The organism is Mesorhizobium sp. WSM4810 (genome assembly GCF_055811235.1).
Window position 1 is genome coordinate 1 of the sequence record NZ_JBVVQV010000030.1, and the last position, 54,870, is coordinate 54,870.

Consider the following 54,870-nt stretch of genomic DNA (forward strand, 5'->3'; position numbering starts at 1 on the left):
GGCGGCGGGGGCGGGGCTGGTTGAGGGCCTGTCTTCCTGGCCCCCATCTCCGTGTTCAGGCATGAAGCTCAGCCGCCGAACATGCCGAGCAGCTTCTTCTTCAGCCTTGTCGTCCTGCTTTCACCGGCATTCGCCGCCTGCGTTGCGGCCGGGGCGGCATCGGGGGACGACGCGATTGTCGCGGTAGCGACAGGCGCTTCGGCAGCGGCCCTGGCCTCCTCCTCTTCGGCCAGCGAATTGATCCTGGCCGTTTGCTTTTCGGCCAGAGCCTGAGCCCTAGCCGCCTCTTTCGCGGCCTTGGCCGCTTCTATCGCGGCAAGCCTTTGCTCGTCGGCCTTCTGCTTGGCGGCCTTCTCCGCGTCGAGCGCGGCCATCTTGCGGCCCGCCGGAGAATCGATGCGGCCCATGCGCGCAGTCTCGGTCACCGAGCCGTCGGCGTTGAACGACGGCGGATCGATCGGCACGCGTTCGCCACGGGCGCGTTTCTTCGACCACTCGGAAACGATGCTGGCTTCCTTGATCCCGCCGATGGTCGGCTTGGGCGCCGGCACGCTGGCCTTGACCGCGCCGTTGAAAGCCGCCTCGTAGGTGCTCTGGTAGGCATTGAAGGCGCTCTTCAGCGAATCCGGCTGCGTCGTCGCGGGGCAGGCGCCGGTCGGATCGAAGGTCTCGCCGTCAGGCGCGACCTGGTTGAAGACATAGCGCTTCTCGCAGACATCGACCTTCGGCGGCACTTTCGTGATCTCGAAATTGTCGTAGCCGACCTTCAGCATCTTCCAGAATTCGTAGTTCGGATCTTTGCGATAGCGCGCCATGTTGGCGGCGGTCATGCGGAACGGAAAGGCCTGGATCTGGAACTCGGTCTGCCCGCCCTGGAAAGCGTCGCGGCCGAAGGCGTAGATCTGCTCGATCTGCGCGTCGGTCATCGAATAACAGCCCGACGACGAGCAGGCGCCATGGACCATCAGATGGGAACCGGTGCGGCCATTGGCGCGGTCGTAGACGTTGGGATAGCCGATGTTGAAGGCAAGGTGGTAGCTCGACCGCGGATTCATCTGCGCCGGACGGACCGTATAGAAGCCCTCCGGCGCCTGGCGGTCGCCTTCGGTGTATTTGGGGCCCAGCTTGCCCGACCATTTGCAGATGTCGTAGCTGGCGACTAAGTCATAGCGACCGTTGGTCTTGGCCTTCCAGATTTCGAGCTTGCCCTCTTCCTTGAAGATGCGGGCCATCACCGGCGAGGTGCGGGTCATGCCCTTGGCCTTCATGCTGGCCAGGATTTTTTCGGGCAACGGCTTGTTGGCGTGGGGGGCAAAATCCTTCATCGAAGAATCATTGCAGCCAGCGACGCCTATCGCGGCAATCACAAGTGCGGTGCGGGCAAGCTTGGCAAACATGGCTATGTCTTTTCTTTCGGACCGCAGGCATCAGGGCCGACAGGCCCAAGCGTAAGCCCGTTAACCTTGAAAATTCCTTACCGCAGCGCCGGGCCTTACGGCAATCCGATTGAAACGAGCGCAGCGGCATTTTTGTGGCGAAGGTGCTTAATCTCGCCACATTGCGGCGTCGAAACCGTCCGGCGGTCCGTCCGACTGAAATCGGCCGGCCTGAATCCTCTTGTTCGACCACGCCTTTTGCGAAAACCGGTACCCACTTTTTGCTGCGCTGAGCCTCGGTTCGGGATCATAGTCTAGAGGTTTCGCCCCATAGCCAGATATTTCTCGCGGCGCTGCTCACGAAAATCGGTGTTGGCGCCGGAGAATTCCTTCATCGTTTTGGCGATGAGATCGCCGGTGGCGGCAATCACCGTATCCGGGCCACGATGGGCGCCGCCGAGCGGTTCGGGAACGATGGCGTCGATGATCTTGAGCTCCAGCAGATCCTGAGCGGTGATCTTCATGTTGGTCGCCGCATCCTTCGAGCGGGTGGTGTCGCGCCACAGGATCGAGGCGGCGCCCTCCGGCGAGATCACCGAATAGATGGCGTGCTCGAGCATGTAGACGCGGTTGGCGGTGGCGATCGCGATGGCACCGCCCGAGCCGCCTTCGCCGATGACCACCGAGATCGACGGCACCTTCAGGTGAAGACAGGCCGAGGTCGAGCGGGCGATGGCTTCGGCCTGGCCGCGCTCCTCGGCATTGACGCCCGGATAGGCGCCGGCCGTGTCGACCAGCGTCAGCAACGGGATATTGAAGCGGTCGGCGAGTTCCATCAGCCGCACCGCCTTGCGATAGCCCTCCGGCCGCACCGAGCCGAAATTATGCCTCAGCCGGCTGGCCGTGTCCGAGCCCTTTTCCTGGCCGATGATCGCCACCGGCTCGCCGCGGAAGCGGGCGAAGCCGCCGACGATCGCCTGGTCCTCGCCGAAATTGCGGTCGCCGGCAAGCGGCGTGAAATCGTTGAACAGCCCCTTGATGTAGTCGACGCAATGCGGCCTGTCCGGATGGCGCGCCACCTGCACCTTCTGCCACGGGGTCAGTGCCTTATAAGTGTCGCGCAATGCGTCGCGCACGCGTTTCTCGAGCCGGCTTATCTCATCGCCGACATCGACCGCCTCGCCATTCTCGGCGAGCTTCTTCAACTCGAGGATCTTGCCTTCAAGATCGGCGACCGGCTTTTCGAAATCGAGGTAATTGTACATTCTTGAGCGGACCGATAAGCCGGGAGGCAATGACTGACGGAACCTGGGAAATAGGGGCTCCGGGCGGTGGAACGTCGTCCTCACATAGCGATATGACGCCTAGTCGGCAAGCGGATGATGATCGTTGACCAGCCGCATCAGCCGCTCCTCCAGAACATGTGTGTAAATCTGCGTCGTTGAAATATCGGCATGGCCAAGCAACTGCTGCACCGCCCTGAGATCGGCGCCGTTCTGCAGGAGATGGCTGGCAAAAGCATGGCGCATCACATGCGGCGATATTTTCGCCGAGGCGATGCCGGCCCGCGCGGCAAGGCCCTTCAGGTCGCGGGCGAAGACCTGCCTGGAGAGATAGCCGCTGTCGCTTGCCGCCGGAAACAGGAACGGGCTATCCGCCAAAGCCGGCACCGTTGCCCGGGCAGCGAGCCAGGCCCGCATGGCCACGCGCGCCTTTGCCGATAGCGGCACCATGCGTTCCTTGTCACCCTTGCCGCGCACCATGAAGAAACGATCGTCGCGCAACGCCACCGTCACCGGCAGGCCGACCAGTTCGGAAACCCGCAGGCCGGTGGCGTAGAGCACCTCGACCAGCGCATGCAGGCGCAGCGCCGCCAGGCCGTCGCCATCGTTCAGCGAGGCGTCAGCTGCCTCCTGCGCCGCACGGTCGATCAGCCGGCCGGTGTCGGCCTCGCTCATCGTCTTCGGCAGCGGCCGGCCCTTCTTCGGACTGTCCAGGGTGCCGGTCGGGTCGTCGCCGCGCACACCCTCGGCGTAGAGGAACTTGAAGAACTGGCGCATCGCCGACAGCTTGCGTGCCTGCGAGGTGGCGGCAAAACCGCGTGCGGCTATCTCGTCGAGATAGTTGCGGATATCGGCAGCGGCGGCACCAGCGAGCCCGCCGTCGATCTCGGCTGACGCGTCTTCGAGGTCGCGGCGATAGCTGGAAAGCGTATTTTCGGCAGCGCCGCGCTCGGCGCTCATCATTTCCAGAAAGGCTTCGATGCGGGCCGCGCTGTTCATGTCTCTCAGTTCTTCTTGGGAATGAGCTTTTCGGGAGGGATGCGCACGCTCATTTCGGCCTTTCTCGGCTCGACGAACATCGCCAGAGCGAACATCGCGCCATAGACAATGCCGGCCAGAATCGTGAGCGTCACGACAAAGCGGAACAGTGTCGGCATCAATTTTCGCCCGTCTTGTTGTTCTGCGTTTCCAAACCCAGTGCCCTTATGAGACGCCAATCCGGCCAATTCAAGGGCGAAGCGCGGACGACGTGCGGCGGCGCCACGCTTGACGCAATCAGGCTTTTGATGTCGATACGCCGGCAAAGAGGGGTCTAAGCAGGCATTCGTGGGCTAGCCCGAAAATGCCTGCCTGGATTCTTTGGCTTGTCGCAGGTTCTGTCGCAAAACCTGGGATAGCTTTGCGGAACCTGCTTAGAAACATAATGGTGTCATGAACGCGTTGCCAGCCAATCCTCCCGATGAGAGCCATGCCGCGCTGCTCGGCCGGCTGGGCAGCCGTTCCATTGTCTTTGTCGGCCTGATGGGCGCCGGCAAGACGGCGATCGGCCGCAAGGTGGCGGGGATGCTGGGACTGCCTTTCATGGACAGTGATCAGGAAATCGAAAGCGTGTCGCGAATGAGCGTCCCGGAACTGTTCGAACGCTATGGCGAGCCCGAGTTCCGGGCGCTGGAGCAGCGCGTCATCCTGCGCATATTGGAACACGGCCCGCAGGTGCTGTCGACGGGCGGCGGCGCCTTCATGAGCGCGCCGACGCGGGAGGCCATTGCCGGCCATGGCGTGTCGGTATGGCTGAAGGCCGAGATCGACCTGTTGATGGACCGCGTTTCCAAGAAGCAGAACCGGCCGCTCCTGAAAAGCGCCGATCCCCGTGCCGTGATCGCGCGGTTGATGGCCGAGCGCTATCCGGTCTACGCAACCGCCGATGTTACCGTGCCGACCCGCGACGATCGCAAGGAGGTCATCGCCGCCGAGGTGGTGAACGCGCTTTGCGGGTATTTCGGCGTGGCAGCCGCGACAGGCGAGGTGCGCTCGTGAAAAGCAACGCGACAGTCACCGTCGAAGTCGGGCTCGGCGATCGCGCCTATGACATATTGATCGGCTCCGGCCTGCTGTTGCGCGCCGGCACCGAGATTTCGCGCCGCCTGCCCGGCACGCGCGCCGCGGTGGTCACCGACGTCAATGTCGCCGCCGCCCACCTCGAGACGTTGAAGGCCGGCCTCGAAAAGGGCGGCATCCAGCCTGCGGTCATTACTTTGCCGGCGGGAGAAAAGACCAAGAGTTTCGCGCATCTCGAAGAGGTGGTGGACGGCGTGCTCGCCGCGAGACTGGAACGCGGCGACGTCGTCGTCGCTCTCGGTGGCGGTGTCATCGGCGATCTGGCCGGCTTCGCCGCCGGCATCGTGCGCCGCGGCATGAATTTTGTGCAGATCCCGACTTCGCTGCTGGCGCAGGTCGACTCTTCCGTCGGCGGCAAGACCGGCATCAACAGTGCGCGCGGCAAGAACCTCGTCGGCGTTTTCCATCAGCCGAAACTGGTGCTGGCCGACACCGAAGTGCTCGACACGCTGTCGATCCGGGAATTCCGGGCGGGTTATGCCGAACTCGCCAAGTACGGGCTCATCGATCGCCCCGACTTCTTCGCGTGGCTGGAGGAAAACTGGGGCAAGGTGTTCGCCGGCGGCCCGCAGCGGACCGAGGCCATCGCCGAGGCCTGCCGCGCCAAGGCCGATGTCGTCGGCCGCGACGAGTTCGAGACCGGCGACCGCGCGCTGCTCAATCTCGGCCACACGTTCGGCCACGCGCTCGAGGCCGCCACCCGATATGACAGCGCCCGTCTCGTCCACGGCGAGGGCGTCGCCATCGGCATGGCGCTGGCCTATCGCTTTTCGTCACGCCTCAACCTGGCAAGTCCCGACGATGCGGCGCGCGTCGAGGCGCATCTTCGCGCCGTTGGCCTGCCCTGGCGCATGGCCGATATTCCGGGTGAATTGCCTGACGCCGAGGCGCTGCTTGCCTTTATCGCCCAGGACAAGAAGGTGTCGCGCGGCGCGCTGACCTTCATCCTGACGCGCGGCATCGGCCAGGCCTTCATCGCCAAGGATGTGCCGGCGTCGGAAGTGCTGTCGTTTCTGAGGGAGAACCATCCGGGTCAGCAGAACAGCCGCCCGGGTCGGCCGGGAGGCCGACCGGGTCAGCCGAGAGGCCGACCGGGATGAGCGAGGCCGGCTGGATTGTCGCTGCTGTCCTTGCCGGGCTCGGCCTGCTCGCCTTTGCCTTTCGCGCGCGCCTGCTCGCCGCCTTCGGCTATGAATTGCAGCGCATCGAGCCGCAGCATTCGAACCATGATGAATCGCGGGGCGCCGTCGACGATTTTCGTCGCGACGGACAGGTGGTGCGCGAGGATCGCGCCCGCATCGGTCGCCTGTCCGATCTCGATGAGCTCGAAGTGTCCGATGTCATGGTCCATCGCACCAACATGCGCTCGGTCAATGCCGACAATCCGCCGGAAGCGGTGGTGCGCGAGATCCTGCAGAGCCCGCATACCCGCATGCCCTTGTGGAAGGGCTCGCTCGACAACATCGTCGGCGTGCTGCACGCCAAGGACCTGCTGCGCGCGTTGAACGATGTCGGCAACGACTTTTCCAAGATCGATGTGATGAAGATCGCTTCAAAACCGTGGTTCGTGCCCGATACCACGACGCTGCAGGAACAGCTCAACGCCTTCCTGCGGCGCAAGGCGCATTTCGCTATCGTCGTCGACGAGTATGGCGAGGTCGAGGGGCTGGTGACGCTGGAGGACATCATCGAGGAGATCGTCGGCGAGATCGCCGACGAGCACGATATCGACATGCAGGGCGTCAAGCAGGAAGCCGACGGCTCCGTCGTCGTCGACGGCACTGTGTCGATCCGCGACCTGAACCGCGCGCTCGACTGGGACCTGCCGGACGAAGAAGCCACCACCATTGCCGGTCTCGTCATCCACGAGACGCAATTGATCCCGGACGAGAAGCAGGCTTTCACCTTTCACGGCAAGCGCTTCGTCGTCATGAAGCGCGACAAGAACCGGATTGCAAGGCTGAGGATCAGGCCGGCCGGCGAGATTTAGTTCTAATAGGTTCTTTCGCGGCTAATCAATCCTGGACGTTCGCCGCGCCGGCGTGCACTTTCGACCGGGCTGTCTGGAGGTGACGGTGATCGATCGGCGAACCCTGCTTTTGATGACGATGGCTTTGTCGACGGCCAGCGCTTCGGCGGCATCGCGCCGGCTTTCGCCATCTCCGCAAACTGTCGACTACGGTCCGGCCAGGCTCGACATCTACGCGCGCGCCGGCGCCAGCTCCCTGCCTGTGATCGTTTTCATCCATGGCGGTGCCTGGCGAGCCGGCAATCGCACCAACGTCGACGTCAAGCCGGACTTCCTGCTCGACAATGGCTTCTGCTTCGTCTCGATCGACTACCGGATGCTGCCTGAGGCTGATGTCTCCACCCAGGCCAACGATGTCGAGCAGGCCTATCGCTACGTGCGCGCCAACATCGCCAGATACGGCGGCGATCCGAACCGGATTGCGGTGATGGGCCATTCGGCCGGCAGCCATCTCGCCGCACTGACCGGGCTGCGCGGCGGTCTGCCCGGCGTCGCGGCGCTGGTTCTGAACGATACCAGGGCTTATGACCTGGAGGCGCTTGCGAGGAGCGGCAGCATGACACGGGCCTATGCGAAGGCCTTTCCCGACCCGGCGCAGTGGCGAACGCTGTCGCCTGCCACCCATGTCGGGAGCCGCAAACATCCGGCGACCTTCATCGGCTATTCGCGCGCAGCGGGTCGTGCGGCAGCCTCACGGGCCTTCGCCGAGCGCCTGCGGGCGACTGGAACGGAGGTGACACTGTTCGATGGCAGCGCCTATTCGCACGTGTCGATCAATCGGAATTTCGGCGACGAAGGCGACGCGTTGACCGGTGCGGTGATGATTTTCCTGAAGGCAGCGCTCGGCTGAGGTCTACCACCTGGTCTTTTCGTCCGGCGCGGCCGGCTCGATCGCCAGCGCATGGACACCAGCCTTCAATTCGTCGGCCAGCAATGCGTTGACCGCGCGGTGGCGCTCGATGCGACTCATGCCGGCAAAGGCTGAGGAGACGATGCGGACGCGAAAATGCGTCTCACCGGTGCCGTCATAGGTGCCGTGATGGTCGGAGTCCTGATGGTGATGGCCGGCATGGAGATGGCTTTCGTTGATGATGACCAGCCGCTCCGGCGAGAACGCCTTCTTCAACTTGCCTTCCATCGTCGACTGTATGGACATTCTTACTTCCCTTCACCACATATGGCGGGTGCAACCCCCGAAAATCGGCGGCCTTTGCGCGTCTGGAAGGACGCGCGGCGCCGCCGTCGCGACAAAATTCGCCGATCGCCCGCTTTATGCCGCGATTCAGCGGTTAGGGCGATCATCGCGAAAATGTCAATTCTTGTTTCGCACCGGCGAACAGCCCATAAATGGGTGAGATGAAACCGTACCCCAAATATTTCGAGAAAATTCGCATCCGCCCTGAGAAGGATGCGGAGCTGAAGTCTCGTTCGCCGATCTGCCAGTGGGACGGTTGCAAGGAGGCCGGCACCCATCGCGCGCCGGTCGGGCGCATGAAGGAGGGCGAGTATTTTCAGTTCTGCTTCGATCATGTGCGCGAGTACAACAAGGGCTTCAATTATTTCTCCGGTGTCCCCGATACCGAGATCGCCCGCTTCCAGAAGGAAGCGATGACCGGCCACCGGCCGACATGGAAGATGGGCGTCAACGGCGCCTCGACGCGCTCCTCGCCCGATTTCGCCCAGCAGCGTTCCGGCCGCGCCGGCTACTACAACCGCATGCGCGATCCGTTCGACCTGTTCAAAGGCCCGAAGGACCCGCGCGAGGCGCGTGAGCGCAAGGCCAAGCCGCTTGAGGCCAAGGCGCTGGAAACGCTTGGCCTTGATACAAAGGCGACTGGCAAGGATATCAAGGCGCGTTATAAGGAACTGGTGAAACGCCACCATCCGGATGCGAATGGCGGCGACAGAGGTTCGGAAGACCGGTTCCGCGATGTGCTCCAGGCCTATCGCGTGCTCAAGCAGGCAGGATTGTGCTGAGCGACCTTACGGTCCGTGTCGTTTTCCAACTTTCATAAGGTTGGAAAAGGCTCTAAGACCGCCCCCGGACAAAATCGATTGCCGGCGAAATCAGGCGCTTCGCCCGTGGAGACGTTGATAAAGATGAACAAGGTCGATCGCGACATCGCCAACCTGCCCGACACCACCGTGCCGGTGAAGGAGAAATTCGGCTTCGAGTCCAAAATGGTGGTGCCGGCCTATTCCGTGACGAGCGAGCATGTGCCCGACATCGATCCCGACTATCTGTTCGACAAGAACACGACGATGGCGATCCTCGCCGGCTTTGCCTACAACCGCCGCGTCATGGTGTCGGGCTATCACGGCACCGGCAAGTCGACACATATCGAGCAGGTCGCCGCCCGCCTCAACTGGCCCATGGTGCGCGTCAATCTCGACAGTCATGTCAGCCGCATCGACCTCGTCGGCAAGGACGCGATCGTCGTCAAGGAAGGGCTGCAGATCACGGAATTCCGCGACGGCATCCTGCCCTGGGCCTACCAGCACAATGTCGCGCTGTGCTTCGACGAGTACGATGCCGGCCGCCCGGACGTGATGTTCGTCATCCAGCGCGTGCTGGAATCGTCCGGCCGGCTGACGCTGCTCGACCAGAGCCGGGTCATCCGCCCGCATCCGGCGTTCCGGCTGTTCTCGACCGCCAACACCGTCGGTCTCGGCGATACCACCGGCCTCTATCACGGCACCCAGCAGATCAATCAGGCGCAGATGGACCGCTGGTCGATCGTCACCACGCTGAACTATCTGCCGCACGACAATGAGGTGAACATCGTGCTGGCCAAGGCCAAGCACTATCGCGATGCCAAGGGCAAGGAGATCGTCAGCAAGATGGTGCGTGTCGCCGACATGACGCGTTCGGCCTTCATCAATGGCGACCTGTCGACCGTCATGAGCCCGCGCACGGTCATCACCTGGGCTGAGAATGCCGAGATCTTCGGCGATATCGGCATGGCGTTCAGGCTGACCTTCCTCAACAAGTGCGACGAGCTGGAACGCTCGCTCGTGGCCGAGTTCTACCAGCGCGCCTTCGGCCAGGATTTGCCGGAGAGCGCCGCCAACGTAGTTCTGGGCTAAGCATGGCTCTGAAAAGTCGCAACGCTTTTCGGACAAGGTCGTGCGCTACAGCGCCGCGCGCCAAATTGGACGCGCGACGGACGCTGTAGAACTTTGATTTCGCGCATGATCCTTTCCGAAAATCGTTTCCGATTTTCGGGGTCATGCGTCGGGGAATGATCGATGGCGGGTCCGGGCGACAACACGCGTAACAAGTCGAAGACGGGGTCTGAAGCCGACAGCTTCAAGCGCGCCGTCACCGTCTGCATGCGCGCGATTGCCGGCGACAAGGACCTCGAGGTCGGTTTCGCCAAGGATCGGCCGGCGCTCGCCGGCAGCCGCGCCCGGTTGCCTGAACTGCCGAAGAAAGCCTCGAAGGCCGACATCGCCATCACCCGAGGGCTCGGCGATTCCATGGCGCTGAAGCGCGCCTGCCACGACACGCGCATCCACACCAGGCTGGCGCCGGAGGGCAAACAGGCCCGCGCCATCTACGATGCGGTCGAGCAGGCCCGCGTCGAAGCGATCGGCTCGCGCGCCATGCAGGGTGTGGCCAACAATATCGGCTCGATGCTCGAGGACAAATACGCCAGGGCCAACCTCATCGATGTCAAGGACAAGGCCGATGCGCCGATCGAGGAAGCGCTGGCCCTGATGGTGCGCGAAAAGCTGACCGGCCGCGCCGTGCCGAAGAGCGGCGAGCGGCTGGTCGACCTCTGGCGCCCTTGGGTCGAGGAGAAGGCAAGTGCCGATCTCGACGGACTGTCGGCAAAGCTCGACGACCAGCAGGCCTTCGCCCGTGTCGTGCGCGAGATGCTGGCTTCCATGGAAATGGCCGAGGAACTCGGTGACGACCAGGAGACCGAAGACTCCGAAGACAACGATGAAAACCAGCCGCAAGGCGAGGACCAGAGCGAGGAGGGCGGCGAAGACGATTCCGGCTCCCAGCAGTCGCAGTCGGACGATACCGAGGCGTCGTCCGACGACGAGCAATCGGCCGAGATGGAGGCATCCGATGCTACCGCCGACGACCTGTCCGACGATGACGACGCCGATGCCGAGACGCCCGGCGAGGCGCGCCGCAACGACAATCCCTTCACCAATCTGTCGAAGGACATCGATTATAAGGTCTTCACCACCGCCTTCGACGAGACGGTGGGTGCGGAGGATCTGTGCGAAGAGGAAGAGCTGGATCGGCTGCGCGCCTTCCTCGACAAGCAGCTTGCCAACCTGTCCGGCGTCGTCGGCCGGCTGGCCAACCGGCTGCAGCGCCGCCTGATGGCGCAGCAGAACCGGTCCTGGGATTTCGATCTCGAAGAGGGTTATCTCGATCCGGCGCGGCTGGTGCGCGTCGTCATCGACCCGATGCAGCCGCTGTCCTTCAAGCAGGAGCGCGACACCAAATTCCGCGACACGGTGGTGACGCTGGTGCTCGACAATTCGGGCTCGATGCGCGGCCGGCCGATCACCGTCGCCGCCACCTGCGCCGACATTCTGGCGCGCACGCTGGAACGCTGCGGCGTCTCGGTCGAGATCCTCGGCTTCACCACCCGCGCCTGGAAGGGCGGGCAGGCACGCGAGAAATGGCTGAAGGAAGGCAAGCCGCCAAATCCTGGGCGGCTCAACGATCTGCGCCACATCATCTACAAATCCGCCGACCATCCATGGCGGCGGGCGCGGCGCAATCTCGGCCTGATGATGCGCGAGGGCCTGCTCAAGGAAAACATCGACGGTGAGGCGCTGCTGTGGGCGCACAACCGCCTGATCGCCCGGCCGGAGCAGCGCAAGATCCTGATGATGATCTCGGACGGCGCGCCGGTCGACGATTCGACGCTGTCGGTCAATCCGGGCAACTATCTCGAACGGCATCTTCGGGCCGTCATCGAACTGATCGAGACGCGCTCGCCGGTCGAGCTCCTGGCCATCGGCATTGGCCACGACGTTACCCGCTACTATCGCCGCGCCGTCACCATCGTCGATGCCGAGGAACTGGCGGGCGCCATGACCGAGCAACTGGCCTCGCTGTTTGGCGAGGAAAGCATGCGCGACACGCGACGCGGCGGCATGCGGCGCGCCGGATGATTGTTTCGCGGGGCGGCTTTCGGCAGACGCTTTTCGCCGCCACAGCCCTGTTCGTTGCCGGCATCGCCTTGCCGCCTCCCATCGCTGCCGGCACCGCTTCGGTCGAGCCGATCGAAATCTCGGCACGGCTGATAGACCGGTTTCATATCGGCGGTGACGAAAAGCGGTTCGGCCCGCTCGAATTCGTCGGCGGGCTGGAAATGACCTCGCCGTCACGCGATTTCGGCGCGCTGTCGGCGTTTCGTTTCCGCAAGCCCGGCAGTGATTTCATCGGCGTCGCCGACACCGGTTTCTGGTTCTTCGGCACCATCACCCATGATGCCGACAAGCGCCCATCCGGCATCCGGAATTTCCGTATGCAGCAGATGGCCGACGAGGCGGGCCAGCTGATCGCCGAGAAATGGGAGGTCGACACCGAAGGCCTTGCGCTCAAGAACGGCATTGCCACAGTCGGCTTCGAGCACGATCACCGCATTGCACAGTTCAAGATCGAACCGGGCGACATGAAGCCGCCGTTCAGGCAGCTCGACTTCCTGATTCCAGCCTGGGAGCTTCGCCGCAATCGCGGCTTTGAGACCGTCACCCACGCCAATCCTGACGGCCAGCACCAAGGCGGGCTGGTCGTGGTCTCGGAAAAGAGCCTCGACAAGGCAGGCAACATCTATGCGGCCGTTATCGAAGGGCCGCACAAGGGCGTCTTCACTGTCAAGCGCAACGGCAATTTCGACATTGCCGACGGCGCCTTCCTGCCGGACGGCGACCTCTTGCTTTTGGAGCGCAGCTTTTCGATGGCCGGCGGCGTCAAGATGCGGCTGCGGCGCATCTATGGCGAAAGCGTTGAGAAGGGCGCGGTTGCCGACGGGCCGATGCTGATGGAAGCCGACATGGGCTACCAGATCGACAATATGGAAGGGCTCGACGTCTGGACCCGCGACGACGGCGCGCTGATGGTGTCGCTGGTCTCGGACGACAACCACTCGATGCTACAGCGTAATCTGTATCTGGAATTTGTGCTGCACGAGGATTGAGAGGCGGTCGGCAAAGGACGGCCGATAACAAGCTACAGCTTGGCGCCGGTTGCAGCAGGCCGGGGTCCGTTGGTCGCGATCCAGATGATTTGGCGTGCGCCGCGCTTGCCATTGGCTCGCACCTTGGCCTCCTCGACCGCGAAGCCCGCCTGCTTGAGCCGGCGGGTAAAACCGCTGTCGGGTCCCTGCGACCAGACCGCCAGCACGCCGCCGGGCTTGAGCGCTGCTCTCGCGCTGATCAGCCCGGCTATACTGTAAAGAGCATCGTTGGCCCTGTGGACGATCCCTTCCGGCCCATTGTCGACGTCGAGCAGGATGGCATCCCAAGCCGAGGCTTCCGATCGTATGATCTGCCCGACATCCGCCTCGCGAATGGTCACGCGCGGATCGTCGAGACAGCCGCCGAACAGCGAGGCCATCGGGCCGCGCGCCCACGCCACCACGGCGGGCACCAATTCGGCGACAACGATACCGGCAGCGGCGCCAAGCTCGGCGAGCGCGGCGCGCAGCGTGAAACCCATGCCCAGCCCGCCGATCAGGATTTTCGGCTGCCTGCGGCCGGCAATCCTTTGGCAGGACAGCCTCGCAAGCGCTTCCTCAGAACCGCTGAGGCGACTGTTCATCAGCTCGTTCGAGCCGAGCATGATCGAGAATTCGGCGCCGCGTTGTTTCAGGCGGAGCTCATGGTCGCCGTCAGGCGCTTTCGCGGTATCGAGTTGGACCCATGGGATCATGCTTGAGAACCTGTGAGCATGATCTTTTCCGAAAACCGGTTCCCACTTTCAGGGATCATGCTCTATGCCGCCAGTGCCGGCTGGCTCCAGCGGGCGGCAAGCAGCCGGTAGGGGATCAGCGCCACCACGGCGATGATCAGCTTCACGCCGAGGTCGCCGAGCGCCCATGACACCCAGCGCATGGCCTCGACCGGCAGCACGCCGATCAGCGGCGCGGTTTCGAGCGCAAAGCCATCGTTCGGGCCAGCGAAGGCGAAAGCCGCCGAAAAGGCGACCGTGAAGAACACGGCGGTGTCGAACACCGAGCCGACCAGCGTGCCGACGATCGGCGCCCGCCACCAGCTCTGCCGGCGCAACCGGTTGAACACGGTCACGTCGAGCAGCTGCGCGATCAGGAACGCGGTGCCGGAAGCCGCCGCAATGCGCACCAGCCGGTCGGCGGCCGTTTCGAATTCGATCAGGCCGTAGCGGAACAGCAAGGGCGGGATGACGACCGAGCAGATCACTGCCGCCGTGAAGCCGACAAACACGATCCGGCGCGCCACAGCCGGGCCGTAGCGGCGATTGGCAAGGTCGGTGACCAGGAAGGAGAACGGGTAGGTGAAGGCGCCCCAGGTCAGAATGTCGGCCAGCGACAGGCCGCCGACTGCACCCTGCAGCGGGAACTGCACGAGGACGTTCGACGCCACCACGACAAGCGCCATGGCCGCAACAAAGGGCAGATATCGGGAGAAAAAGCTCATTTTTTTATCCTGGGTAATGGAACCAGCGGGGTGTCATGCCGAGTTCGGACGACACTCCATTGCTGTTTGGCCATCGGATTTCTCCGAAAACCGCTTCGCACTTTTCGGTCCGATGCCGAAGGCGGCTGCCTGAAAAATTAAGCGGCCGGCTGTTCGGCGAGCTTCTTGGCGATCTGCTTCTTCAGCAGCCGCGCGCGCTGCGACAGCTCCTTGGCGTCGGCCTTGGCCAGGAACGCATCAAGGCCGCCGCGATGCTCGACCGAACGCAGCGCGTTGGCCGAAATGCGCAGGCGCACATTCTGGTTCAGCGCTTCCGAGATCAGCGTCACATTGACGAGATTGGGCAGGAAGCGACGCTTGCTCTTGTTATTGGCGTGGCTCACATTGTTGCCGGACATGACTGCCTTGGCAGTGAGTTCGCAGGTGCGGGACATGGTTCTAAACCTTCAGTTCTCGGTCTGGCCAAACATTCAACCCGCGCCGGGTGGCGCGCGGTTTCGGTCAGGCGGCCTTATGGAAAAAGTTGGCGTTCCATAGTTGCATTTCGGCGATGCGTCAAGCTCCGGCTTGCGCCCGGGTGTGACGACGTCTTTCACATAAAGGCCGAAATTCAGTCTATAAGCGGTCGCACAAGGAGATGCCAGGCTGGAGTTGCGCGCTTCTGCTGAAATCGAGGATCGATCCCGCCATGCTTCGTTCGTCTCATGCTCTCCTTGCATCGCTCGCCGTGGCGCTGCCGACGGCAATTTCTGCCGCCACGCAACAATCCTTCAAGGGCGAGTATACGGTTTCGGTCCACGGCTTCTCGGTCGCCAAGGCAAGCTTTTCCAGCAGTTACGAAGGCGATACCTATTCGATCGAAGGCAGCGTCTCCAGCGCCGGCCTCGCCACAATATTCGACGACACGCGTGGCACGGTCTCGTCGAAGGGCAAGATTTTGGGCAAGCAATTGCAGCCGCAGGCGTTCCGCGCCGACTACAAATCGGGCGACAAGGCATCGATGATCGATATCCAGTTCGCCAACGGCACTGTTACCGCGACCAAGGTCGTGCCTGCGCCGAAGAAGCGCAATTCCAAGAAATGGATACCGCTGGCCGCCAGCCATCTCGCCTCGGTGCTCGATCCGATGGCCGCCACCGTCATCCATGCCGATAGTCTCGACAAGGTCTGCGGGCGCACGGTGAAGCTCTATGACGGCGAGATGCGCGCCGATCTCAGGCTGACCTACGAGTCGAAAGGCTCGACGTCGGTGCGCGGCTACGAGGGCGATACCGTCACTTGCCGGCTGGATTTTGAGCCGGTGGCGGGTTATCGCAAGAACCGCAAATCCCTGGATTACCTGAGGAAGCGCAGCCGCATCATGGTGACGTTTGCACCGGTCGGCCAAACCGGCGTATATGCGCCGATCCACGCCACGGTCGGCACGAAAATCGGCACCCTCACCGTCAGCGCGGAGCGGTTCGAAGCGACAGAATAGGCGCGATCGCGCGCCGCCGGAGACGGACATGGGGCGCGCAACACTGATCGGCTTCTCGGCGGTCGCCATGTGGGCGCTGCTGGCGCTGCTCACGGACGCTTCCGGCGCGGTGCCGCCATTCCTGCTCTCGGCGATCACCTTCACGATCGGCACTGGCGTCGGGCTCGTCGCGCGGCTGTTCATGCCGGCCACCGCCGGGAGCGAGAAGATACCGCCGCAAGTTTGGCTGATCGGCATTGCCGGCCTGTTCGGCTATCACTTCTTCTATTTCACTGCGCTGCGCAACGCGCCGGCGGTGGAGGCGAGCCTCATCGCCTATCTGTGGCCGCTGCTGATCGTGCTCGGATCGGCGCTGATGCCGGGCGAGCGGCTGGCCTGGAACCATGTCGCCGGCGCACTGCTTGGCCTTGCCGGCACTTTTCTGATCGTCACCAAGGGCGGCGGGCTTGCCTTCGACGCGCGCTATGCATTCGGCTATGCGATGGCCGGCGTCTGCGCCGTGCTGTGGTCCTCCTATTCGCTGTTGTCGCGCCGCTTTCCGTCGGTGCCGACCAGCATCGTCACCTGGTTCTGTGCGGCCACGGCAGCGCTTTCGCTTGTCTGCCATCTGATGCTGGAAGAAACGGTGCTGCCTGTCGGCGCCGGCCAATGGCTGGCCGTGCTCGGCCTCGGGCTAATGCCGGTGGGCGCTGCCTTCTATGCCTGGGATATCGGCGTCAAGCGCGGCAACATCCAGGTGCTGGGCGCGGCAAGCTATGCCGCGCCGCTGATGTCGACGCTGGTGCTGATATCAGCCGGTTTCGCCGAACCGTCCCTGCGCATCCTCGCCGCCTGCGTGCTGATCACCGGCGGCGCAGCGCTTGCGGCGAAATCGCTGTTCTTGCGCAAGAGGGCTGCGAGCGAGGCAGGGGCGTGATGCCGTTTCCCGGCGGCATCGACGCCGACGCCAATGCGACGCTGCTGTTTTCGCTGGCCGCCGCGGTGATCTACGCCTTCACCATCGACATGCCGCCGAAGCTTGCGCGTTCCGCGGTCAAGACGCTGGCGGTGGCAATGCTCGCCGTGCTGGCGTCGCTGCAGGGCGGTCCGTGGCTGCTCATCGCTGCGCTGGCGCTCAGTGCTATCGGCGATGCGTTGCTGTCGCGCGACGGTGAAAAGGTTTTTGTCGGCGGGCTGGCCAGTTTTCTCGTGGCGCATGGGCTTTACATCGCGCTGTTCCTGCGCTCCGGCGAGGGGGTCCGGCTGCTCTCGGCCGAGCCGTGGCGCGCGGCGATTGCCGGGGCAATGGCCGTGTTCGCGCTCACCATGCATTTTGCGCTCTGGCGTCGTGTCGGCCCCGCCCTGCGCCTTCCGATCAGCGTCTATATCGCGACAATTTTTTTCATGGGCATTTCGGCTCTCACTCTGAGCAATCTCTGGGTCGTCGGCGGCGCCGTGCTGTTCATGGCGTCCGACGGGCTGCTCGCCGCGGAAAAGTTCCTGCTGACCGCTATCTCGCCGCACCGTATCTGGATGCGCCACGCGGTCTGGATGCTGTATTATGCCGCCCAGCTGGCGATCACGATGGGCTTCCTGCTGGATTAGGACTCCAGCCCGGTTCGGCCAGCTCGAAGGCGGCGAAATCGAAGCCCGGCGCCACGGTGCAGCCGGCCAGCGTCCACTCGCCCAAGCTGCGCGCCGACTGCCACCAGCCTGCCGGCACAACGATCTGCGGCCGCTCGCCCGCCGCCAGTGCCGTGCCGAGCACCTGCTCGATCACCGGCCCGTTTTCCCGATGCATCGACAGTGCCAACGGGGCGCCGGCATAGAAATGCCAGACCTCGGCGGCGTCCTTGACGCGGTGCCAGGCCGACACTTGCTCCTGCTCCAAAAGGAAATAGATCGCGGTCGAATGGCCGCGAGCGCCTTCCGCGCCATCGCGAAAGGTCTCGGCATACCAGCCGCCTTCCGGATGCGGTTTCAGGCCGAGCGCCGCGATGATTTCGGCGGAACTGGTCATTATTTCCAGCACATCATGGATGCCAGACCATCAACGGTGCTCAGAAATTATCCTTGCGCTTGCGAATTTCGGCGAACACTTCGGCGTCGGAGGCGTTCTCCATGCCGAGATGCTTTCGGATTGCCGGATCGTGCCAGCGTAGGAACGGATTGGTCGACAGCTCCTCGCCGATGGTGGTCGGCAGCGTCGGCTTGCCGTCGGCGCGCAGCGCCTCGATTTTCGCAGCGCGCTCCTTCAACGCCGAATTGGTCGGGTCGACGGTCAGCGCGAAGCGGGCGTTGGAAAGCGTGTATTCATGGCCGCAATAGACGACCGTCTCGGCCGGAAGCGCCGCGAGCTTCTTCAACGAATCGTACATCACCGGCGGCTTGCACTCGAACAGCCGGCCGCAGCCGAGCGCGAACAGCGTGTCGGCGGTAAACGCCACTTTCGACGCCGGCAGATGATAGGAGACATGGCCCGCCGTGTGGCCGGGCGTGGCGATCACGTCGATCCTCTCCTCGCCGAGGTGGATAACCGAACCCTGCTCGACGGTTTCGTCGATGCCGGGAATCTTGGCCCGTTCCGCCTCCGGTCCGACGATGCGCAGCTTGAACCGTTCCTTTAACGCCAGATTGGCCTCGACATGGTCGACATGGTGATGCGTGGTCAGGATCATCGTCGGCGTCCAGCCGGTGCGCTCGATCGCGGCCAGGATCGGCGCCTCCTCGGGCGCGTCGATGATCGCGGTCTGGCCGCTTTTCGGGTCATGCACCAGCACACCGAAATTGTCGCTGCGGCACATGAATTGTTCGATTTCAACCGGCATCGCATCTCTCCACTGGAGCGGTTCATCGTTTCACGGAAGCGCCGAACCGCTCTATCTCTTTGTTTTGCGCAATTCCGGACGGAAAACCGTTTCACACTTTTCCTGGAATTGCTCTAGAGCGCCGCGCGTCCAGTTGGACGCACAAAGGACGCTTCTGACACTTTTCACCTGCTGCATCGTGTCTTCCGAAATCGAAACCGATTTCTTGCCGATGCAGCAGTCGCCGCAGACATAGGGCGCTTGCCCGCGAATGTCATCCGTCTTTGTAGAACTGGGCGCCTTTGTTGAACTTGGACAGCATCGAAGATAGCGTGCCGCGCATGCATTCCGATATCGTCGACCTTCGCTCCTTTTATTCGACCACGCTCGGGCGATTGGCCGAACGCTCGATCACCATGGCGTTGTCCTCGATATGGGCTGTCGTGCCCAATGAGCGGCTGGTCGGCCTCGGCTACACCTTGCCGTGGCTGGAGCGGTTCGGCACCGATGCCGAACGTGTCTTTGCCTTCATGCCGGCAACGCAAGGCGCGGTGGTCTGGCCGGCCACCGGGCCGACCGCGACCGCGCTGGTCTTCGATGAGGAATTGCCGTTGGTCGATGCCTCCATCGACCGCATGCTGCTCGTCCATTCACTCGAACATGCCGAGAACCCGCGCGAGACGCTGAACGAAATCTGGCGGGTGCTGTCGCCCGCCGGCCGCGTCGTCATCGTCGTGCCCAACCGGCGCGGTGTCTGGGCCCGTTTCGAGCATACGCCGTTCGGCAGCGGCCGGCCTTTCTCGCGCGGCCAACTCACCGAATTGCTGCGCGAAGCGAATTTCACGCCCGCGGCCTGGTCCGACGCACTGTTCTTCCCGCCATCGCGGCGACGCTTCATGATGCGGTTCCACAATGTGCTGGAGCGCGCCGGCCGCAGGTTCTGGCCGATCTTTTCCGGCGTCATCGTCGTCGAGGCGCAGAAGCGGCTCTATCAGGGTGTGCCGGTCGTCCAGCGCGCCTCTCGCCGCGTCTTCGTGCCGGTTTTCTCGCCGCATGGGGCCACAAGGCTCGGCCGGATATCGCCGACCGGGAACGCGCCGTCGCCGGGCCGTCGATGACGTTTTCGTGATCGGAATCGCGCTTTTTCCCACCTATCTGTCGTGGGCGGGTTTGCTACCCGATTGAGTCGACTTGTTCACCGGTTTCAGCACCGCTTGCGAAGGGTCTTCATCAATGGCCGATCATCCGGATTTCGAGGCCAGCGCCAAGCCGATTGCCGCGTCGGTCGAAGCCAGCAGCCTGCGCGACCAACTGGCGACAATCAGGCTGGCGCTGGCGAAGTCGCCGATCCGCAAACAACTGCTCTGGGCTTGCCTCGGCATCGTCGCCGTCATTGTGGCAACCTCGATCGGGCAGGTTCTGCTCAATCGTTGGAACGAGCCCTTTTATGACGCGCTGGCTCGGCGCGATATGCAGGGTTTCCTGCACCAGCTTCTGGTGTTTGCCGCCATCGCCGGCGGGCTTGTGGTGCTCAATGTCGGCCAGACCTGGCTCGACCAGACGATCCGGCTGAAGCTGCGTGAGGCGTTGACCCTCGATCTGATCGGTGAATGGATGCGGCCGGCGCGGGCTTTCCGGCTCGCCAACGCCGGCGCCATCGGCGTCAACCCCGACCAGCGCCTGCAGCAGGATGCCGGGCATCTCTCCGATCTTTCTACAGGTCTCGGCATAGGGCTATTGCAGTCGTTCATTCTGCTTGTTTCGTTCGTCGGCGTCCTATGGTCGCTGTCTTCCGGCTTCGTCTTCCATGTCGGCGGCTATTCGCTGGCGATTCCGGGCTACATGGTGTGGGCCGCAATCCTCTATGCCGGCACCGCCTCCTGGCTGAGCTGGCTGGTCGGACGGCCGCTCATCCGCTTCAACAGCGACCGCTATACGCGCGAGGCGGAGCTGCGCTCCTCGGTGGTCCGCGTCAACGAGAATGTCGATGCCATCGCGCTTGCGCACGGCGAGGCCGACGCGCGACGGCGGCTTGAGCTCGACCTCGGCACGGTGCTGGGCGCGATACGGCGCATCTACAGCGCCCAGATCAATCTTTCCTGGGTGACCGACACCTATGGCTGGATCACTGTCGTCGCGCCGATCCTCGTCGCCGCGCCGGTCTATTTCGCCGGTGACATCAGCTTCGGCGGGCTGATGATGGCTGTCGGCGCCTTCAACCAGGTGCATTCCTCGTTGCGCTGGTTCATCAACAATATCGGCGGCATCGCCGATTGGCGCGCCACGCTGATGCGCGTCGCCGATTTCCGCATCGCGCTTGCCGAAACGGATGTGCTCCACCATAGCGAGAGGCGCATCGAGTTCGGCGAAAATCCGGACGGCAGGCTGACATTCGACAAGCTCGAAATTGCGTCGCGGGATGGATGCACCAAGCTCGCCGAGCCCCATGTCGAGATCCGCGCCGGCGAGCGCGTCATGATCACCGGAGATCCGCGCGCCGGCAAGACGCTGTTCTTCCGCGCCATTGCCGGTCTGTGGCCGTGGGGAAGCGGGCGGATCGGCATGCCGGCCGGAGAGGTGCCGGCCTTCGTTCCCCGAAAACCCTATTTCCCGCTCGGCACGCTGCGCGAGGTGCTCGACCACGCCGATGCCGCGGTCAGCGACGCCGAGATCTCGGCGGTGCTTGCCGAGGTCGGTCTCGGGCGGCTGTCATCCTCGCTCGACCGGCCGGCGCGCTGGGAGCGCGAATTGAGCGATGACGAGCAGCGCCTGCTTGCCTTTGCCCGGCTGGTCTTGCGGCAGCCGAAATGGGTGATCATCGATGAGGCTTTGGACACGTTCGACGGCGCGACGCTGCGGCGGGTGCTGTCGATGCTGGAGGCGCGTCTTGCCGACGCCGCGATCCTCAATATCGGCCGTGGCCAGCAGAATATTGAATTCTTCCCGCGCTCATTGGCGATCGTGAAAGATTTCGAGCGACCGGCTCTCAAGCCAGTCCGCGTCAGGGCCGGCGCGATCGAACCACCCCCGGCCGTCGCCAAAGCCCACCAACAGGCATAGCCGGCCGTAAGCTTTATTTTGCCGTGATCGCGGCGAAAGATTGCCGGCATCGTTCGGAAGCCTGCGGCGTTGGATTCATGCGACACGCTTTGAGTCTTTGCTTCGATGCTTGTCGTTACCCCAAAACCGCTGCGCGCTTTTGGGCGACCTGCGTCTGCCTGCTTGCCTGCCTTGCCCGTGCCCAGGCAGCACCTTTGGCCGCGCCTGCCGACACCATTGCCGTGGACGTCGAACTGGTGCTGGCGGTCGACATCTCGCACTCGATGGACGAAAAGGAATTCGCCCTGCAGCGCGCCGGCTATGTCAAGGCGCTGCGCCACCCCGACTTCATCAATGCGGTGCGTTCGGGCGTGAACGGCCGCATTGCGCTGGCCTATTTCGAATGGGCAGGCACCGTCCGCGACGACGCCGTCATTGCCTGGCAGGTCATCGACGATGCCGAGAGCGCCGAGGTATTCGCCGGCAAGATCGAGGCGCGCCCGTTCAGGAGCTTTCGCGGCACCTCGATTTCCAGTGCGCTCGCCTTCGGCGCCAAGCTTTTGGATGGAGCCGCCTTCGACGCGACGCGCAGCGTCATCGACATCTCAGGCGATGGCCCCAACAATATCGGGATGCCCGTCGCCACGACACGCGACGCCGCGATAGCAAAGGGCATCGTCATCAATGGCCTGCCGATCCTGATGAGCCCGTCGCCCAGCTTCAGCCATCTCGACCAATACTATGCCGAGTGCGTCACTGGCGGGCCAGGCTCCTTCGTGCTGCCGGTCTATGCCGCTTCGGAATTCGTGACCGCCATACGCCGCAAGCTGGTCCTCGAGGTCAGCGGTGTTACCGATCCTAATGCCGGTCCCGGGGCCGATCCCGGGTCCGTCCCGGTCGACGCGGCAGCACCGGTCGACTGTTTGCAAGGCGAGCGCGGTCGGCGGTTTTTCTCCGATCCGTATTTTCCGGAACTTGATCGTTAGACCTCGACGAACGGCGATCAGTCCCAGATGTCTCCGGACTCGGGCCGGCTGGCCGAAGCGACGGGTCGCCGTTATCGCTTCAGCAGGAACACCGCCTGCTGGCCAAAGAAATTCCAGAACCACCATGGCATCGACAGGCCGATTTTCTGGCCATTGGCGTCGAGCGCGGTTGCCTTTTCCACCGTTGCGCCGAGCTCTTCGCAGAGATTGACGAAGTCGCGGATGGTGCAGAAATGGATGTTGGGCGTGTCGTACCAGGAATAGGGCAGGTCCTTGGTCACCGGCATCCGCCCTTCGACGAACAGCGAAAGGCGAACCCGCCAGTGGCCGAAATTGGGGAAGGAGACGATGGCGTGGTTGCCGATCCTGAGCAACTCGTCGAGCACCAGCTTCGGGTTGCGGGTCGCCTGCAAGGTCTGCGACAGGACGACGAAATCAAAACCCTTGTCGGGATAGAATTTGAGGTCCTTGTCGGCGTCGCCCTGGATGACGGACAGGCCGCGTGCCACGCATTCGTTGACGCCGCGCTGCGACAGTTCCATCCCACGGCCGTCGACCTGCTTCGTTGCCTGCAGCAATTCGAGCAGCAGGCCATCACCGGAGCCGACGTCCAGCACCCGCGACTGCGGCGGGATGAGATCGGCGACGACTTCGAGGTCGACGCGCTGGGCGTGGTTGACACTCATGATCGTGCCTCTTGACTGGCGCATGACCTTGATCCGAAAAGTCTGCAACTTTTCGGGGCCATGCGCTGATGCCTGGCGCAAGATGCCGGTTCGAACAGGCTGTAATCTTTGGGGGTCATGCGCTGAGCCCCCTGGCGCGGGCCGCCGACGCGATGAAGCCGTTGATGGCGGCGAACAGCTCCGGCTCGTCGAGCAGGAAGGCGTCGTGGCCGCGATCGGTCTCGATCTCGACGAAGGACACCGAGGCGCCGGCCGCGTTCAGCGCGTGAACGACCGAGCGGCTCTCCTCGGTCGGGAACAGCCAGTCGCTGGTGAAGGAGACCAGGCAGAAACGGGTCCTGGTGCCGGCAAAGGCGTCGGCCAGCCGGCCGCCATGATCGGCGGCGAGGTCGAAATAGTCCATCGCCCGGGTCATGTAGAGATAGGAGTTGGCGTCGAAGCGGTCTACGAAGGTCATGCCCTGATGGCGCAGATAGCTCTCAATCTGGAAGTCGGCGTCGAAACCGAAGGTGAGCGCTTCACGGTCCTGCAGGTTGCGGCCAAACTTCCGGTGCAGGGCCGCCTCCGACAGATAGGTGATGTGAGCGGCCATCCGCGCCACAGCCAGTCCCTTTTCCGGGCGCTTGCCCTGCTCGAAATACTTGCCGCCATGCCAGTCGGGATCGGCCATCACCGCTTGCCGGCCGACCTCATGGAAGGCGATGTTCTGCGAGGAATGGCGCGCGCCGGTGGCGATCGGCAGCGCTGAGAAAACGCGCTCCGGATAGCTCGACGCCCATTGCAGCACCTGCATGCCGCCCATCGAGCCGCCGAGCACCGAGAACAGTTTTTCGATGCCGAAATGGTCGACCAGCATCAACTGCGCCCGCACCATGTCGCGGATGGTGATGATCGGCAGGTCGAGCCCGTACGGCTTGCCGGTGGCGGGATTGGTCGAGGCGGGGCCGGTCGAGCCGAGGCAGCCGCCGATGACGTTCGAGCAAATGACGAAGAAGCGGCTGGTGTCGATGATCTTGCCGGGGCCGATCAGCACTTCCCACCAGCCCGGCTTGCCGGTCACTGGATTGGTGCTGGCGACATGCTGGTCGCCGGTCAGTGCATGGCAGACGAGGATGGCGTTGGAGCGGGCGTCGTTGAGCGTGCCGTAGGTCTTGTAGGCGATCTGGAACGGCGACAGCAGCGTGCCGGCATCGAGCTTGAGCGGCTTGTCGGCGCCGAACCGCAACACCGGGCTCGACGGCTCGTCGGCCTCGTTGTTGGTTCTTTTCGTGCGCAGCGCGACCATCGCATCCTCTTACATTAACCCATCGTGTTTTCCGAAAGTCGATTAAGATTTTCGGGTCGATGCGACTGTCCGGCCGGCTGCGGACAACAAAAAAACCGGCATTGCCTTCGCAAAGCCGGTTACAAGATGCAAACGGCCCTTTAGCGAGTTGTTTAACGTGGCTGCAAGCCGACCGGCCAAATCACCACGGGATTTCGCCTTCTTCTAGGACCGGCGCGCCTCGCCGTCAACGGCCAGCCACGCACCGATCATTGCCGCCTCTCGACATTCCAGGCCACGGCTTGTATTTCCGCGGCGGCTTCCAGTGTGGCGGATCCGAAATTCGCATCGCGTTGGAGCAGCGGAAGCGTTCTCGACGGATTTTTGCAATATGAACCAAGTATCGGATCAGGCACGTCCAACGCCCCGCGCGGGGATCATGGACATCGAAGCCTATGTGCCGGGCAAAAGCACGGCGCCGGCCGGCGTTGCCAAGGTCCACAAATTGTCGTCGAACGAGAACCCGCTCGGCCCCTCGCCGAAAGCAATAGAAGCCGCGCGCGACGTCGCGGCCAAGCTCGACATATATCCCGACGGCACCGCCAGGCGCCTGCGGGAGGCGATCGCCGAGGTGCATGGCCTCAACCCGGCGAACATAGTTTGTTCCAATGGTTCCGACGAGATTCTGGGCCTGCTTGCGCAGACCTATCTCGCGCCGGGCGACGAGGCTGTGATCACCGAACACGGATTCATGGTCTACAAGATCTACATCCAGTCGGCAGGTGCTGTCCCGGTCTCGGTCAAGGAAACCAAGGAGCGCGCCGACGTCGATGCGATCCTCGCTGCGGTGACGCCGCGTACGCGGATCATTTTCCTCGCCAATCCCAACAACCCAACCGGCACCTATTTGCCGTTCCAGGAGGTGCGCCGCCTGCATGCTGGCCTGCCTCGAAACGTGCTTCTGGTGCTGGATGCAGCCTATGCCGAATATGTCCACCGCAACGATTATGAAGCCGGCGTCGAACTGGTGGCTGGTGCGGAAAACGTGGTTATGACCCGCACCTTCTCCAAGCTCGGCCTTGGCGGTGCGCGGATCGGCTGGATGTACGCGCCGATGCATGTCATCGATGCGATCAACCGGGTGCGGGGTCCCTTCAACGTCAACGCGACGGCAATCGAGGCCGGCATTGCCGCGATCCGCGACCGCGCCCATGTCGAGCGAAGCGTGGCGCATAACGAGACCTGGCTGACCTGGGTCAGCGAGGAATTGACCAGGCTCGGACTGCGGGTGACGCCGAGCGTCGGCAATTTCGTCCTCATCCACTTTCCCGAGGACAAAAAACATTCTGCGGCAGCCGCGGACGATTACCTCTGTGCGCGCGGCTACATATTGCGGCGCGTTTCCGGTTACGGCTTCCCAAATGCGCTGCGCATGAGCATCGGCACCGAAGAGGCCAATCGCGGCGTTGTCGCCGCCCTCGCGACATTTCTGAAAAGCTAGAACACCATGACATCACCGATGTTCGAAAAGATCGCGCTGGTCGGCATCGGCCTGATCGGCTCGTCGCTGGCCCGCGTCATCCATCGGGAAGGCCTTGCCGGTCACGTCGCCATCTCGACGCGCAGCGAAACGACGCTGGCGCGGGCGAAGCAACTCGGCCTCGGCTCCTCCTACACGACTGATGCGAAAGAGGCGGTCGGCGATGCCGACCTGGTCATCGTTTCGGTGCCGGTCGGTGCTTCAGGCGAGGTCGCCGAGGAAATCGCGCCGGCGCTGAAGCCGGGCGCCATCCTCACCGATGTCGGCTCGACCAAGGCGTCCGTCATCGCGCAGATGCAGCCGCATGTGCCTGCCGGCGTGCATTTCATTCCCGGCCATCCGCTGGCCGGCACTGAAAAATCGGGTCCGGACGCCGGCTTTGCCGAACTGTTCGAAAACCGCTGGTGCATCTTCACGCCGTTGCCCGGCACCGATCCGGCCGCCTTGGAAAAGCTCTCGGAATTCTGGCGCCGTTGCGGCTCCAACATCGATACGATGGATCCCCAGCATCACGACATGACATTGGCCATCGTCTCGCACCTGCCGCACATCATCGCCTATAATATCGTCGGCACCGCCGACGACCTGGAGTCGGTGACCAAGTCCGAGGTCATCAAATATTCGGCCTCCGGCTTTCGCGACTTCACGCGCCTTGCCGCTTCCGACCCGACGATGTGGCGGGACGTCTGCCTGCACAACAAGGATGCCATCCTCGAAATGCTGGCGCGGTTCTCGGAGGATCTGGCCTCGCTGCAGCGGGCGATCCGCTGGGGCGACGGCGAAAAGCTGTTCGACCTGTTCACCCGCACCCGCGCCGTGCGCCGCTCGATCATCGAGGCCGGCCAGGACATCGACGTGCCGGACTTTGGCCGGCAGGCAGTCGAGCATCCGGCCAAGGGATAGAGCATCGGACCCGAACCGGTTTTAGGTGAAATCCGATGCTCAAGCAAAAGATAGAGCGGCGGTACCATCCGATTTGAAGGCCGCCTCGCGCTCAATCCGGCCAGTGAGCCGCCATCATCGCCAGTGTCTCGGCCCTGTCCGGCGCGCCCAGCCTGCCGCCGAAGCGCAGGCATTTGAGCGCGGCGGCGGCGCTGGCAAAGCGCAATGTCCGTTCGATCGGCATGGCCTCGGCCAGCCCGACGGCAAAGGCGCCATGAAACACGTCGCCGGCGGCAAGCGTATCCACTGCCTTGATCCTTGGCGCGGCGACGTGGCGCACCGACGCCACCGAACGGTCGAACCACCAGCTTCCCGCTGCGCCGCCGGTCACCGCTACGAATGCATCGGTGCGTCTGGCCAGCGCTTCACAGGCCTCCTGCGGGCCTCGCTCCTCGCCGCAGAGGATGAACGCCGCCGGCTCCGACGCGACGATGTGCGAGGCGAGCGGAAACAGCCGTTCCAGCACGGCCCGTGGCGCGGTGTCGGCATCGAGTATGGCTGGACGGCCGTTTGCGCGCGCCGCCGTCAGGGCCAGAGCTGCCGCGCCCGGCCAGCGCACGTCGACCAGGACGGCGTCGAATGCGGTGAGATCCTGAATGGGGAGCGCTTCGGGGTCGGCCTGCGCGAGCTTGTCATAGAATGGAACAATAATGCGCTCGCCATTGGTGTCGACCAGGATGGCCGACAGTGCCGACCGCGCGCCGGCGACGCGCCGGACAAAGCTGCAATCGACGCCTTCGGCCTCAATGCCTGCGACCAGCTGATCGCCGACGAGGTCGTCTCCCGCGCTCGCCCACAGCGATACCTCCGCGCCGAGGCGGCGTGCGGCGCAGGCCGCGCTCGAAGCCATGCCCGAGGCGATCTGGACGCCGTCGGACGCGATGAACTTGCCCTGACGCGCCGGAAGCGTGTCGACGCGAAGGATCGTATCGAGCGTCAGCGCGCCAACACTCAGGAGCTTCACCGGGCGGTTCATCTATCTTCCTGTTTGGCCATGGTCTTTCCGAACTGGAGGTTCGCAATCATCGCCTAATCAACCGGCTTGATGCTGCCCAGAGGGATAAAACCGAGCGAGGCCTTGCCCTTGACGATCTTGAGCGGCATCGACGGTTCGTTGCCAAGCAGCGCCAGCCCGGCAAAGCCGGTTTTGATCTGGCTCTTCTGCTCGGGAATGGCTTTGCCGAGGATTTCCGCCACCGCCTTCGGATCGCTGAACCTGATCATCAAATCGGCGTCGATCAGCCCGTCGGCATCGACCGAGACCGGCCCGGAAACGGTGACGCGCGCGCTTCCCGACGACAGATCGAGCTTGCCGATATCCACCGCCTGGCCGCGCAGGCTCTCTGTTTGTGTCTTGATCAGCGCCACGCCGTTCTTCAGCGTCACGTCGCCGCTGCCGTCGAGCGGCGGCAGCACGCGGCCATCGATCGCGCCCGGATCGATTTCGAGATCGGTAAAACCCCCGGCATAGTCGATGTCCTGGCCGTTCGGACGCAATTCTCCGACCGCTGTCCCAGCGCTGAACAGCTCGACCGGGTCTGTGCCATCGGCGGGATCGGTCTGGGCTGACAGAGCCTCTGCCTCCAGTGAAACGCGCTGGGGCAGGGGCCAGGACAGTTTGACGTTCGCTCGCAGATTATCCCAGTCGATCCACAGCGGCGCCATCCCCGGCACGGAGGTCCTGAGCGGCCCCTGCAGGTCGGCGCCAGGGGACAGGATCTGGGTGATGTGCGTGACTGCTTTAAGGCTGCCGAGCGAGGCGGCGACGTTCCTGCTGTCGTCCTGATAAGCCAGGCTGTCGCAGGTAACGGCGAAGCTTAAGGGGTAGCCGCTGACCGTGAGATTGACGCAGTCCGCCTCGATGCCATTGCCGTTGAACTCGGCCACCGCTTTGCCGGCTTCGCTCTTGACCTTGTCTGCCAGGTAGAACCAGCCGGCGCTGTAGAGGCCAAACAGCACGACGATGAAAACGCCGAGCCAGAACAGCCGGCGGAGAAAATTCGGCGGGCGTTCGTCATTTGACGTCATGCTGCGGCTCTCGTTGGCGCGTGTTGCAGAGGTGTCGTTTCCGGCAAGATCGGGTAGACGGAGACGGATTGAAAAAAACACCGATTCCAGTGCGGTGCTGCAACCAGGCTTGGCGATATGGGCGATTTTTGGGTTTTTGGCTACGGCTCGCTGATCTGGCGGCCGGGATTTGCGCATGTCGAGACGCGGCGGGCCCGCCTCCATGGCTATCGCCGCTCGCTGTGCGTCTACTCCTTCGTGCATCGCGGCACGCGCGAACGGCCCGGCCTGGTGCTCGGCCTCGACCGTGGCGGCTCCTGCATCGGGCTGGCTTTCCGCGTCCCCGGCGATCTGCGCAACGAGGTCATCACCTATCTGCGCGAACGCGAGCTGGTCACCAATGTCTATCTCGAGCGCATGCTTAGCATTCGCCTCGACAAGGGGGACACGCGTGAGGCCGACAAGGGTGGGGGCGACACAGACGGAGGCGAGACGGTCGAGGCTGTCGCCTATGTCGTCGACCGTACCCACGAGCAATATGCCGGTGCGCTCGATGCGGCCGATGCGGCGAGCGTCGTTCGCGGCGCCGTCGGCCAGTCGGGAAAGAATGAGGACTACGTGTCCAGCACGCTGGAGCACCTCGAGGCGCTGGGGATCCGCGACCATTGGCTGGAAGAGGTGGCGAAACGGATCGCGCCTTTGTGAAGCGCTGGTCGGTGGAAAAGTCCGCCGGCCCTTTGACGTTGGTGCGACCCGCCATAGGTTAAGCCGGTCACGGGGCTTTTCGCCCGCTTCTTTCCATTCCCCACGGAGATCAGTCTTGCAGAAACGTCGTCTCGGTCAAACCGACCTGTCCATCGCGCCGCTGGTTCTGGGTGGCAACGTCTTCGGCTGGACCGCCGACGAGAAAACCTCTTTCGACCTGCTCGACCGGTTCGTCGGCGCCGGCCTCAACGCCATCGACACCGCCGATGCCTATTCGCGCTGGGTTCCCGGCAACAAGGGCGGCGAATCCGAAACGATCATCGGCAAATGGATGAAAAGCCGCGGCAATCGCGACAAGGTTGTGGTGATCACCAAGGTCGGGTCGGACATGGGGCAGGGCAGGAAAAACCTCTCCGCGGCCTATATCGAAAAGGCCATCGATGCGTCGCTGCAGCGGCTGCAGACCGAAGTCGTAGATCTCTATCTGTCGCACTGGCCGGACCCGGCCACCCCCTACGAGGAAACGCTCGGCGCCTATCAAAAGCTGCTCGACAAGGGCAAGATCCGCCACGTTGGCGCCTCCAATCTCGATGCTGGCCAGTTGCGCGCCGCGCTGGACGTGGCAAGCTTGCGGGGCCTGCCGCGCTATTCGGTGCTGCAGCCGGAATACAATCTCTACGATCGCGCCTCTTTCGATGGACCGCTGCGCGATTTGTGCATGGCCGAGGACATCGGCGTCATCACCTATTTCAGCCTCGCCAAGGGGTTTTTGAGCGGCAAGTACCGCAGCGAAGCCGATCTCGGCAAAAGCGCGCGTGGCGACGACGTGAAGAACTATCTCAACGCGCGCGGCATGCGCGTCCTGGCGGCACTCGACGCCGTGTCGGCACGTCACGCGGCCAAGCCGGCGGAAGTGGCGCTCGCCTGGGTGATTGCGCGGCCCGGCGTCACCGCGCCGATCGCCAGTGCCACGACATTGGATCAGGTAGACAGCCTCGTCCGCGCCGCATCATTGGAGTTCGGTCCGGACGATATCGTCGAGCTCGACAGCGCGAGTGCTTAGACGCCAGCGCGAAGCGGTGGCTTGATCAAACAGCAACCAAGAACCGGGCGCGGCCTGCGCCGGAAAGGCTCCCTGCACGATCGTTCAAGACACCCTGTTGTGCCCTGCCATACCATTGCCGGCATCGCCTGGATACTGGTGTACAGATGGCCGAACAGGTCTTTTCCCATCCGGAACTATGGCAGCAATTGCTCGCGCTTGTGCTGGCATCGGCGGTCGTGATGGGCAGTCCGGGGCCGACGACGATAAGCGTCACCGCCGTCGGCGCCGCCTTCGGCCTGCGCGATTCGCTCCGCTATGCCTCGGGTATCATTCTTGGTACGGTCGCCGTGCTTTTGGTCGTGGCGACGGGCATTACGACCATGCTCGCCTCTGTGCCGACGCTCACACCGCTCCTGGCGGTGGCATCCGCAGCCTACATCCTCTACCTCGCCTTCAAGATAGCAACGGCCCCGCCTCTGGCAGCGCGTAGCGGCGGGGCGGCACGTCCCACATTTCTCGGCGGGTTTCTGCTGGCCGTCGCCAACCCGAAAGCCTATGTGGCGATTGCCGCCGTATTTGCCGGCACGTCGTCCGCCGGTGAGCTCGATGCAGGGCTCAGGCTGGCGGTCCTCGCTTCGATGATCGTCGCCATCCATGTCCTGTGGCTTCTCGCCGGGGCGGCCTTTGCGCGCTTCCTGCGCAAGCCGCTGGCCTCGCGGATCATCAATCTGACGTTCGCGGCAACACTGGTTTTGACCACGGCGCTGGCTGTGATTCCTTAGGGGATAGTAGCCGACCAAGCAGATGGTTCAGGCCGGGGTACCGGAGCCAAGTTCCCTCAGCCGCTTTACCGCCGTCGGCGGCATTGGCGGCGGGTTGGGCGCCTGGGACGCCTCGATGAGCAGCTGGTCGCAGGCGGCTTCCGTCTCGCCGATCAGCCGTTCCATGAATTCTTCCTTGCCCAAACCCGCCGGGATCGGCGGCAGGAAGCGGGCCTTGATCGTGCCGGGATAGCGCAGGAATTTCCGCCGCGGCCAGTAGAGGCCGGCGACATGGGCGACCGGCACCACCGGAATGCCAAGCTGGATATAGAGCTCGACGATGCCGTATTTATAGGCCGGCTCGTCGCCCGGCGCCCGGCGCGTGCCCTCGGGATAGATGATCAGTTGGCGGGGATTGCGCGCCAGTTCCTGCCTGGTCGCGGCGACCACCGCTTTCAGCGCCTTCGAGCGGCTGCCGCGGTCGACCGGGATCATCCGCATTTTCAGGATGTACCAGCCGAAGAACGGGATCCAGGTCAGTTCCCGCTTCAGGATGTAGATCGGATCCTGCAGGAACGGGAAAAAGGCGATCGCGTCCCAGAAGGACTGATGCTTCGGCGCCAGGATGAAGGAACCCTCGGGCAGGTTTTCCTGGCCGGTGATCTCGCTTTTGGTGCCGGCGATCTTGTCATAGAGCCACATGCTGGTGTGTGACCAGAATTTCGGCACGAACCAGGCGCGGTGGCGCGGCGACAGGAAATAGTACGGGGTCCAGAGGATCATCTGGACGATCAGATTGACGTAGAAGACGAAGTTGAACGCCAGCGAGCGGACATAAAGCATGCAGGAAGAGCCCGGTGAGGAGGTGTGCGTTGGTTACACCAAGCGCGGGCAAAAAGGAAACGGTGCGATGGCCCGTTCGTCAGGTCTGCCACGTCTCTTGCACCAGCCGTTTCTTCAGGCGTGGGGCGGCGAAATCGAAGAACGCACGCAGTTTCACCGGCAGCAGACCCTGGCCGGCATGCACGAGGCTGACCGGCCATGGCTGCGGCTCGAATGCCTCCAGCACGGTGCGGAGGGTGCCCGACCGCACTGCAGCTGTGATCTGGTAGGAAAGCACCCTCGTCAACCCGATGCCGGCAATCGCGGCATCGATCGCCGCTTCCGCGGTGTTGACCCGAAGCCGTGAGCGGATCGGAATGGTGAGTTCGGTCTTGCCCGTGGCAAAAGTCCATGCGGCGGGAGCGGTGAGTCCCTCGAAGGTGACGCAGTCGTGTGCCGCGAGGTCTTTCGGCGTCCGCGGTGTGCCGTGCTCGGCCAGATAGGCAGGGCTCGCGCAAACAACGCGCCGAATCGAGCCGATGCGGGTGGCCACCAGGCTGGAGTCGGGAAGCTGGCCGATGCGGACGGCGAGATCGATGTGCTCCTCGGTCAATTGGGTTATCCGGTCCGCAAGCATCAGCCGAATAGCCACGTCGGGGTAGGCAGCGAGAAAGCCGGTGACGACCGGCAGCACATGCAGGCGGCCAAAGACGATCGGTGCGGTGATGATCAGTTCGCCTGTCGGGGCGCTGTATTCGCCGGCGGCAGTCCGCTCGGCCTCGCCGACCTCGTCGAGAATGCGACGGCAGGCAGCGAGGTAGGCGTGACCTGTGTCGGTCAGCGTCAGCTGCCGCGTCGATCGATTCAGAAGACGCGTCTTCAGATGCCGCTCCAGGTCGGAGACCTTGCGGCTGACCGTTGCAAGCGGGATGCCGAAACGGCGTCCGGCGGCCGAAAGGCTGCCGGCCTCCTCCGCGGCGACAAAAAGCGACATGGCCTCGAGGCGATCCATATTTCTCCCGGAAAATGGAAGGATAGGTTGCAAATATGGCATCTACATCCGAGCGATGGAAGGGGCCATGTTTTGGCGGCGAGCTGATCAACGAGAAGGAATGCCGATGCCCCGTATCCCTACACCAGCGTCCATAGAGGCCGCGCCTGCTGCGTCGCAGCCGATGTTACATGCCGTCGAGAAGCAACTCGGCGTCGTGCCTAACCTCTTCAGGCTTGTTTCCAATAGCCCGGCTGCGCTTGAAGGCTATCTCAGCCTGTCTGGAGCGCTTGCCAAAGGCCGACTGCCCGCGCCGACGCGCGAGCGCATTGCTCTGGCGGTTGCGGAGGTCAATGGCTGCAACTACTGCCTTTCCGCTCACACCTATCTCGGCAAGAATCTCGCCAAGCTTGATGATGCCGAAATGGTCGCCAATCGCGCGGGCAGTTCCAACGATCTCAAGGCCGCCGCAGCCGTGCGTTTCGCCACCAAGATTGCGCGCGACCGCGGCCATATCGGTGACGAGGATCTCAGCGCCGTCAGGCTCGCAGGCTACGACGATGCGCAGATCATCGAGATCGTCCAGCATGTCGCTCTCAATGTCTGGACCAACTATGTCAATGAGGTCGCCAGGACGGAAATCGACTTTCCGGTCGTTTCTGCCCGCAGGGCAGCCTGAGTCAGTCGCAAGGGAGTTCCCATGTCTGAAAGCCGCCCGCCGCTCCCGCCATTCACCGCCGAGACCGCCGCGCAGAAGGCACGCATGGCTGAGGCTGCCTGGAACTCCCGTGATCCGGCACGGGTCGCGCTTGCCTACACAATCGACAGCCGCTGGCGCAACCGGGCCGAGTTCCTGCAAGGGCGCGAGGCTATCCAGACATTCCTCACACGCAAATGGGGTCGCGAACGCGACTACCGGCTCATCAAGGAGGTCTGGGCCTTCCGCGACAACCGTATCGCCGTGCGTTTCGCTTATGAATGGCACGACCACAGCGGCTCGTGGTTTCGCAGCTACGGCAATGAGAACTGGGAGTTCGATGAGCTTGGATTGATGCGCCTGCGCATCGCCAGCATCAACGACCTGCCGATCCTCGAGGCCGACCGCAAATATCATTGGCCGCTTGGCCGCCGGCCGGACGGTCATCCCTCTCTATCGGAACTCGGCCTTTGAAGGAGGCTTTCGATGAATGCTCAAGTCATCACCAGCGATGTCGCCTTTACGCCAACCGTCAAGGCGATCCAGGCCCGCAAAGGCTCACGCGAGGCCTATGCCCGCGTCGAACAGCGCGGCAGTTGGCAAGCTGATATCACGCCCGATCTCGCCGCCTTCATCGAGGCGCAGACCAGCGTCTTCCTGTCGACGGCCAATGGTGAGGGCCAGCCCTACATCCAGCATCGCGGCGGGCCGGCCGGCTTCCTCAAGGTGCTTGACGAGCGGACGATCGGCTTCGTCGATTTCTCTGGCAACAGGCAATTCATCACCCAGGGCAATCTGGACGACAACCCGCGCGCTTTCCTGTTCCTGATCGACTATGCGCATCGGCAGCGCATCAAGATTTGGGGCACCGCGCGGGTCGTCGAGCAGGACGCCGAACTGATGGCGAAGCTGCTGCCGGAAGGCTACAAGGCGCGCCCGGAGCAGATCATCCTGTTCACGGTTTCGGCCTGGGATTCCAATTGCCCGCAGCACATTCCACAGCGTTTCGAAGCGGCCGATGTGGCGGCGGCGCTGGCTGAGCGGGACAAGCGTATCGAACGTCTCGAACACGAGATCACGCGGCTGCGCAGCGTCTCAAGCGCCACGCTCAAGGAATGATAGCGCTGCCGGTTCCAGATCGGCTCAGTTCGGCGCAACAGCCTCGGCCAGCGCGATGCCGGTTGGCGTTGGCTTGACCGGCACGATGCCGCGCGCCAGCGCCAGCAGATATTTGTTGTATTCGGTGAACAGCACGCGCAAGGCTCTCGGCTTGGTCAGCCAGCCGCCATTGCCAAGATTGCTGTTGACCACCGGATAGGGCTCGAGCTTGGCCTTGTGCAGCAGCCGGCCCATTTCCAGCAGGCTGCGCGGCATGTGATAGTTGTTGGTGACGAGAATCACGGTGCCATAGGCGTGGTCTTCCACCCACTTGGCACTTTCCTCGGCATTGCCGATCGTGTCGAGCGCGGCACGGTCGATGTCGACGCAGCAGGAAAACAATTCCTTGTCGCCGCGGGTCGCGACCTGAAGCTGGCGGCGGCTGGCGGAAGGATGCACGCCACTGATCAGCAGCCGCTCGCCCTTGCCGGACGCCAGCAGGCCCATGGCCGCGTCGAGACGCGAATGGCCGCCGGTCAGCACGATGATGGCATCGGCCCTTGCCGGATTGGCGGGCGTCGCGAGACGGCTGACGGTGCTGGCGAACCAGCCAAAGCCGCCGGCAAACAACGTTGCCAGCACGAGCAGAAAGAAAGCTGAGATGCGTAGCGCGCTCACCAATCGGCGGGGCTTGACGCGCTCGCTAGAACGCGTGATCACCAAGGGCAACTGTCCAGCCATTCCGGTCGAGTCGCGCGCGTCCATCGTCCTTATCGTTAACTCCGAAATACGGCGTTTAGTAGGTCGGAAAGCACAAATTTCGTTACGCTAATTCTCTATTCGTGATCACCCTGCGTCCGGCTGGCGGACATCGATGTCGCTGAGATAGGTGACGACGGTGACATGGGAGGTTGCCGCCGTCAGCGCACCGATGACCAGCACCATGAGAACAACGCCGAGATAGCCCGCCGAACCGATGGCGAAATTGCCGAACAGGGCGGTCGCCTGATCGGCCTGCGGCGTCGCCATGTTTCGCGACGACCACCACGAGAAGACGATGAAGACGAACACCGCCGCCGCACCCCCGGCGGCGGCGCCCTTCATGCCGGTGACGAGAAAGTGGTGGCGGAATTCGCGCGCGATAAAGCGCGCTTCGGCGCCGACGAAATGCAGCACCTCGATGATGTGGCCGTTGCCGGCCATGGCGCCGCGCGTCGCGAACACCACGGTCAGCACGGTTGCCGCCAGCATCAGCGCCAACACGGCGATGCCGATGGTCACCGTGGTGCGGGCCATGGCGACCAGCCGGTCGACCCAGGTGCGATGGTCGTCAAGCGAGGCACTGGGCAGTTTCGGCGTGATCGCGGCGCGCATTGCGGCGAAATCGGGAGGGTTGGTCTCGTCTATGGTGACGATGATCAGACGCGGCACCGGCAGCTCGTCGATGTTGAGACCCGAACCCAGCCAGGGTTCCAAAAGCCGCGCCGTGGCATCGCGGTCGACGATCCTGGCGCTCTTCACGCCAGAGAATTCGCCGGCGATCTGCGAGGCCTGGGCAAGTGCTGCCTCGATGTCGAGGCCGTCCATCGGCTTGATCTGGATCGTCGCCTCGCGTGAGATCTGGTTCTCCCAGACCGAGGCGGTGTCGCGCACCAGCGTCACCGCGCCGAAGGTCAGGCAGGAGAGGAATGTCATGATGGCGATCACCAGGACCAGCGCCCGGCCGGCGATGTTCTGGGCGGGCACGATCGGCGCCATCTTGCGCTGAACGCGCTGCGTCCCAGCCCTGTCAGCGTGTTGGTCTTCGACATGGCGAGCGGAAAGGTCAGTCATAGATATCCAGCCTTCCGCCGGACAGGATCATGCGGCGTGCGTCGACCTGTTCCATCAGGCCGAGGTCGTGCGTTGCGATCACCACGGCGGTGCCCAGCCGGTTGAGTTCGATGAACAGCCGCAACAGGCGTCGCGCCAGCGGCGGGTCGACATTCCCGGTTGGCTCATCGGCAAGCAGGATTTCGGGCTGCTCGATCAGCGCCCTGGCGATTGCGGCGCGCTGCTTCTCGCCACCCGACAGCACCGGCGGCAGCACATGCATGCGCTCGCCAAGGCCGACCCATTTCAAGAGCTCGGTCACATCGGTGCGGTAGCTGGCCTCCTCGCGCCCGCGCACGCGCAGCGGCAAGGCCACATTCTCATAGGTCGTCATGTGGTCGAGCAGGCGAAAGTCCTGGAACACCACGCCGATGCGCCGCCGCAGATGCGGCAGCTCGGCGCGCGAGATGCGCGAGCGGTCTTTGCCGAAGATGGTGATCAGCCCACGCGTCGGCTTGAGCGACATGAACAAAAGCCGCAGCAGCGTCGTCTTGCCGGCGCCCGAAGGGCCGCTCAGGAACTGGAAGGAGCGCTCCGGTATGTGCAAGGAAATGTCGCGGAGGATTTCCGGACCCATGCCATAGCGGAGGCCGACATTTTCGAAGCGGATCACGTTCGACGACCTGAAACTTGCGGCGGCGACGAGGCAGCCTTCTCTGAGAAAAGACCATCGGCCGGCATGGTTAACCGGCGGTTAATTTTGGGGTTTTTTGGGCGCGTCACAAGGGGTTTCCGGGGGAAACGTTAACCATTTCCGTTTACGCATAAGAAACGAAGAGCGAACAAGTGCGAAGTGCTGAGGCCGCGATGGCTGACGATCGAACCGCGCGCCCGGTTTCCGGCGAAATCATGACCGATACGGCCGTAAATCCTGCGCCGGAACGCATCATGCGTGATCCGCCTGGTGACATCGTCGACGCCGACTACGAGGTGCTGCCGCGTTTAACCGCCAGCACGGGCGTTTCACCGCCGCTTTTGCGCGTGATCACCACGCCATCGATCAAAGGCATGGACATGCTGCGCAAGCCGGTAGCGGCGATGGAACGGCTGCGGGCGTCGCGCGGCGGGCCGATCTTCTGGATCGCCGGCCTCAGTGCCGCGTTTGCAGCCTTCTGGATCTCGGGCGGGCACGCGCTGGTGCGCCAGACGCCGCTTCTTCTGGCGGCGCGACAAGCGGGCGCTGCCCTGACCATTTCAGGCGTTACGTCGCGTATCGATGCGTCCGGGCCGCAACCTGTCCTGTTCGTCGGTGGCGAGGCCGCGAATGACGGCGCCAGCCCGTCGCCATTGCCACCGCTGGAAGTCCGGGTCACCGGCAATGACAGGCGCACAACCCGTTATAGGCTGGCGACATTTAACCGTTCGCTGGCGCCCGGCGAAAGATTTGGCTTTTCCAGCCGGCTCGACGTGCCTAGAAACGGGGTCAAGACCGTCTCGGTCACCTTCGCCAATTAGCGGCGATCATTTCTGGAAGGGCAGCCAATGCCAATTGTGCGCGGCAAGGATATCGAGGTCCTGTTTTCGGCGTCGGCGATCGCCCGCCGCAATCTGGAGCTCGCCAAGGAGATCGCCGGGCACGACTATCACAACCTACTGGTGATTTCGGTGCTGAAGGGATCGTTCATCTTCGCCGCCGACCTCATCCGCGCCATGCACGATGTCGGCCTGTCGCCGGAGGTCGAGTTCATCTTCATCTCCAGCTACGGCGCCGGCACCACCAGCGGCGAGGTGAGGGTGCTGCGCGACATCGACAATGAGGTCGCCGGCCGAGACGTGCTGTTGATCGACGACATCCTCGAATCCGGCAAGACGCTGTCCTTCACCCGCGACCTGATGCTGTCGCGCGGCGCCAAAAGCTGCGCCATCGCCGTGCTGCTCGACAAGCGCATGCGCCGCCAGACCACGCTCAACGCCGACTATGTCGGCTTCGACTGCCCCGACTATTTCGTCGTCGGCTACGGCATGGATGTGGCCCACGCCTTTCGCGAACTGCCGTTTGTCGGCGTCGTAAAGGGCGACGCCTAGATTTATCTTCGATGCGGTTGCGGTTCAGGAAAAGTCAACTTTTCCACGCCAACATTCGGCTATGGCAAAGCTCCTGATCGTTGAGGACGATGAGTCCGTCCGCACCCTCGCCGCTCGCGCGCTCGAACGCGCCGGGCATATGATCGACATCGCCGCCGACGGCGCGCAAGGGCTTGCCCTGATCCGCGCTGCACGTGGCGGCTACGACCTTGTCGTCTCGGATATCCGGATGCCGGAGATGGACGGCATCCAAATGGCCAAGGCGGCTGCATCGCTTTTCCCGGCGATGAAGATCTTGCTGATGACCGGCTATGCCGACCAGCGCGAGCGCGCCGAGGAATTGAACGGCGTCATTGTGGACGTCGTGCAGAAGCCGTTCACGCTGGCCGAAATCCGCGCGCGCGTCGAACAGGCGCTCGCCTGTTTTGCTTAAGATTCCGCGCGGTCAGGCCGGATCGCAGGTCGCTGCGATTGCCGGCGCGCTGCTCCGGCGCCGGCTGGCGTTGAGCGCGAACAGACCGGCGCCGATGATGAGGGCGGCGCCGATGACGGTGGTCGATCGCGGCACTTCCGCAAAGAACAGGAAGCCCCACAGCGGCGACCAGATGATGCCGGTGTATTCGAAGGTGGCGACGCCGTTGGCCGGCGCCAGCCGGTAGGCCTGCGACAACAAGATCATCCCGGCCGAAGCCACGACGCCGCAGGCGGCCATCGTCAGGAAGTCGATTGACGTCGGCCAGATCCATGGCCTGACCAGGAATTCGAGGCTCGGATGCGTGGCATGAGCTATTCCTGCCAGCCAGAACAGCCCGGCGACCGCTGCAGCGCCCAGGAGATAGACGCCGTTTTGATAGAACGCCATGACCGTGGATGATTCGGTGTCGCCGATCTTGCGGGCCATCAACTGCGAAAAACCGTACAGCACCGCCGAGGCCAGCGACAGCAGCGCCGCCCAGTCGAACAGCCCGGCGCCGGGTCGCAGCATCACCAGCACGCCGAGCATGCCGACCATGACGGTGACCAGCGTCTGCCCCGCTACCCGTTCGCCGAGATAGGGGCCGGCAAGCGCCATGATGAACAGCGGTGCCATGAAATAGAGCGCCACCGCGTCGGCAAGCGGCAGGGCGGCGATCGCCAGGTAGTAGAGCGTGTAGGAGGTGAACAGGATCAAGGCGCGCATCGTCAGCATGCGAAACCGCTTCGAAAAGATCGCCCTGAGCCCGACATCGGCATGAACCAGCACGAGAAGAATGGGCAGGGCGACGATCGAGCGGATCGCCATCACCTCGGTCACCGGATAGGTGCCCGATACGGCCTTGATCAGCGGATCCTGGAGCGAGAACACCAGAACGCCGAGGCAAAGGCTTGCCATGCCGAGGACGATCCGGTTCTGCATGTCGTTCGACGGCTCCTTGCGTGCGCGGCCCGAGAGCCGGGCCCGCGTAACTTTGTTTTATGCATATCGCCCAAAACCGCTTCGCACCCTCGGGTCAGGCCCAGGGTCAGGCCCGAGGACATGCTTTTGGGCGACCTGCATCAAAAAGAACCCGCCACCATTTCGGGCAGCGGGTACGAGTGAGGACTTTTTGGTCCGCAGCCGATTTCGCAGCCGCATATCCAATGGGTGAAGCGACTATTATCCGCCGTTTGACATGTTGCAAACGAATTGGAATGATGCCAGCGATCAGATTTTCTTATGGCGGACAAATGAAGCCCACGCTCGACAGCGATCTGCTGCGCACCTTCGTCGCGGTCGCCGACGCCGGCAATTTCACCAAGGCTGCGGTGCAGGCCGGCCGTACCCAGTCGGCGGTTTCGATGCAGATGAAGAAGCTCGAAGATATGGTCGGCGACAGCCTGTTCGAGCGCGGCTCGCGGGGTGTGGCGCTGACGCGCCGCGGCGGCGAACTCATCGTCAACGCCCGCCGCATCGTGTCGCTGCTGGACGAGACGGCGGCATGGATGGTCGCGACGCCGCTTGGCGGACCGGTGCGCATCGGCATTCCGGAGGAATATGGCCACGCGATCCTGTCGCGCGCTCTCGGCGCCTTTGCCAAGCGCCATCCTCAGGTCGACATCACCGTCCGCTACGCGCATTCCGGTGCGCAGATCGCGGCGCTCGCCGCCGGCGAGCTCGATCTGGCGGTGGTGTTCGAATGGCAGGACCTCTCCGGCGGTGCGGTGCTGATGCATGATCCGACCGTGTGGGTGACGTCGGAGCTGCACCATATGCATGAGGAGCGGCCGGTGCCGATCGCGCTCTACAATCGCGCCGGCTGGTGCAAGGATTTTGCGATCAAGTCGCTGGAACAGCGTGGTCTCGCCTATCGTGTCGCCTATACCAGCGATACCAATGGCGGCCTGCGGCTTGCCGTCACCTCCGGGCTGGCGATTGCGCCGATCTCGCGCAGCAACATCCCGGCCGGCTGCCGCGAGCTTACCGCCGCCGACGGATTCGGCGACATCGATTCCTCGAACGTGGTGCTGCGGCGCAATCCGAACGCTTCCGGCGAGGCCATCGTCAGCATGGAAGAGGCGATCCGCGAGGCGTTCACCAACCGTTAGAGCAGGCCGGCTTTACTTCAACTCCAGCAGCCGCTCCAGATAGCTGCGCTCGATATCGGGGCTGAGCGCGTTGCCGAGCCGCTTGCGGATCGCGTCGAGGATCTGGCGGGCGCGCTGCACGTCGATCTCGTCCGGCACCTTCACCGAATCGCCGAAATCTGGACCCTCGGTGGCGCGTGGCCGGCCGAGCGGATCGCGGTCGGCATTCTGCTGGCGGCCGCCGCGCTGGCCGTCGCCCTCGTCGCCCTGCATGGCCTGCAATTGCTTCATCATGTCCTTGGCGCCCTTGCGCAACGCCTCCAGCGCGCGGCCCTGGTGACCGACCGCCTGATCGCCATCGCTGTCGCCAAGCGCCTGTTCGGCATCGCCCATGGATTTGCCGGCCTCGCCAAATCCCTCATTGGGCTCGAGCCCCATACCTTCGAGACCCTTTCTCAACTGGTCGAGCTCGCTTTGCAGTTTGCCCTGGCCTTCCTGCAACTGCTTCAGCGCGTCGGCGAATTCCTCCGGCGTCATCGGCTTCGGCCGGCCGAGCGGATCGCGGTCTTCGCCTGGGCCGGGCTGCTCGCCCTGTTCGCCCATTTGGCCCTGCTCGCCGTTCTCGCCGAGCTGCTCGTCTCGGTTCTGCCCACGCTGTTGCTGGCCGCGCTGCATCTGGTCCATGCGGAAGGTTTCGTTCATCATCTCCTGCTGGCGCCGCATGATCTCGCCGAGCTTGTCCATCTGCTGGCGCATTTCGCTGTTCTGCTGGCCACCCTGCTGCTGACGTCCGGCCTGCAGGTTGTTCATCATGTCCTGCAGTTGCGAAAGCAATTGCTGCGCGCTGTCGCGATCGCCGGACTTCGCCAGATTCTCGATCTGGTCCATCATCCGTTCGATATCACTCTGGCGCAGCTCCTGGCCGTTCTGCTGCATCTGCGGCGCGTTTGGATTCTGCTGCGCACGCTGGGCGAATTCCTGCAGGAATTGGTTCATCGCCTCGCGCAGTTCCTTCATCGCCTTGTCGATTTCCTCGTCGCTGGCGCCGTTCTTGATCGCGTCCTGCAACGCCTGCTGCGCCTGGCGCAGCCGCCGCTCGGCGTCCGAAAGATTGCCTTCCTCGATGCCGAGCGCGATCTCCCAGAGATAGGCGACTTCGTCGCGCAATTTGTCGTCGTTGTCGGCCATCTTCAGCCGGGTGCGGGCGCTCATGATGGCGAGGTAGTGCGCCATATTGTCGAACGTGTCTTCGGGCCTGAGCGTGATCGCATCCATCAGGTCGAGCACGCGGCTCTTGGCGTTGGCGTCGAGCGCCAGCGCGCGGCGCTGCTCGATCACGGCCCTGGCCAGCGGATTGGAGAATGGCCGCTCCGGCATCACCAGGGTCCTGGTTTCGCTGGTTGCCGTATGGCCGGCATCGTCGGTGGCGACAAGCCTGAGCTTGATGTCGCCGCCGGCCCAGACATGCTCGGTCAGGTCCTTCGTGGTCTTGGCGGCATTCCCCTTGACGCCGCGGCGCGGCAGCGTCAGCGGCATTTCGGGCGGGCCATAGAGCGGATGCGCATTCGGCGCCGGTGGGTCGGCCAATACGAAATCCGCCTTGGCGGAGGCCGCGCCATAGTCGTCGTCGATCTGGTAGTTGAGTTCGAAGGAGCCGTTGACGGCGCGTTTCGGCTCGCCGACGAAGCGGATTTGTGGCGGCTTGTCCGGGATCACCGCGAAGGCCCAGCTGCCGAGTTCGTCGCCGCCCGAGTTCAGTGTCAGCGTGCCGTTGGCCGTCAGCTTGCCGGTGAACTGGCGCACCGTGGAGGGCGTTGCTGTGGAGGGCGTTGCCGCCGCCGGCTTGGCCGCGTCGGCCTGCTGCCCGGCCGGCTCGATGGTGCGGGCGTTGCCGTCGGCGTCGGCATAGCTCAGCGTTTCCTCGCCCGAGCCGCCGGTGACGCGCAGCGAGACATCGCTGCCTTCCGGAACGGTGAAGGTGGACGCAGCCTGATTGTCATTGCTGGCGAGGGCCGGGTTGGCGAAGGCTGGGGAAGTGAGGAAGACCGGTGCCCTGCCGGTGTAGGCCGGCGGCGTCACCCAGGCGTCGATGCGCGGCGGCACGGCGTCGCGCGCCGCGTGGGCACTGAACCCGTCCGCGATGCGGCCGCCCGACGGTCCGAACGAGAAGGCGAAAGCGGTGACCAACACAAGCGCCGCCACGGCGCGCAGCCCCCACGGGTCGCGCTCCGGCACCCGGGTGCGTGGCAGGTCGCCACCGAGGTTGCCGAGTTTTTCGGCCATGCGTTTCTGGTGCTCGCGCCACAGCGCTTGCGAAAAAATGCTTTCCCTGCCGCTCGGCCGGTCGGTCTGCACCAGCACCGGGCTGTGCAGCAATAAGTTGGCCGCCTCGATTCGCCGATCGATCTCGGCACTGGACGGCACCCGGAAGAAACGCAGGGGATAGAGCGCGACAAGGGCTGCGATGGCGAACACAGCCACAAGACCGATACGCGCCATGTCGGGAAGCAGAAGGAAGAGGCCGAGCCACGAGACGCTGAGGAACAGGCTGGCGACGATGACGAGTGGAAGCAGCAACGGCCAGCCACGCTCGACCGTCATCGAGACCCGCGTCGCCAGCCGGCTCACGGCAAGGCGCCCGGCCAGGCTGCGATCGCTGGTGATGGTGGGTCGTTGCGTCATCGGCCCTTCCTGTTCGGGCGGGATAACCCGAACCTCACAAATCTATCGCACCGGCCCGAAAATCGGATGCGAAGGACTCAAAGTCTTAGATGCACGTCGCTCCAAACATACCAAGAAACACGGCGAAGGCGAGGCAGTTCCCTAAAACGTGAACAGGACTGCCCCCGCTATCGTCAGAATTTAGCCGGATTGGCGTTTGCACCGCAGACCAGCACGGCGACACGCTCGCCCGCAGCCGGCGCGTAGCGGCCCGACAGGATCGCCGCGAAGGCCGCGGCGCCGCCCGGCTCGGAGATGATTCGCACCCGGTCCCAAAGAGCCGTCTGCGCGGCGATGATCTCGTCGTCGCTGACCAGTATGGAACGCTCGACGAAGGCCTCGGCGATCGGAAACATCATTTCGCCGACGCGCTTCGGCGCCAGCGAATCGGCGGCGATGCCCTCAGTCGGCGCATCGACGGGCCGGCCGGCCTCGAAGGCGCGATGAAGCGTCGGCGCGCCCTCCGGCTCGACGGCAATGATCCTGATGCGGCCGGCAAACCAGGCGGCGATGCCGCCGATCAGGCCGCCGCCGCCTACGGCGACCAGCAGCGTGTCGAGTTCAGGCAGGTCGGTCTCGATCTCAAGGCCGAGCGTGCCTTGCCCGATCAGCGTTTCCTCCTGGTTGAACGCATGGATCTGCAGCGCGCCGGACCTTTCGGCAAAGTCTTCGCTGGCGGCCAGCGCTTCGGCATAGCGTGCGCCACCGACGACCAATTCGGCGCCATAGCCGCGGATGCGTTCCAGCTTGGCCGGCGGGCTCACTTCGGGAACGAAGATGGTTGCCTTGTGGCCAAGCCGCATGGCGGCGTAGGCGACCGCGGCACCATGATTGCCGCCCGATGCCGCGACGACGCCAGCCTCGGGAACCGGCCGCTCGAGAAGATTGGTGAAGGCGCCGCGCGCCTTGAACGAGCCGGAATGCTGCAGGCATTCGAGCTTCAGGTCGACGCTAAGAGGCGGGCGGCCGAAATCGGCCATGTCGACGCGCAGCACCGGCGTGTGGCGCACGAAGGGCCGGATGCGCGGCTCCATTGCGGCGATGCGTTCGCGGGTGATGCTATTGCCGTTCAGCATGGTCTGCTCCCAAGGGTTGACATCACTTAGTAACTTAGCAAAATGACTAAATGCAAGAGGTTGATGTCTTCAAGGCGATCGCCAACGAGCGCAGGCTGCAAATCCTCGATTGGCTGAAGGATCCGCGCGCGCATTTTACGCCGCAGACCGATGGCGATCTGGTCGAGGACGGCGTCTGCGCGCTGCTGATTGCGGAAAAGCTGGGGATTACCCAGGCGACGCTCAGCGAGCATATGCGGGTGCTGACCCAGGCTGGCCTTCTGCGCAGCAAGCGTATCAAGCAGTGGACGTTCTATCGCCGCGACGAAGGCAGGATCGCCGAGACCAGGGCGCTGATTCAGCACCGGCTGTAGCGCCGCAGACGATCTATTCTTGTTTGACCATGATCCTTTCCGAAAACCGGTTCTCACTTTTTCGGGATCATGGGTCTATTCAAGCCAATCGGGCAGCGAATCCAGGCCGATCAGCTCGTCATAGGTCTGGCGCCGGCGCACGACATGGAAACGGTCGCCGTCGACCAGCACTTCAGGCACCAGCGGCCTGGTGTTGTAGGTGCCGGCCTGCACCGCGCCATAGGCGCCGGCGGTGGCGACGGCGATCAGGTCGCCGGCCTTCAGCCGCGGCAGGTCGCGGTCGAGGCCGAGATAATCGCCGGTCTCGCAGACCGGGCCGACCACGTCGACCGTCATGCGCGGCGCCGCGGCCGGCTGCTGCACCACCGGCTTGATGTCATGGAAGGCGTCATAGAGCGTCGGCCGGATCAGATCATTCATCGCGGCGTCGACGACCAGGAAATTCCTGGCGTCGCCCTCCTTCACGAAGATCACCTGGGAGACCAGGATGCCGGCATTGCCTGATATCAGCCGGCCCGGCTCGAACATCACCTTCAGCCCGAGCTTGGCGACGTGCTTCTTGACGATCTGAGCATAAGCGTCCGGCAGGGGAGGCGGGCTGTTGTCGACGCGGTAGGGAATGCCGAGGCCGCCGCCGAGGTCGATATGCTCGATGGCGTGCCCGTCGGCGCGCAGCACGCCGACCAACTCCACCAGCAGCGCAAAGGCGTCGTCGAAGGGCTGCAACTCGGTGATCTGGCTGCCGATATGAGTGTCGATGCCGGTGACCTTGATGCCAGGCAGCTCAGCTGCGCGGGCATAGACCTTTCGCGCCTTCTGCCAGGGAATGCCGAACTTGTTCTCGGCCCTGCCGGTGGAGATCTTCTTGTGGGTCTTGGCGTCGACATCCGGATTGATGCGCAGCGAGATCGACGCGACCTTACCCAGCGCCGTGGTGCGGGCCGACAGCAATTCAAGTTCCGGCTCGGATTCGACGTTGAAGCACAAAATGCCGGCCGAGAGCGCAAAATCCATTTCGCGCGCGGTCTTGCCAACGCCGGAAAACAGGATCTTGCTGGCTGGAATGCCGGCGGCCAGCGCGCGTCGCAATTCGCCTTCCGAGACCACGTCGGCGCCGGCGCCGAGTTTTGCCAGGATTTTTAGCACCGCCTGGTTGGAATTCGCCTTCATGGCGTAGCAGACCAGCGCGTCGAGCCCGGCAAAGGCCTGCGCAAACACGCGGAAATGCCTGGTCAGCGTCGCCGTCGAATAGCAATAGAACGGCGTGCCGACGCTTGCGGCGATCTCTGATATCGCCACGTCCTCGGCATGCAGCACGCCGTCGCGGTAGTCGAAATGGTTCACGAGAGTGGTTCCGGAAGTTGGAGCACGATGAGATCGGCCGATCTCATCGGCTCTAGATCAACGGATCGAGAATGAATTTTTTGTCCTCGACCGGTTTTTCCGGCTCCGGCGGCACCGGCTGCTCGGCCTTTTGTGCGTCCTTGCGTGCCTGCACGGCCGCCTCATACGGCGTGTCGAGCCCGGCTTTCCTGCCGCACGCCGTAACGGTCGCCAGCGCCGCCAGCAGCGTCAGCGTCACCAAAATCCTGCTTGCGGTCATTGATCCATCCGTCCGAAACTTTTGCCCGCCGCTTTTAGCCGAGTTTATCCGGCATTGCACCCCGGCAATCACGCCCTGCCGATGTGCTTTTTCCAGTAGCGGATCTGCTTCCTCACTTCCGACGGCGCGGTGCCGCCGAAGCTCGTGCGGCTCTTTACCGAATTCTGCACGGCGAGCACCGAAAACACGTCCGCCGTGATGCCGGGGTGAATGGACTGCAAGTCTTCCAGCGGCAGCCTGTCGAGCCCGATCTTCCTTGCTTCGGCCAGCGCCACGGCGCGGCCGGTGACGTGGTGCGCCTCGCGGAACGGCAGACCGAGGCTGCGCACCAGCCAGTCGGCGAGATCGGTCGCGGTCGCATAGCCTGACCCGGCGGCCTTCTTCATGGCGGCGGCATTCACCGTCATGTCGCGCACCATGCCGGTCATCGCCGCCAGCATCAGGTCGAGCGTCTCGGCGACGTCGAACACGGATTCCTTGTCTTCCTGCATGTCCTTGCCGTAGGTCAGCGGCATGCCCTTCATGACAGTCAGCAGGCCGACCAGATGGCCGGTGACGCGGCCGGTCTTGCCGCGCACCAGCTCGGCGGCGTCGGGGTTCTTCTTCTGCGGCATGATCGAGGAGCCGGTGGAGAATGAGTCCGACAGCCTGACGAAGCCGAATTGCGGCGTCGACCAGATGATGATTTCTTCGGCCAGCCGCGACAGATGCGTCGCGCAGATCGCCGCCAGCCCCAAAAACTCGAGCGCGAAATCGCGGTCCGAAACGCTGTCTAGGGAATTGCGCATCGGCTCACGGAAGCCGAGCGCCCTGGCCGTCTGGTGCCGGTCGATCGGAAAGCTGGTGCCGGCAAGCGCGGCCGCACCGAGCGGGCTTTCGTCCATCCGTTCGATAGCGTCGCGAACACGCGACAGGTCGCGCGAGAACATCTCGACATAGGCCATGCAGTGATGGCCGAAGGTTACCGGCTGAGCCGCCTGCATGTGGGTGAAGCCCGGCATCACCGTTGCCGCATGCTCCTCGGCCCGCTCCAGGAACGCCGTGATCAGACCCTTCAGCGCCTCGGCGACGCGAAAGCACTCGTCCTTGACCCATAGCCTGAGATCGACCGCCACCTGGTCGTTGCGCGAACGGGCGGTATGCAGGCGGCCGGCAGCCGGGCCGATCAGCTCGGCAAGGCGGGCCTCGACATTCATGTGGATGTCTTCCAGCCTGGTCGAGAACTCGAACGTGCCGGCTTCGATCTCTGCCAGGATCGTGTTCAGCCCGTGAGCGATTTTTTCTTGGTCGGCCGCCGAAATAATGCCGGTTTGCGCCAGCATCTCGCTGTGGGCGATCGAGCCTCTGATGTCCTGCGCGTAGAGTTTGCGGTCGAACGAGATCGACGCGTTGATCGCTTCCATGATCGCGGCCGGACCCGAGGCAAAACGTCCGCCCCACATCTGGTTGCTGGCCTTCTTGTCGCTCATCGCTATAACCCGTGCTCCGGAGCAGTTTTAAAAAATGGCAGACGGCAATCGATTTTTCCCGGCCCCGCGCCTCATCCTCGCCGCTTTGGTGGCAGGCGTGCTGGCCGGCGCGGTCGCGGTATATGTCAGCGAAAGCGGTTCTGGCAACAACGCCCCCGCTCAAGTCGCGGTTGGCGACAGCAAGGACGATGTCGCCTGCGCCGCCAAGGCCGACCGCGCCAAGACGGTCGCGGCGGCTGCCACCGGCCAGGTTGCAGCACTTTTGCCGGCCGATCCGCCGCAATCGCTGAAGGGCCTTGCCTTCAACAGCCCCGACGGCAAGCCGATGACGCTCGCCGACCATGCCGGCAAGACGGTGCTGCTCAATCTGTGGGCGACATGGTGCGCGCCCTGCCGCGCCGAAATGCCGGCGCTCGACGCGCTGCAGAACGAAATGGGCAGCGATGCCTTCGAGGTCGTCGCGGTCAATGTCGATGCCGGCGACGACAGCAAGCCGAAGAAGTTCCTCGAGGAGACCGGCGTCGAGGCGCTCGGCTACTACCGCGATTCGACGATGGCGCTGTTCAACGATCTCAAGACACGCGGCCTGGCGCTCGGCCTGCCGGTCACCATGCTGATCGACGGTGAAGGCTGCCTGATTGCCCACATGAACGGCCCGGCAGAATGGTCGAGCCCCGACGCCAAGCGGCTGGTCGAGACGGCGCTCGGCAAGTCGGACTAATGCATGTCGCGCAAAGTGCGCTCTTTAGGAGGCGCCGACGATTGCCGGTCGTCGTCGTTGTTCGATTGGTAAGCCGGCTTTTCAATTGCTTTCCATCGGCTCTCATCTCGAAGCGCACGCCACTTTAAGTGGAAATCAAGTTCATCGGCCTGCAACAAAACCGTTGTCCAATTGTCACGGGCGGCACATATTGGCATTGCGAGAGTGCCCCTTTCGCCAATGACAAACGGGAGATGAAACATGAAGTTCTTCGGCTTCGCGGCCGGTGTCGCCGCCACCTTGACCCTGCTTTCCACCACATCCGCCTTCGCCGTCACGCAGATCAGCTGGTGGCACGCCATGACCGGCGCCAACGCCGAGGTCGTCGGCAAGATCTCCAAGGATTTCAACGCCAGCCAGAGCGACTATGAACTGGTTCCGGTGTTCAAGGGCACCTATCCGGAGACGCTGAATGCCGGCATCGCCGCCTTCCGCGCCGGCCAGGCGCCCGATATCCTCCAGGTGTTCGACGTCGGCACCGGCGTGATGATGGCGGCCGAGGGCGCGATCAAGCCGGTGGCCGAGGTGATGACCGGTGCCGGGATGACCTTCGACAAGAGCCAGTATCTGCCCGGTATCGTCGGCTATTATTCGAAGCCGGACGGCACCATGCTGTCCTTCCCCTACAACTCCTCCTCGCCGATCCTTTACTACAACAAGGATATCTTCCAGAAGGCCGCCCTCGACGTGAACAATCCGCCCAAGACCTGGAACGAGGTGTGGGAAGCCGCCAAGAAGATCAAGACGAGCGGCGCCGCCCCTTGTGGCTATACCTCGACCTGGCTGACCTGGATCCATCTGGAGAATTTCGCGGCGTGGAATGATGTGTCGTGGGCGACCCAGCAGAACGGCCTGGCCGGCGGCGATGTCGAACTCAAGATCAACGCGCCGATTTTTGTCAACCACTTCCAGGCGCTCGCGGATCTCGCCAAGGACGGCACCTTCAAATATGGCGGGCGCACCTCCGAAGCCAAGCAGATCTTCCTCGCCGGCGAATGCGGCATCTTCACCGAATCGTCGGGCGGCCTCGGCGACATCGTCAAGTCCGGCATGAACTACGGCATCGGCCAGCTTCCCTACGACAGCGACGCCAAGGGCGCACCGCAGAACACCACGCCGGGCGGCGCCAGCCTGTGGGTGTTCGGCGCCAAGTCGGACGAGCAATACAAGGGTGTCGCGGCGTTCTTCGCCTACCTGTCCAAGACCGATGTGCAGGAATATCTGCACCAGAAGTCAGGATACCTGCCGGTGACGCTTGCTGCCTACGAGGCGACCAAGAAATCGGGCTTCTATGACAAGAACCCCGGCCGTGAGACACCCATCCTGCAAATGACTGGCAAGGCGCCGACCGACAACTCGAAGGGCGTGCGCCTGCCGAACCTGCCGCAGGTGCGCGATATCCAGAACGAGGAGTTCGAGAAGATGCTGGCCGGCCAGCAAACCGCTCAGCAGGCGCTTGACAACGCGGTTACGCGCGGCAACGCCGCAATCAAGGAAGCGCTGGAGAACTGACGAGATTATCTCGGTTGGTGTCGGTTTGAATATCGCCCACGCGAGTTCGCGTGGGCGTCCCCGAGATAGCGAAGGAAATCAGCCTGTCTCCCCGCGTCGTCTTTCCCAACAAGATCCTGCCCTACCTGCTGGTGGCGCCACAACTCGCCATAACACTGGTTTTCTTCTACTGGCCGGCCGGTCAGGCGCTTTACCAGTCGATGCTCAGACAGGATCCGTTCGGGCTGAGGACCAGGTTTGTCTGGTTTGCCAATTTCCGCAAGGTGCTGGCCGATCCTGCCTACCTCAATTCGATCAAGGTCACCGTGGTGTTCTCGCTTGCGACCGCGATCGTCGCGATGTGCGTGGCCCTGCTGCTTGCGGTCATGGCCGAGAAGGCGGTGCGCGGCAAAGGCCTCTACCGCACCCTGTTGATTTGGCCCTATGCCGTGGCGCCGGCGATTGCCGGCATGCTGTGGCTTTTTCTGTTCAATCCTTCAATCGGCTCGTTGGCCTATTTGCTGCGAAGCCTCGGCATCGCCTGGGACCCGCTGCTCAACGGCACCCACGCCATGATCCTGCTGGTGTCGGCGGCTGCCTGGAAGCAGATCAGTTACAATTTCCTGTTCTTCGTCGCCGGTCTGCAGGCAGTGCCGAAAACGCTAATCGAGGCGGCGGCCATGGACGGCGCCGGCGAGACCAAGCGCTTCTGGACCATCGTCTTCCCGCTGCTCGCGCCGACCACCTTTTTCCTGCTGGTCGTCAACACCGTCTATGCCCTGTTCGATACGTTCGGCATCGTTCATGCCGTCACCGGCGGCGGGCCGGGCAAGGCGACCGAGACGCTGGTCTACAAGGTCTACAATGACGGCTTCGTCAATCTGATCCTGGGCGACTCGGCGGCGCAGTCGGTCATCCTGATGGCAATCGTCATTGCGCTCACCGCTATCCAGTTCCGCTACGTGGAACGCAAAGTCCATTACGGCTGAGGGCAGCGATGATCGGCCAGTCTCCGCTCCGCACCTTCATCGCCCATGCCGTGCTGATCCTCGGCATATTGATCGTGGCTTTCCCGATCTACTACACGTTCGTTGCCTCGACGCACACGCTGCAAACCATCCTCAGGCCGCCGCTGCCGCTCTTGCCCGGCGGCCAGCTCTGGAACAACTACAGCGAGGCGCTGTTCGGCGGCATTGGCCGCATCGGCGGTGTCAGCGTCGGCCAACTGCTCCTCAACACCACGATCATGGCGCTCGGCGTTGCGGTGGGAAAGATCTGCATCTCGATCCTGTCGGCCTACGCGATCGTGTTCTTCCGCTTTCCCCTGCGCATGACCTTCTTCTGGCTGATCTTCATCACCTTGATGCTTCCGGTGGAAGTGCGCATCCTTCCGACCTACAAGGTAATGGTCGATCTCGGCATGATCGACACCTATGCCGGCCTGATTATCCCGCTGATCGCCTCGGCCACCGCGACGCTGCTGTTCCGCCAGTTCTTCATGACCATACCGGGCGAATTGGTCGAGGCGGCGCGCGTCGACGGCGCCGGGCCATGGCGCTTCTTCTTCGATATCCTGTTGCCATTGTCGCGCACCAATATCGCGGCGCTGTTCGTGATCCTCTTCATCTACGGCTGGACGCAGTATCTTTGGCCGCTGCTGGTCACCAACAGCAACGACATGAACACCATCGTCATCGCGTTGAGAAAGATGGTTTCCTTTGCCGATGCCGATACCGAATGGCACCTGGTCATGGTCACGGCGATGCTGGCCATCGTGCCGCCGATCCTGGTGGTGGTGCTGATGCAACGCTGGTTCGTGCGCGGCCTGGTCGAATCCGAAAAGTGAGAAGCTGATGGCGACCGTCGATCTGAAGGACGTGAAGAAGGTCTATCCCAGCGGCGTCGAAGCCGTGAAGGGGGTCTCCATCGCCATTCCCGGCAAGGAGCTTTGCGTGCTGGTCGGCCCATCCGGCTGCGGCAAGTCGACGCTGCTGAGGATGATCGCCGGGTTGGAGACCATTTCCGCCGGTACGGTCGCCATCGACGGCAAAGTGGTCAACGCCATCGGCCCGACCGAGCGCGACATCGCCATGGTGTTCCAGAACTACGCGCTTTACCCGCATATGAAAGTCTATGACAACATGGCCTATGGCCTGCGCAATCGCGGCACGCCGAAGGACGAGATCGACAGCAGGGTGCGTTCGACCGCCAAGGTGCTGGAGCTTTCGGCGCTGCTCGACCGGCGGCCTCGCGAGCTTTCCGGCGGTCAACGCCAGCGTGTCGCCATGGGCCGCGCCATCGTGCGCAATCCGAAGGTCTTCCTGTTCGACGAGCCGCTCAGCAATCTCGATGCCAAATTGCGCGGGCAGATGCGGGTCGAGATCAAGAACTTGCAGCGCACGCTCGGCGTCACCTCGGTCTATGTCACCCACGACCAGCTCGAGGCGATGACGCTGGCCGACATCCTTGTTGTCATGAACGCCGGGCTGGTCGAGCAAACGGGCGCGCCGCTCGACATCTACGAAAAGCCGGCGTCGATCTTCGTCGCTTCCTTCATCGGCGCGCCGCCGATGAACCTCCTGGCGCTGACCGGAAGTTCCTCAGGCCCGATACTGGCTGACGGCACCGCGATCGGCTTTGCGGCTCCCGGAACGCAAGCCGTGACGCTGGGGTTTCGCCCTGAAGATGCCGACGTCACCCTCAATGCGGAGGCGCTGCCCGGTGCGCTCGTCCTGCCGGCGGCAGTCGAAGCGGTCGAGCCGGTCGGGGCCGAAAGCTTTCTTCACTGCGCCGCAGCCGGCAGCCGTATCATCGTGCGCGTCTCAGGGCGCGCCACCGCAAAGCCCGGCGACCAGTTGCGTGTCGTGGCCAAGTCCGAAAAGCTGCACTGGTTCGATCAGGCCGGCAAGCGGGTCGATTGAAGCTGGCCTGTCGGCCTGACCGGCGAACCGCGCCAGACGCAAGACCGTTCAGGCGAACACATGCGCCTTGCCCGACACCGTCAGCCGGACGATCTCGCCAACCGTCGGTGTGTCCATGCCCGGCTTGCGCAGGACCAGTGGCGTGTTGCCGATCGCGGCTGCGTCCGGCGGATCGGGACTGTTCAAGAGCCGCACCGCGATGGTGCACATCGAGCCGGCGAATTCGGATTCCGTGACCTCGCCGAACAGCATGTCCGGCGTGCCCGACATGCCTTCGCGCGATGTCCGTTTCAAAAGCACCTGTTCCGGCCGCAGCATGATGCGGACGAGATCGCGCCGCTCGGTGCTGTCGACGGCGATGCGGCCGAGCGGCGAGCTGGCGAAGCCGTCCGCGATCCTGGCCGGCAGGATGATGGCGTCGCCGAGGAATTCGGCGACCATCCGGTCCTTCGGCTTGAGATAAAGCTCGCGCGGCGTGCCGACCTGCGAGAATTTGCCGTCGCGCATCACCGCGACCTGGCTGGCAAAGGACAGCGCCTCGGCCTGGTCGTGCGTGACCAGGATCGTGGTGATGCCGGCGGTCTCCAGAAGCTCGGCCACCGCCTTGCGCATCGAGGCGCGCAGGCCGGTGTCGAGCGCCGAGAACGGCTCGTCGAGCAGCATCAGCCGCGGCTTCATGGCCATGGCGCGGGCCAACGCCACACGCTGCTGCTGGCCGCCTGAGAGCTCG

At 63.6% G+C, this 54,870-nt stretch carries 58 protein-coding genes and 1 riboswitch (1 of these 59 only partly in view); of the genes, 32 read left to right on the top strand and 26 right to left on the bottom strand.

The window, feature by feature from the left end; genetic code table 11:
* Positions 1–68: 68 nt before the first annotated feature.
* The 4 genes from AC0L3O_RS29690 to AC0L3O_RS29705 all read right to left on the bottom strand — a co-directional run bounded on the left by AC0L3O_RS29690 (position 69) and on the right by AC0L3O_RS29705 (position 3,816).
* A complete protein-coding gene (locus AC0L3O_RS29690) occupies positions 69–1,397 on the bottom strand; it encodes a L,D-transpeptidase family protein (protein ID WP_287066287.1) in 1,329 nt (442 codons plus the stop codon).
* A 293-nt stretch (positions 1,398–1,690) separates the two neighbouring features.
* Entirely contained in the window at positions 1,691–2,641 is a 951-nt protein-coding gene (locus tag AC0L3O_RS29695; RefSeq protein WP_473617407.1) for an acetyl-CoA carboxylase carboxyltransferase subunit alpha, read from the bottom strand.
* Between the two features lie 99 nt (positions 2,642–2,740).
* Positions 2,741–3,658 (bottom strand): site-specific tyrosine recombinase XerD, encoded by a 918-nt coding sequence (locus AC0L3O_RS29700; protein WP_473536190.1) that lies wholly within the window; start codon positions 3,656–3,658, stop codon positions 2,741–2,743.
* Positions 3,659–3,663: 5 nt separating this feature from the next.
* Positions 3,664–3,816 carry a histidine kinase gene (locus AC0L3O_RS29705; RefSeq protein WP_091593135.1) on the bottom strand — a complete coding sequence of 51 codons (153 nt, stop codon included), beginning with the start codon at positions 3,814–3,816 and terminating at the stop codon, positions 3,664–3,666.
* A 274-nt stretch (positions 3,817–4,090) separates the two neighbouring features.
* Here AC0L3O_RS29705 and AC0L3O_RS29710 point away from each other — a divergent pair, with 274 nt between their 5' ends.
* From AC0L3O_RS29710 to AC0L3O_RS29725, 4 genes are all read left to right on the top strand, one after another.
* The gene (locus AC0L3O_RS29710) at positions 4,091–4,696 is read left to right on the top strand and encodes a shikimate kinase (protein ID WP_473536191.1); all 606 of its coding nucleotides are present in this window, start codon (positions 4,091–4,093) and stop codon (positions 4,694–4,696) included.
* Positions 4,693–5,877 carry a 3-dehydroquinate synthase gene (aroB, locus tag AC0L3O_RS29715; protein ID WP_473536192.1) on the top strand — a complete coding sequence of 395 codons (1,185 nt, stop codon included), beginning with the start codon at positions 4,693–4,695 and terminating at the stop codon, positions 5,875–5,877. Before AC0L3O_RS29710 ends, aroB begins: the two co-directional genes overlap by 4 nt.
* The gene (locus tag AC0L3O_RS29720; protein ID WP_027153417.1) at positions 5,874–6,767 is read left to right on the top strand and encodes an HlyC/CorC family transporter; all 894 of its coding nucleotides are present in this window, start codon (positions 5,874–5,876) and stop codon (positions 6,765–6,767) included. The genes aroB and AC0L3O_RS29720 overlap by 4 nt, the downstream gene beginning before the upstream one ends.
* 85 nt (positions 6,768–6,852) lie before the next feature.
* Positions 6,853–7,656 carry an alpha/beta hydrolase gene (locus tag AC0L3O_RS29725; RefSeq protein WP_473617408.1) on the top strand — a complete coding sequence of 268 codons (804 nt, stop codon included), beginning with the start codon at positions 6,853–6,855 and terminating at the stop codon, positions 7,654–7,656.
* A gap of 3 nt (positions 7,657–7,659) precedes the next feature.
* On the opposite strand, the gene AC0L3O_RS29730 is transcribed toward AC0L3O_RS29725, so the two are convergent.
* Positions 7,660–7,962 (bottom strand): BolA family protein, encoded by a 303-nt coding sequence (locus tag AC0L3O_RS29730; protein WP_077372975.1) that lies wholly within the window; start codon positions 7,960–7,962, stop codon positions 7,660–7,662.
* 191 nt (positions 7,963–8,153) lie between these two features.
* On the opposite strand from AC0L3O_RS29730, the gene AC0L3O_RS29735 reads away from it, so the two are divergent.
* The 4 genes from AC0L3O_RS29735 to AC0L3O_RS29750 all read left to right on the top strand — a co-directional run bounded on the left by AC0L3O_RS29735 (position 8,154) and on the right by AC0L3O_RS29750 (position 12,982).
* Entirely contained in the window at positions 8,154–8,783 is a 630-nt protein-coding gene (locus tag AC0L3O_RS29735; protein ID WP_036262308.1) for a J domain-containing protein, read from the top strand.
* Positions 8,784–8,906: 123 nt separating this feature from the next.
* Complete coding sequence (gene cobS, locus AC0L3O_RS29740; RefSeq protein WP_128246076.1) at positions 8,907–9,893, top strand: cobaltochelatase subunit CobS; 987 nt, start codon at positions 8,907–8,909, stop codon at positions 9,891–9,893.
* A gap of 162 nt (positions 9,894–10,055) precedes the next feature.
* Positions 10,056–11,954, top strand: a complete 1,899-nt coding sequence (gene cobT, locus AC0L3O_RS29745; protein WP_473536195.1) for a cobaltochelatase subunit CobT — start codon at positions 10,056–10,058, stop codon at positions 11,952–11,954.
* A complete protein-coding gene (locus AC0L3O_RS29750) occupies positions 11,951–12,982 on the top strand; it encodes an esterase-like activity of phytase family protein (protein WP_473617409.1) in 1,032 nt (343 codons plus the stop codon). Before cobT ends, AC0L3O_RS29750 begins: the two co-directional genes overlap by 4 nt.
* A 32-nt stretch (positions 12,983–13,014) precedes the next feature.
* On the opposite strand, the gene AC0L3O_RS29755 is transcribed toward AC0L3O_RS29750, so the two are convergent.
* From AC0L3O_RS29755 to rpmB, 3 genes are all read right to left on the bottom strand, one after another.
* Complete coding sequence (locus AC0L3O_RS29755) at positions 13,015–13,716, bottom strand: polyamine aminopropyltransferase (protein WP_287346682.1); 702 nt, start codon at positions 13,714–13,716, stop codon at positions 13,015–13,017.
* A gap of 62 nt (positions 13,717–13,778) precedes the next feature.
* Entirely contained in the window at positions 13,779–14,459 is a 681-nt protein-coding gene (locus AC0L3O_RS29760) for a queuosine precursor transporter (protein ID WP_287346683.1), read from the bottom strand.
* Positions 14,460–14,596: 137 nt separating this feature from the next.
* Positions 14,597–14,893: a 50S ribosomal protein L28 gene (gene rpmB, locus AC0L3O_RS29765; RefSeq protein ID WP_023797188.1), complete on the bottom strand. Its 297-nt coding sequence runs from the start codon at positions 14,891–14,893 to the stop codon at positions 14,597–14,599.
* Between the two features lie 254 nt (positions 14,894–15,147).
* Between rpmB and AC0L3O_RS29770 the strand changes: the two genes are divergently transcribed.
* From AC0L3O_RS29770 to AC0L3O_RS29780, 3 genes are read left to right on the top strand one after another with little or no spacing between them, the layout of a single operon-like run.
* On the top strand, positions 15,148–15,936 hold the full coding sequence (locus tag AC0L3O_RS29770) for a DUF3108 domain-containing protein (RefSeq protein WP_027153410.1): 789 nt from the start codon (positions 15,148–15,150) through the stop codon (positions 15,934–15,936).
* Positions 15,937–15,964: 28 nt separating this feature from the next.
* Positions 15,965–16,852, top strand: coding sequence for an aromatic amino acid exporter YddG (gene yddG, locus AC0L3O_RS29775; RefSeq protein ID WP_287259210.1), 888 nt, complete (start codon positions 15,965–15,967; stop codon positions 16,850–16,852).
* Complete coding sequence (locus tag AC0L3O_RS29780; protein WP_287259209.1) at positions 16,852–17,520, top strand: lysoplasmalogenase family protein; 669 nt, start codon at positions 16,852–16,854, stop codon at positions 17,518–17,520. The genes yddG and AC0L3O_RS29780 overlap by 1 nt, the downstream gene beginning before the upstream one ends.
* Here the strand turns inward: AC0L3O_RS29780 and AC0L3O_RS29785 are convergent.
* On the bottom strand, positions 17,495–17,935 hold the full coding sequence (locus AC0L3O_RS29785) for a cupin domain-containing protein (RefSeq protein WP_287206519.1): 441 nt from the start codon (positions 17,933–17,935) through the stop codon (positions 17,495–17,497). The two genes, AC0L3O_RS29780 and AC0L3O_RS29785, sit on opposite strands and share 26 nt — an antisense overlap.
* A 40-nt stretch (positions 17,936–17,975) precedes the next feature.
* Positions 17,976–18,743, bottom strand: coding sequence for a hydroxyacylglutathione hydrolase (gloB, locus tag AC0L3O_RS29790; protein WP_287259207.1), 768 nt, complete (start codon positions 18,741–18,743; stop codon positions 17,976–17,978).
* A 320-nt stretch (positions 18,744–19,063) separates the two neighbouring features.
* Between gloB and AC0L3O_RS29795 the strand changes: the two genes are divergently transcribed.
* The 3 genes from AC0L3O_RS29795 to AC0L3O_RS29805 all read left to right on the top strand — a co-directional run bounded on the left by AC0L3O_RS29795 (position 19,064) and on the right by AC0L3O_RS29805 (position 22,747).
* Complete coding sequence (locus AC0L3O_RS29795) at positions 19,064–19,840, top strand: class I SAM-dependent methyltransferase (RefSeq protein WP_023797194.1); 777 nt, start codon at positions 19,064–19,066, stop codon at positions 19,838–19,840.
* A 115-nt stretch (positions 19,841–19,955) separates the two neighbouring features.
* Positions 19,956–21,782, top strand: a complete 1,827-nt coding sequence (locus AC0L3O_RS29800; RefSeq protein ID WP_473536197.1) for an ABC transporter ATP-binding protein/permease — start codon at positions 19,956–19,958, stop codon at positions 21,780–21,782.
* A 194-nt stretch (positions 21,783–21,976) separates the two neighbouring features.
* Complete coding sequence (locus AC0L3O_RS29805; RefSeq protein WP_473617410.1) at positions 21,977–22,747, top strand: DUF1194 domain-containing protein; 771 nt, start codon at positions 21,977–21,979, stop codon at positions 22,745–22,747.
* A gap of 71 nt (positions 22,748–22,818) precedes the next feature.
* Here AC0L3O_RS29805 and metW read toward each other — a convergent pair whose 3' ends face one another.
* Entirely contained in the window at positions 22,819–23,433 is a 615-nt protein-coding gene (gene metW / locus AC0L3O_RS29810; protein ID WP_473536238.1) for a methionine biosynthesis protein MetW, read from the bottom strand.
* A 115-nt stretch (positions 23,434–23,548) separates the two neighbouring features.
* A complete protein-coding gene (gene metX / locus AC0L3O_RS29815) occupies positions 23,549–24,718 on the bottom strand; it encodes a homoserine O-acetyltransferase MetX (protein WP_095493438.1) in 1,170 nt (389 codons plus the stop codon).
* Positions 24,719–24,838: 120 nt separating this feature from the next.
* A riboswitch (SAM riboswitch) is annotated at positions 24,839–24,916 on the bottom strand.
* A gap of 172 nt (positions 24,917–25,088) precedes the next feature.
* Here metX and hisC point away from each other — a divergent pair.
* Together hisC and AC0L3O_RS29825 are read left to right on the top strand one after the other, a co-directional pair.
* Positions 25,089–26,198, top strand: coding sequence for a histidinol-phosphate transaminase (gene hisC / locus AC0L3O_RS29820; protein ID WP_473617412.1), 1,110 nt, complete (start codon positions 25,089–25,091; stop codon positions 26,196–26,198).
* A 6-nt stretch (positions 26,199–26,204) separates the two neighbouring features.
* Positions 26,205–27,140: a prephenate/arogenate dehydrogenase family protein gene (locus AC0L3O_RS29825; protein ID WP_473536200.1), complete on the top strand. Its 936-nt coding sequence runs from the start codon at positions 26,205–26,207 to the stop codon at positions 27,138–27,140.
* A 91-nt stretch (positions 27,141–27,231) separates the two neighbouring features.
* On the opposite strand, the gene AC0L3O_RS29830 is transcribed toward AC0L3O_RS29825, so the two are convergent.
* Both AC0L3O_RS29830 and AC0L3O_RS29835 read right to left on the bottom strand, forming a co-directional pair.
* On the bottom strand, positions 27,232–28,155 hold the full coding sequence (locus tag AC0L3O_RS29830; protein ID WP_473536201.1) for a sugar kinase: 924 nt from the start codon (positions 28,153–28,155) through the stop codon (positions 27,232–27,234).
* Positions 28,156–28,208: 53 nt separating this feature from the next.
* The gene (locus AC0L3O_RS29835) at positions 28,209–29,207 is read right to left on the bottom strand and encodes a DUF2125 domain-containing protein (RefSeq protein WP_473536202.1); all 999 of its coding nucleotides are present in this window, start codon (positions 29,205–29,207) and stop codon (positions 28,209–28,211) included.
* Between the two features lie 117 nt (positions 29,208–29,324).
* Here AC0L3O_RS29835 and AC0L3O_RS29840 point away from each other — a divergent pair, with 117 nt between their 5' ends.
* From AC0L3O_RS29840 to AC0L3O_RS29850, 3 genes are all read left to right on the top strand, one after another.
* A complete protein-coding gene (locus AC0L3O_RS29840; protein WP_287245740.1) occupies positions 29,325–29,891 on the top strand; it encodes a gamma-glutamylcyclotransferase in 567 nt (188 codons plus the stop codon).
* A gap of 115 nt (positions 29,892–30,006) precedes the next feature.
* Positions 30,007–30,954 carry an aldo/keto reductase gene (locus tag AC0L3O_RS29845; RefSeq protein WP_473536203.1) on the top strand — a complete coding sequence of 316 codons (948 nt, stop codon included), beginning with the start codon at positions 30,007–30,009 and terminating at the stop codon, positions 30,952–30,954.
* Between the two features lie 146 nt (positions 30,955–31,100).
* Positions 31,101–31,718 carry a LysE family translocator gene (locus AC0L3O_RS29850; RefSeq protein ID WP_473536204.1) on the top strand — a complete coding sequence of 206 codons (618 nt, stop codon included), beginning with the start codon at positions 31,101–31,103 and terminating at the stop codon, positions 31,716–31,718.
* 27 nt (positions 31,719–31,745) lie between these two features.
* Here the strand turns inward: AC0L3O_RS29850 and AC0L3O_RS29855 are convergent, their stop codons facing one another.
* A complete protein-coding gene (locus AC0L3O_RS29855) occupies positions 31,746–32,540 on the bottom strand; it encodes a lysophospholipid acyltransferase family protein (protein ID WP_473536205.1) in 795 nt (264 codons plus the stop codon).
* Between the two features lie 79 nt (positions 32,541–32,619).
* Complete coding sequence (locus AC0L3O_RS29860) at positions 32,620–33,531, bottom strand: LysR family transcriptional regulator (RefSeq protein ID WP_473617413.1); 912 nt, start codon at positions 33,529–33,531, stop codon at positions 32,620–32,622.
* Between the two features lie 106 nt (positions 33,532–33,637).
* Between AC0L3O_RS29860 and AC0L3O_RS29865 the strand changes: the two genes are divergently transcribed.
* From AC0L3O_RS29865 to AC0L3O_RS29875, 3 genes are read left to right on the top strand one after another with little or no spacing between them, the layout of a single operon-like run.
* On the top strand, positions 33,638–34,189 hold the full coding sequence (locus AC0L3O_RS29865) for a carboxymuconolactone decarboxylase family protein (RefSeq protein ID WP_473536207.1): 552 nt from the start codon (positions 33,638–33,640) through the stop codon (positions 34,187–34,189).
* Between the two features lie 21 nt (positions 34,190–34,210).
* Entirely contained in the window at positions 34,211–34,681 is a 471-nt protein-coding gene (locus AC0L3O_RS29870) for a nuclear transport factor 2 family protein (protein ID WP_473536208.1), read from the top strand.
* 12 nt (positions 34,682–34,693) lie between these two features.
* Positions 34,694–35,326 carry a pyridoxamine 5'-phosphate oxidase family protein gene (locus AC0L3O_RS29875; protein WP_473617414.1) on the top strand — a complete coding sequence of 211 codons (633 nt, stop codon included), beginning with the start codon at positions 34,694–34,696 and terminating at the stop codon, positions 35,324–35,326.
* Positions 35,327–35,350: 24 nt separating this feature from the next.
* Here AC0L3O_RS29875 and AC0L3O_RS29880 read toward each other — a convergent pair whose 3' ends face one another.
* From AC0L3O_RS29880 to ftsE, 3 genes are all read right to left on the bottom strand, one after another.
* A complete protein-coding gene (locus AC0L3O_RS29880) occupies positions 35,351–36,070 on the bottom strand; it encodes a YdcF family protein (protein WP_473536210.1) in 720 nt (239 codons plus the stop codon).
* An 81-nt stretch (positions 36,071–36,151) separates the two neighbouring features.
* Positions 36,152–37,138 carry a cell division protein FtsX gene (locus tag AC0L3O_RS29885; RefSeq protein WP_473536211.1) on the bottom strand — a complete coding sequence of 329 codons (987 nt, stop codon included), beginning with the start codon at positions 37,136–37,138 and terminating at the stop codon, positions 36,152–36,154.
* The gene (ftsE, locus tag AC0L3O_RS29890) at positions 37,131–37,790 is read right to left on the bottom strand and encodes a cell division ATP-binding protein FtsE (protein WP_023797212.1); all 660 of its coding nucleotides are present in this window, start codon (positions 37,788–37,790) and stop codon (positions 37,131–37,133) included. The genes AC0L3O_RS29885 and ftsE overlap by 8 nt, the downstream gene beginning before the upstream one ends.
* 194 nt (positions 37,791–37,984) lie before the next feature.
* Between ftsE and AC0L3O_RS29895 the strand changes: the two genes are divergently transcribed.
* The 3 genes from AC0L3O_RS29895 to AC0L3O_RS29905 all read left to right on the top strand — a co-directional run bounded on the left by AC0L3O_RS29895 (position 37,985) and on the right by AC0L3O_RS29905 (position 39,635).
* A complete protein-coding gene (locus AC0L3O_RS29895; protein WP_473536212.1) occupies positions 37,985–38,632 on the top strand; it encodes a hypothetical protein in 648 nt (215 codons plus the stop codon).
* Between the two features lie 27 nt (positions 38,633–38,659).
* A complete protein-coding gene (gene hpt, locus AC0L3O_RS29900) occupies positions 38,660–39,202 on the top strand; it encodes a hypoxanthine phosphoribosyltransferase (RefSeq protein WP_473617416.1) in 543 nt (180 codons plus the stop codon).
* A gap of 61 nt (positions 39,203–39,263) precedes the next feature.
* Positions 39,264–39,635 carry a response regulator gene (locus AC0L3O_RS29905; protein WP_027153386.1) on the top strand — a complete coding sequence of 124 codons (372 nt, stop codon included), beginning with the start codon at positions 39,264–39,266 and terminating at the stop codon, positions 39,633–39,635.
* A gap of 12 nt (positions 39,636–39,647) precedes the next feature.
* On the opposite strand, the gene AC0L3O_RS29910 is transcribed toward AC0L3O_RS29905, so the two are convergent.
* Complete coding sequence (locus AC0L3O_RS29910; RefSeq protein WP_023797216.1) at positions 39,648–40,598, bottom strand: DMT family transporter; 951 nt, start codon at positions 40,596–40,598, stop codon at positions 39,648–39,650.
* Between the two features lie 311 nt (positions 40,599–40,909).
* Between AC0L3O_RS29910 and AC0L3O_RS29915 the strand changes: the two genes are divergently transcribed.
* Complete coding sequence (locus AC0L3O_RS29915) at positions 40,910–41,767, top strand: LysR family transcriptional regulator (protein ID WP_473617417.1); 858 nt, start codon at positions 40,910–40,912, stop codon at positions 41,765–41,767.
* 12 nt (positions 41,768–41,779) lie between these two features.
* Here AC0L3O_RS29915 and AC0L3O_RS29920 read toward each other — a convergent pair whose 3' ends face one another.
* On the bottom strand, positions 41,780–44,428 hold the full coding sequence (locus tag AC0L3O_RS29920) for a TIGR02302 family protein (protein ID WP_287238193.1): 2,649 nt from the start codon (positions 44,426–44,428) through the stop codon (positions 41,780–41,782).
* Positions 44,429–44,601: 173 nt separating this feature from the next.
* Positions 44,602–45,543, bottom strand: a complete 942-nt coding sequence (locus AC0L3O_RS29925; RefSeq protein WP_128246097.1) for a threonine/serine dehydratase — start codon at positions 45,541–45,543, stop codon at positions 44,602–44,604.
* A 50-nt stretch (positions 45,544–45,593) separates the two neighbouring features.
* On the opposite strand from AC0L3O_RS29925, the gene AC0L3O_RS29930 reads away from it, so the two are divergent.
* Entirely contained in the window at positions 45,594–45,896 is a 303-nt protein-coding gene (locus tag AC0L3O_RS29930) for an ArsR/SmtB family transcription factor (protein WP_128246098.1), read from the top strand.
* Positions 45,897–45,971: 75 nt separating this feature from the next.
* Here AC0L3O_RS29930 and lysA read toward each other — a convergent pair whose 3' ends face one another.
* The 3 genes from lysA to argH all read right to left on the bottom strand — a co-directional run bounded on the left by lysA (position 45,972) and on the right by argH (position 48,968).
* On the bottom strand, positions 45,972–47,240 hold the full coding sequence (lysA, locus tag AC0L3O_RS29935) for a diaminopimelate decarboxylase (protein WP_128246099.1): 1,269 nt from the start codon (positions 47,238–47,240) through the stop codon (positions 45,972–45,974).
* 52 nt (positions 47,241–47,292) lie between these two features.
* Positions 47,293–47,499: a hypothetical protein gene (locus tag AC0L3O_RS29940; protein ID WP_023797221.1), complete on the bottom strand. Its 207-nt coding sequence runs from the start codon at positions 47,497–47,499 to the stop codon at positions 47,293–47,295.
* 68 nt (positions 47,500–47,567) lie between these two features.
* Positions 47,568–48,968 (bottom strand): argininosuccinate lyase, encoded by a 1,401-nt coding sequence (argH, locus tag AC0L3O_RS29945; RefSeq protein ID WP_287238192.1) that lies wholly within the window; start codon positions 48,966–48,968, stop codon positions 47,568–47,570.
* A gap of 34 nt (positions 48,969–49,002) precedes the next feature.
* On the opposite strand from argH, the gene tlpA reads away from it, so the two are divergent.
* The 5 genes from tlpA to ugpC all read left to right on the top strand — a co-directional run bounded on the left by tlpA (position 49,003) and on the right by ugpC (position 54,140).
* Positions 49,003–49,689, top strand: a complete 687-nt coding sequence (gene tlpA / locus AC0L3O_RS29950) for a thiol:disulfide interchange protein TlpA (protein ID WP_473536216.1) — start codon at positions 49,003–49,005, stop codon at positions 49,687–49,689.
* A gap of 240 nt (positions 49,690–49,929) precedes the next feature.
* Positions 49,930–51,240, top strand: coding sequence for a sn-glycerol-3-phosphate ABC transporter substrate-binding protein UgpB (gene ugpB / locus AC0L3O_RS29955; protein ID WP_473536217.1), 1,311 nt, complete (start codon positions 49,930–49,932; stop codon positions 51,238–51,240).
* Positions 51,241–51,323: 83 nt separating this feature from the next.
* Complete coding sequence (ugpA, locus tag AC0L3O_RS29960; RefSeq protein ID WP_128176137.1) at positions 51,324–52,208, top strand: sn-glycerol-3-phosphate ABC transporter permease UgpA; 885 nt, start codon at positions 51,324–51,326, stop codon at positions 52,206–52,208.
* Positions 52,209–52,216: 8 nt separating this feature from the next.
* The gene (gene ugpE / locus AC0L3O_RS29965; protein ID WP_023797226.1) at positions 52,217–53,065 is read left to right on the top strand and encodes a sn-glycerol-3-phosphate ABC transporter permease UgpE; all 849 of its coding nucleotides are present in this window, start codon (positions 52,217–52,219) and stop codon (positions 53,063–53,065) included.
* A gap of 7 nt (positions 53,066–53,072) precedes the next feature.
* The gene (ugpC, locus tag AC0L3O_RS29970) at positions 53,073–54,140 is read left to right on the top strand and encodes a sn-glycerol-3-phosphate ABC transporter ATP-binding protein UgpC (protein ID WP_473617419.1); all 1,068 of its coding nucleotides are present in this window, start codon (positions 53,073–53,075) and stop codon (positions 54,138–54,140) included.
* 48 nt (positions 54,141–54,188) lie between these two features.
* On the opposite strand, the gene AC0L3O_RS29975 is transcribed toward ugpC, so the two are convergent.
* A protein-coding gene (locus tag AC0L3O_RS29975) for an ABC transporter ATP-binding protein (RefSeq protein WP_128176056.1) crosses the window boundary here: on the bottom strand, positions 54,189–54,870 show its 3' portion. Its footprint extends 401 nt past the window's final position; 682 of the gene's 1,083 nt are visible here — the last part of the coding sequence; the start codon falls outside the window, past its right edge; its stop codon occupies positions 54,189–54,191.

Coding starts and splice junctions, on each gene's coding strand:
- AC0L3O_RS29690 (WP_287066287.1), bottom strand. CDS start 1,397: ATGTTTGCCAAGCTTGCCCGCACCGCACTTGTGATTGCCGCGATAGGC.
- AC0L3O_RS29695 (WP_473617407.1), bottom strand. CDS start 2,641: ATGTACAATTACCTCGATTTCGAAAAGCCGGTCGCCGATCTTGAAGGC.
- AC0L3O_RS29700 (WP_473536190.1), bottom strand. CDS start 3,658: ATGAACAGCGCGGCCCGCATCGAAGCCTTTCTGGAAATGATGAGCGCC.
- AC0L3O_RS29705 (WP_091593135.1), bottom strand. CDS start 3,816: ATGCCGACACTGTTCCGCTTTGTCGTGACGCTCACGATTCTGGCCGGC.
- AC0L3O_RS29710 (WP_473536191.1), top strand. CDS start 4,091: ATGAACGCGTTGCCAGCCAATCCTCCCGATGAGAGCCATGCCGCGCTG.
- AC0L3O_RS29720 (WP_027153417.1), top strand. CDS start 5,874: ATGAGCGAGGCCGGCTGGATTGTCGCTGCTGTCCTTGCCGGGCTCGGC.
- AC0L3O_RS29730 (WP_077372975.1), bottom strand. CDS start 7,962: ATGTCCATACAGTCGACGATGGAAGGCAAGTTGAAGAAGGCGTTCTCG.
- AC0L3O_RS29735 (WP_036262308.1), top strand. CDS start 8,154: ATGGGTGAGATGAAACCGTACCCCAAATATTTCGAGAAAATTCGCATC.
- cobS (WP_128246076.1), top strand. CDS start 8,907: ATGAACAAGGTCGATCGCGACATCGCCAACCTGCCCGACACCACCGTG.
- cobT (WP_473536195.1), top strand. CDS start 10,056: ATGGCGGGTCCGGGCGACAACACGCGTAACAAGTCGAAGACGGGGTCT.
- AC0L3O_RS29750 (WP_473617409.1), top strand. CDS start 11,951: ATGATTGTTTCGCGGGGCGGCTTTCGGCAGACGCTTTTCGCCGCCACA.
- AC0L3O_RS29755 (WP_287346682.1), bottom strand. CDS start 13,716: ATGATCCCATGGGTCCAACTCGATACCGCGAAAGCGCCTGACGGCGAC.
- AC0L3O_RS29760 (WP_287346683.1), bottom strand. CDS start 14,459: ATGAGCTTTTTCTCCCGATATCTGCCCTTTGTTGCGGCCATGGCGCTT.
- rpmB (WP_023797188.1), bottom strand. CDS start 14,893: ATGTCCCGCACCTGCGAACTCACTGCCAAGGCAGTCATGTCCGGCAAC.
- AC0L3O_RS29770 (WP_027153410.1), top strand. CDS start 15,148: ATGCTTCGTTCGTCTCATGCTCTCCTTGCATCGCTCGCCGTGGCGCTG.
- yddG (WP_287259210.1), top strand. CDS start 15,965: ATGGGGCGCGCAACACTGATCGGCTTCTCGGCGGTCGCCATGTGGGCG.
- AC0L3O_RS29780 (WP_287259209.1), top strand. CDS start 16,852: ATGCCGTTTCCCGGCGGCATCGACGCCGACGCCAATGCGACGCTGCTG.
- AC0L3O_RS29785 (WP_287206519.1), bottom strand. CDS start 17,935: ATGACCAGTTCCGCCGAAATCATCGCGGCGCTCGGCCTGAAACCGCAT.
- gloB (WP_287259207.1), bottom strand. CDS start 18,743: ATGCCGGTTGAAATCGAACAATTCATGTGCCGCAGCGACAATTTCGGT.
- AC0L3O_RS29795 (WP_023797194.1), top strand. CDS start 19,064: ATGCATTCCGATATCGTCGACCTTCGCTCCTTTTATTCGACCACGCTC.
- AC0L3O_RS29800 (WP_473536197.1), top strand. CDS start 19,956: ATGGCCGATCATCCGGATTTCGAGGCCAGCGCCAAGCCGATTGCCGCG.
- metW (WP_473536238.1), bottom strand. CDS start 23,433: ATGAGTGTCAACCACGCCCAGCGCGTCGACCTCGAAGTCGTCGCCGAT.
- metX (WP_095493438.1), bottom strand. CDS start 24,718: ATGGTCGCGCTGCGCACGAAAAGAACCAACAACGAGGCCGACGAGCCG.
- hisC (WP_473617412.1), top strand. CDS start 25,089: ATGAACCAAGTATCGGATCAGGCACGTCCAACGCCCCGCGCGGGGATC.
- AC0L3O_RS29825 (WP_473536200.1), top strand. CDS start 26,205: ATGACATCACCGATGTTCGAAAAGATCGCGCTGGTCGGCATCGGCCTG.
- AC0L3O_RS29830 (WP_473536201.1), bottom strand. CDS start 28,155: ATGAACCGCCCGGTGAAGCTCCTGAGTGTTGGCGCGCTGACGCTCGAT.
- AC0L3O_RS29835 (WP_473536202.1), bottom strand. CDS start 29,207: ATGACGTCAAATGACGAACGCCCGCCGAATTTTCTCCGCCGGCTGTTC.
- AC0L3O_RS29840 (WP_287245740.1), top strand. CDS start 29,325: ATGGGCGATTTTTGGGTTTTTGGCTACGGCTCGCTGATCTGGCGGCCG.
- AC0L3O_RS29850 (WP_473536204.1), top strand. CDS start 31,101: ATGGCCGAACAGGTCTTTTCCCATCCGGAACTATGGCAGCAATTGCTC.
- AC0L3O_RS29855 (WP_473536205.1), bottom strand. CDS start 32,540: ATGCTTTATGTCCGCTCGCTGGCGTTCAACTTCGTCTTCTACGTCAAT.
- AC0L3O_RS29860 (WP_473617413.1), bottom strand. CDS start 33,531: ATGGATCGCCTCGAGGCCATGTCGCTTTTTGTCGCCGCGGAGGAGGCC.
- AC0L3O_RS29865 (WP_473536207.1), top strand. CDS start 33,638: ATGCCCCGTATCCCTACACCAGCGTCCATAGAGGCCGCGCCTGCTGCG.
- AC0L3O_RS29870 (WP_473536208.1), top strand. CDS start 34,211: ATGTCTGAAAGCCGCCCGCCGCTCCCGCCATTCACCGCCGAGACCGCC.
- AC0L3O_RS29875 (WP_473617414.1), top strand. CDS start 34,694: ATGAATGCTCAAGTCATCACCAGCGATGTCGCCTTTACGCCAACCGTC.
- AC0L3O_RS29880 (WP_473536210.1), bottom strand. CDS start 36,070: ATGGACGCGCGCGACTCGACCGGAATGGCTGGACAGTTGCCCTTGGTG.
- AC0L3O_RS29885 (WP_473536211.1), bottom strand. CDS start 37,138: ATGACTGACCTTTCCGCTCGCCATGTCGAAGACCAACACGCTGACAGG.
- AC0L3O_RS29895 (WP_473536212.1), top strand. CDS start 37,985: ATGGCTGACGATCGAACCGCGCGCCCGGTTTCCGGCGAAATCATGACC.
- hpt (WP_473617416.1), top strand. CDS start 38,660: ATGCCAATTGTGCGCGGCAAGGATATCGAGGTCCTGTTTTCGGCGTCG.
- AC0L3O_RS29905 (WP_027153386.1), top strand. CDS start 39,264: ATGGCAAAGCTCCTGATCGTTGAGGACGATGAGTCCGTCCGCACCCTC.
- AC0L3O_RS29910 (WP_023797216.1), bottom strand. CDS start 40,598: ATGCAGAACCGGATCGTCCTCGGCATGGCAAGCCTTTGCCTCGGCGTT.
- AC0L3O_RS29915 (WP_473617417.1), top strand. CDS start 40,910: ATGAAGCCCACGCTCGACAGCGATCTGCTGCGCACCTTCGTCGCGGTC.
- AC0L3O_RS29920 (WP_287238193.1), bottom strand. CDS start 44,428: ATGACGCAACGACCCACCATCACCAGCGATCGCAGCCTGGCCGGGCGC.
- AC0L3O_RS29925 (WP_128246097.1), bottom strand. CDS start 45,543: ATGCTGAACGGCAATAGCATCACCCGCGAACGCATCGCCGCAATGGAG.
- AC0L3O_RS29930 (WP_128246098.1), top strand. CDS start 45,594: ATGCAAGAGGTTGATGTCTTCAAGGCGATCGCCAACGAGCGCAGGCTG.
- AC0L3O_RS29940 (WP_023797221.1), bottom strand. CDS start 47,499: ATGACCGCAAGCAGGATTTTGGTGACGCTGACGCTGCTGGCGGCGCTG.
- argH (WP_287238192.1), bottom strand. CDS start 48,968: ATGAGCGACAAGAAGGCCAGCAACCAGATGTGGGGCGGACGTTTTGCC.
- tlpA (WP_473536216.1), top strand. CDS start 49,003: ATGGCAGACGGCAATCGATTTTTCCCGGCCCCGCGCCTCATCCTCGCC.
- ugpB (WP_473536217.1), top strand. CDS start 49,930: ATGAAGTTCTTCGGCTTCGCGGCCGGTGTCGCCGCCACCTTGACCCTG.
- ugpE (WP_023797226.1), top strand. CDS start 52,217: ATGATCGGCCAGTCTCCGCTCCGCACCTTCATCGCCCATGCCGTGCTG.
- ugpC (WP_473617419.1), top strand. CDS start 53,073: ATGGCGACCGTCGATCTGAAGGACGTGAAGAAGGTCTATCCCAGCGGC.